The organism is Rhizobium sp. ZPR4, assembly GCF_040215725.1.
Classification (GTDB): domain Bacteria; phylum Pseudomonadota; class Alphaproteobacteria; order Rhizobiales; family Rhizobiaceae; genus Rhizobium; species Rhizobium rhizogenes_D.
This window is the reverse complement of sequence record NZ_CP157967.1, coordinates 1352824-1410091: the sequence shown is the minus strand read 5'-3', so window position 1 is coordinate 1410091 and position 57268 is coordinate 1352824. Positions and strand designations below refer to the sequence as shown.

51 protein-coding genes and 1 tRNA gene (2 of these 52 running past the window's edge) are annotated in these 57268 nt (G+C 58.9%); 19 read left to right on the top strand and 33 right to left on the bottom strand.

Going from position 1 to position 57268, the window contains the following annotated elements:
• Positions 1–2836, top strand: partial view of an excinuclease ABC subunit UvrA gene (gene uvrA, locus ABOK31_RS06930; protein WP_349958247.1) — the 3' portion only. The gene continues 86 nt to the left of window position 1, outside the view; 2836 of the gene's 2922 nt are visible here — the last part of the coding sequence; the start codon falls outside the window, past its left edge; the stop codon is at positions 2834–2836.
• 33 nt (positions 2837–2869) lie between these two features.
• A complete protein-coding gene (locus ABOK31_RS06925; protein WP_349958246.1) occupies positions 2870–3676 on the top strand; it encodes a DUF72 domain-containing protein in 807 nt (268 codons plus the stop codon).
• A gap of 2 nt (positions 3677–3678) precedes the next feature.
• Here ABOK31_RS06925 and ABOK31_RS06920 read toward each other — a convergent pair whose 3' ends face one another.
• Positions 3679–5154 carry an NAD(P)H-hydrate dehydratase gene (locus tag ABOK31_RS06920; protein WP_349958245.1) on the bottom strand — a complete coding sequence of 492 codons (1476 nt, stop codon included), beginning with the start codon at positions 5152–5154 and terminating at the stop codon, positions 3679–3681.
• 348 nt (positions 5155–5502) lie between these two features.
• Between ABOK31_RS06920 and ABOK31_RS06915 the strand changes: the two genes are divergently transcribed.
• The 3 genes from ABOK31_RS06915 to hspQ all read left to right on the top strand — a co-directional run bounded on the left by ABOK31_RS06915 (position 5503) and on the right by hspQ (position 7852).
• Positions 5503–5841 (top strand): P-II family nitrogen regulator, encoded by a 339-nt coding sequence (locus ABOK31_RS06915; protein ID WP_015339877.1) that lies wholly within the window; start codon positions 5503–5505, stop codon positions 5839–5841.
• Positions 5842–5904: 63 nt separating this feature from the next.
• Positions 5905–7314: a type I glutamate--ammonia ligase gene (glnA, locus tag ABOK31_RS06910; RefSeq protein WP_174174828.1), complete on the top strand. Its 1410-nt coding sequence runs from the start codon at positions 5905–5907 to the stop codon at positions 7312–7314.
• Between the two features lie 208 nt (positions 7315–7522).
• Positions 7523–7852: a heat shock protein HspQ gene (gene hspQ, locus ABOK31_RS06905; RefSeq protein ID WP_174174826.1), complete on the top strand. Its 330-nt coding sequence runs from the start codon at positions 7523–7525 to the stop codon at positions 7850–7852.
• Between the two features lie 144 nt (positions 7853–7996).
• Here the strand turns inward: hspQ and ABOK31_RS06900 are convergent, their stop codons facing one another.
• Entirely contained in the window at positions 7997–8656 is a 660-nt protein-coding gene (locus ABOK31_RS06900; RefSeq protein WP_349958244.1) for an invasion associated locus B family protein, read from the bottom strand.
• Positions 8657–8920: 264 nt separating this feature from the next.
• Here ABOK31_RS06900 and ABOK31_RS06895 point away from each other — a divergent pair, with 264 nt between their 5' ends.
• On the top strand, positions 8921–10729 hold the full coding sequence (locus tag ABOK31_RS06895; RefSeq protein ID WP_349958243.1) for an extracellular solute-binding protein: 1809 nt from the start codon (positions 8921–8923) through the stop codon (positions 10727–10729).
• Positions 10730–10821: 92 nt separating this feature from the next.
• Complete coding sequence (locus tag ABOK31_RS06890; RefSeq protein ID WP_349958242.1) at positions 10822–11493, top strand: DsbA family oxidoreductase; 672 nt, start codon at positions 10822–10824, stop codon at positions 11491–11493.
• 80 nt (positions 11494–11573) lie between these two features.
• On the opposite strand, the gene ABOK31_RS06885 is transcribed toward ABOK31_RS06890, so the two are convergent.
• The gene (locus ABOK31_RS06885; protein WP_349958241.1) at positions 11574–12161 is read right to left on the bottom strand and encodes a TetR/AcrR family transcriptional regulator; all 588 of its coding nucleotides are present in this window, start codon (positions 12159–12161) and stop codon (positions 11574–11576) included.
• A gap of 169 nt (positions 12162–12330) precedes the next feature.
• Between ABOK31_RS06885 and ABOK31_RS06880 the strand changes: the two genes are divergently transcribed.
• From ABOK31_RS06880 to ABOK31_RS06870, 3 genes are all read left to right on the top strand, one after another.
• Positions 12331–12753, top strand: a complete 423-nt coding sequence (locus tag ABOK31_RS06880) for a RidA family protein (RefSeq protein ID WP_349958884.1) — start codon at positions 12331–12333, stop codon at positions 12751–12753.
• A 152-nt stretch (positions 12754–12905) separates the two neighbouring features.
• On the top strand, positions 12906–13820 hold the full coding sequence (gene ubiA, locus ABOK31_RS06875; protein WP_349958883.1) for a 4-hydroxybenzoate octaprenyltransferase: 915 nt from the start codon (positions 12906–12908) through the stop codon (positions 13818–13820).
• A gap of 152 nt (positions 13821–13972) precedes the next feature.
• A complete protein-coding gene (locus ABOK31_RS06870; protein WP_349958240.1) occupies positions 13973–14770 on the top strand; it encodes a class I SAM-dependent methyltransferase in 798 nt (265 codons plus the stop codon).
• 342 nt (positions 14771–15112) lie between these two features.
• On the opposite strand, the gene mfd is transcribed toward ABOK31_RS06870, so the two are convergent.
• Positions 15113–18613: a transcription-repair coupling factor gene (gene mfd / locus ABOK31_RS06865; RefSeq protein WP_349958239.1), complete on the bottom strand. Its 3501-nt coding sequence runs from the start codon at positions 18611–18613 to the stop codon at positions 15113–15115.
• Positions 18610–18924, bottom strand: coding sequence for a succinate dehydrogenase assembly factor 2 (locus tag ABOK31_RS06860; protein WP_174174813.1), 315 nt, complete (start codon positions 18922–18924; stop codon positions 18610–18612). Before ABOK31_RS06860 ends, mfd begins: the two co-directional genes overlap by 4 nt.
• Before the next feature lie 173 nt (positions 18925–19097).
• On the opposite strand from ABOK31_RS06860, the gene recG reads away from it, so the two are divergent.
• Positions 19098–21203 (top strand): ATP-dependent DNA helicase RecG, encoded by a 2106-nt coding sequence (gene recG / locus ABOK31_RS06855; protein ID WP_349958238.1) that lies wholly within the window; start codon positions 19098–19100, stop codon positions 21201–21203.
• 42 nt (positions 21204–21245) lie between these two features.
• Here recG and ABOK31_RS06850 read toward each other — a convergent pair whose 3' ends face one another.
• The 15 genes from ABOK31_RS06850 to pcsA form a co-directional block, all read right to left on the bottom strand.
• On the bottom strand, positions 21246–22733 hold the full coding sequence (locus tag ABOK31_RS06850; protein WP_349958882.1) for an esterase-like activity of phytase family protein: 1488 nt from the start codon (positions 22731–22733) through the stop codon (positions 21246–21248).
• 239 nt (positions 22734–22972) lie between these two features.
• Positions 22973–23671, bottom strand: coding sequence for a DUF502 domain-containing protein (locus ABOK31_RS06845; RefSeq protein ID WP_174174809.1), 699 nt, complete (start codon positions 23669–23671; stop codon positions 22973–22975).
• Between the two features lie 175 nt (positions 23672–23846).
• Positions 23847–25673 (bottom strand): glutamine--fructose-6-phosphate transaminase (isomerizing), encoded by a 1827-nt coding sequence (gene glmS, locus ABOK31_RS06840; RefSeq protein ID WP_349958237.1) that lies wholly within the window; start codon positions 25671–25673, stop codon positions 23847–23849.
• 116 nt (positions 25674–25789) lie between these two features.
• The gene (gene glmU, locus ABOK31_RS06835) at positions 25790–27151 is read right to left on the bottom strand and encodes a bifunctional UDP-N-acetylglucosamine diphosphorylase/glucosamine-1-phosphate N-acetyltransferase GlmU (RefSeq protein ID WP_349958236.1); all 1362 of its coding nucleotides are present in this window, start codon (positions 27149–27151) and stop codon (positions 25790–25792) included.
• Between the two features lie 102 nt (positions 27152–27253).
• The gene (locus tag ABOK31_RS06830; RefSeq protein ID WP_174174802.1) at positions 27254–28000 is read right to left on the bottom strand and encodes a FadR/GntR family transcriptional regulator; all 747 of its coding nucleotides are present in this window, start codon (positions 27998–28000) and stop codon (positions 27254–27256) included.
• Between the two features lie 16 nt (positions 28001–28016).
• Positions 28017–28985, bottom strand: coding sequence for a galactofuranose ABC transporter, permease protein YjfF (yjfF, locus tag ABOK31_RS06825; protein ID WP_174174800.1), 969 nt, complete (start codon positions 28983–28985; stop codon positions 28017–28019).
• Positions 28982–30010: an ABC transporter permease gene (locus ABOK31_RS06820; protein ID WP_349958235.1), complete on the bottom strand. Its 1029-nt coding sequence runs from the start codon at positions 30008–30010 to the stop codon at positions 28982–28984. The genes yjfF and ABOK31_RS06820 overlap by 4 nt, the downstream gene beginning before the upstream one ends.
• Positions 30007–31530 carry a galactofuranose ABC transporter, ATP-binding protein YtfR gene (gene ytfR / locus ABOK31_RS06815; RefSeq protein ID WP_349958234.1) on the bottom strand — a complete coding sequence of 508 codons (1524 nt, stop codon included), beginning with the start codon at positions 31528–31530 and terminating at the stop codon, positions 30007–30009. The genes ABOK31_RS06820 and ytfR overlap by 4 nt, the downstream gene beginning before the upstream one ends.
• 229 nt (positions 31531–31759) lie before the next feature.
• A complete protein-coding gene (ytfQ, locus tag ABOK31_RS06810; protein ID WP_092715466.1) occupies positions 31760–32722 on the bottom strand; it encodes a galactofuranose ABC transporter, galactofuranose-binding protein YtfQ in 963 nt (320 codons plus the stop codon).
• A 143-nt stretch (positions 32723–32865) separates the two neighbouring features.
• Positions 32866–33942, bottom strand: coding sequence for a BMP family ABC transporter substrate-binding protein (locus tag ABOK31_RS06805; protein ID WP_174174794.1), 1077 nt, complete (start codon positions 33940–33942; stop codon positions 32866–32868).
• Positions 33943–33995: 53 nt separating this feature from the next.
• A complete protein-coding gene (locus ABOK31_RS06800; protein WP_174174792.1) occupies positions 33996–34916 on the bottom strand; it encodes an ABC transporter permease in 921 nt (306 codons plus the stop codon).
• On the bottom strand, positions 34913–35998 hold the full coding sequence (locus ABOK31_RS06795; protein ID WP_349958233.1) for an ABC transporter permease: 1086 nt from the start codon (positions 35996–35998) through the stop codon (positions 34913–34915). The genes ABOK31_RS06800 and ABOK31_RS06795 overlap by 4 nt, the downstream gene beginning before the upstream one ends.
• Entirely contained in the window at positions 35988–37562 is a 1575-nt protein-coding gene (locus ABOK31_RS06790) for an ABC transporter ATP-binding protein (RefSeq protein WP_349958232.1), read from the bottom strand. The genes ABOK31_RS06795 and ABOK31_RS06790 overlap by 11 nt, the downstream gene beginning before the upstream one ends.
• Before the next feature lie 41 nt (positions 37563–37603).
• Entirely contained in the window at positions 37604–38587 is a 984-nt protein-coding gene (locus ABOK31_RS06785; protein ID WP_349958231.1) for a quinone oxidoreductase, read from the bottom strand.
• 12 nt (positions 38588–38599) lie between these two features.
• Positions 38600–39325, bottom strand: coding sequence for a phosphatidylcholine synthase (gene pcsA / locus ABOK31_RS06780; protein ID WP_349958230.1), 726 nt, complete (start codon positions 39323–39325; stop codon positions 38600–38602).
• A 211-nt stretch (positions 39326–39536) separates the two neighbouring features.
• Here pcsA and ABOK31_RS06775 point away from each other — a divergent pair, with 211 nt between their 5' ends.
• Entirely contained in the window at positions 39537–40739 is a 1203-nt protein-coding gene (locus ABOK31_RS06775) for a UbiH/UbiF family hydroxylase (RefSeq protein ID WP_174174782.1), read from the top strand.
• On the opposite strand, the gene ABOK31_RS06770 is transcribed toward ABOK31_RS06775, so the two are convergent.
• Together ABOK31_RS06770 and ABOK31_RS06765 are read right to left on the bottom strand one after the other, a co-directional pair.
• On the bottom strand, positions 40716–41678 hold the full coding sequence (locus ABOK31_RS06770; protein WP_349958229.1) for an AEC family transporter: 963 nt from the start codon (positions 41676–41678) through the stop codon (positions 40716–40718). The genes ABOK31_RS06775 and ABOK31_RS06770 overlap by 24 nt on opposite strands.
• Before the next feature lie 64 nt (positions 41679–41742).
• On the bottom strand, positions 41743–42495 hold the full coding sequence (locus tag ABOK31_RS06765; RefSeq protein ID WP_349958228.1) for a cytochrome c biogenesis protein CcdA: 753 nt from the start codon (positions 42493–42495) through the stop codon (positions 41743–41745).
• 284 nt (positions 42496–42779) lie between these two features.
• Here ABOK31_RS06765 and ABOK31_RS06760 point away from each other — a divergent pair, with 284 nt between their 5' ends.
• Complete coding sequence (locus tag ABOK31_RS06760) at positions 42780–43061, top strand: PsiF family protein (RefSeq protein WP_174174776.1); 282 nt, start codon at positions 42780–42782, stop codon at positions 43059–43061.
• 801 nt (positions 43062–43862) lie between these two features.
• On the opposite strand, the gene ABOK31_RS06755 is transcribed toward ABOK31_RS06760, so the two are convergent.
• Together ABOK31_RS06755 and ABOK31_RS06750 are read right to left on the bottom strand one after the other, a co-directional pair.
• On the bottom strand, positions 43863–44066 hold the full coding sequence (locus ABOK31_RS06755) for a hypothetical protein (RefSeq protein ID WP_349958227.1): 204 nt from the start codon (positions 44064–44066) through the stop codon (positions 43863–43865).
• A gap of 478 nt (positions 44067–44544) precedes the next feature.
• Complete coding sequence (locus tag ABOK31_RS06750; protein WP_234910531.1) at positions 44545–44907, bottom strand: hypothetical protein; 363 nt, start codon at positions 44905–44907, stop codon at positions 44545–44547.
• A 281-nt stretch (positions 44908–45188) separates the two neighbouring features.
• Here ABOK31_RS06750 and ABOK31_RS06745 point away from each other — a divergent pair, with 281 nt between their 5' ends.
• Positions 45189–45611 (top strand): hypothetical protein, encoded by a 423-nt coding sequence (locus ABOK31_RS06745; protein WP_349958226.1) that lies wholly within the window; start codon positions 45189–45191, stop codon positions 45609–45611.
• A 701-nt stretch (positions 45612–46312) separates the two neighbouring features.
• On the opposite strand, the gene ABOK31_RS06740 is transcribed toward ABOK31_RS06745, so the two are convergent.
• Positions 46313–46388, bottom strand: a tRNA-Lys gene (locus ABOK31_RS06740).
• A 377-nt stretch (positions 46389–46765) separates the two neighbouring features.
• On the opposite strand from ABOK31_RS06740, the gene ABOK31_RS06735 reads away from it, so the two are divergent.
• The 3 genes from ABOK31_RS06735 to ABOK31_RS06725 all read left to right on the top strand — a co-directional run bounded on the left by ABOK31_RS06735 (position 46766) and on the right by ABOK31_RS06725 (position 48326).
• Positions 46766–47023, top strand: a complete 258-nt coding sequence (locus ABOK31_RS06735; protein WP_174174769.1) for a GlsB/YeaQ/YmgE family stress response membrane protein — start codon at positions 46766–46768, stop codon at positions 47021–47023.
• A 274-nt stretch (positions 47024–47297) separates the two neighbouring features.
• A complete protein-coding gene (locus ABOK31_RS06730; protein WP_174174767.1) occupies positions 47298–47504 on the top strand; it encodes a hypothetical protein in 207 nt (68 codons plus the stop codon).
• A gap of 207 nt (positions 47505–47711) precedes the next feature.
• Positions 47712–48326, top strand: a complete 615-nt coding sequence (locus ABOK31_RS06725) for a GntR family transcriptional regulator (protein ID WP_349958225.1) — start codon at positions 47712–47714, stop codon at positions 48324–48326.
• Between the two features lie 54 nt (positions 48327–48380).
• On the opposite strand, the gene ABOK31_RS06720 is transcribed toward ABOK31_RS06725, so the two are convergent.
• The 5 genes from ABOK31_RS06720 to cysG all read right to left on the bottom strand — a co-directional run bounded on the left by ABOK31_RS06720 (position 48381) and on the right by cysG (position 53399).
• A complete protein-coding gene (locus tag ABOK31_RS06720; RefSeq protein ID WP_349958224.1) occupies positions 48381–49193 on the bottom strand; it encodes a ferredoxin--NADP reductase in 813 nt (270 codons plus the stop codon).
• 230 nt (positions 49194–49423) lie between these two features.
• Positions 49424–49936 carry a DUF934 domain-containing protein gene (locus tag ABOK31_RS06715; RefSeq protein ID WP_349958223.1) on the bottom strand — a complete coding sequence of 171 codons (513 nt, stop codon included), beginning with the start codon at positions 49934–49936 and terminating at the stop codon, positions 49424–49426.
• Positions 49937–49947: 11 nt separating this feature from the next.
• Complete coding sequence (locus ABOK31_RS06710) at positions 49948–51627, bottom strand: nitrite/sulfite reductase (protein WP_174174759.1); 1680 nt, start codon at positions 51625–51627, stop codon at positions 49948–49950.
• 17 nt (positions 51628–51644) lie between these two features.
• Complete coding sequence (locus tag ABOK31_RS06705; protein ID WP_349958222.1) at positions 51645–51959, bottom strand: DUF2849 domain-containing protein; 315 nt, start codon at positions 51957–51959, stop codon at positions 51645–51647.
• Between the two features lie 3 nt (positions 51960–51962).
• Positions 51963–53399 (bottom strand): siroheme synthase CysG, encoded by a 1437-nt coding sequence (gene cysG / locus ABOK31_RS06700; RefSeq protein WP_349958221.1) that lies wholly within the window; start codon positions 53397–53399, stop codon positions 51963–51965.
• A 293-nt stretch (positions 53400–53692) separates the two neighbouring features.
• Between cysG and ABOK31_RS06695 the strand changes: the two genes are divergently transcribed.
• Both ABOK31_RS06695 and mazG read left to right on the top strand, forming a co-directional pair.
• Positions 53693–54280: a nucleoside deaminase gene (locus ABOK31_RS06695; RefSeq protein ID WP_174174754.1), complete on the top strand. Its 588-nt coding sequence runs from the start codon at positions 53693–53695 to the stop codon at positions 54278–54280.
• A gap of 22 nt (positions 54281–54302) precedes the next feature.
• On the top strand, positions 54303–55151 hold the full coding sequence (gene mazG, locus ABOK31_RS06690; RefSeq protein ID WP_349958220.1) for a nucleoside triphosphate pyrophosphohydrolase: 849 nt from the start codon (positions 54303–54305) through the stop codon (positions 55149–55151).
• A 108-nt stretch (positions 55152–55259) separates the two neighbouring features.
• Here the strand turns inward: mazG and hflX are convergent, their stop codons facing one another.
• From hflX to ABOK31_RS06675, 3 genes are all read right to left on the bottom strand, one after another.
• The gene (hflX, locus tag ABOK31_RS06685) at positions 55260–56594 is read right to left on the bottom strand and encodes a GTPase HflX (RefSeq protein ID WP_349958219.1); all 1335 of its coding nucleotides are present in this window, start codon (positions 56592–56594) and stop codon (positions 55260–55262) included.
• Between the two features lie 78 nt (positions 56595–56672).
• Positions 56673–56915, bottom strand: coding sequence for an RNA chaperone Hfq (hfq, locus tag ABOK31_RS06680; protein ID WP_003539403.1), 243 nt, complete (start codon positions 56913–56915; stop codon positions 56673–56675).
• Positions 56916–57022: 107 nt separating this feature from the next.
• On the bottom strand, positions 57023–57268 hold the 3' portion of the coding sequence (locus ABOK31_RS06675; RefSeq protein ID WP_349958218.1) for a D-amino-acid transaminase. Its footprint extends 618 nt past the window's final position; only the last 246 of its 864 coding nucleotides appear in the window; the start codon falls outside the window, past its right edge; the stop codon is at positions 57023–57025.

Sequence of the window (57268 nt, the reverse complement as noted above, 5' to 3'; positions counted from 1 at the left end):
GATCGTCATGACCGGCCTTTCGGGCTCCGGCAAGTCGTCGCTTGCCTTTGACACGATCTATGCCGAAGGACAGCGCCGCTATGTCGAAAGCCTTTCGGCCTATGCGCGCCAGTTCCTCGAAATGATGCAGAAGCCCGATGTCGATCAGATCGATGGTCTATCACCGGCAATCTCGATCGAGCAGAAGACGACATCGCGCAATCCGCGCTCGACGGTCGGTACGGTCACCGAAATCTACGACTATATGCGTCTGCTGTTTGCACGCGTCGGCGTTCCCTATTCCCCTGTCACGGGCCTGCCGATCGAGAGCCAGACGGTCAGTCAGATGGTCGACCGCGTGCTCGCCTATGAAGAAGGCACAAGGCTTTATATTCTGGCGCCGCTCGTGCGCGGCCGCAAGGGCGAGTACAAGAAGGAACTGGCGGAGCTCATGAAAAAGGGCTTCCAGCGTGTCAAGGTCGACGGCCAGTTCTATGAGATTGCCGATGTGCCGGCGCTGGACAAGAAATACAAGCACGACATCGACGTTGTGGTCGACCGCATTGTCGTCCGGCCCGACATGGCCGCACGTCTTGCGGACAGCTTTGAAACCTCGTTGCGGCTTGCAGACGGTCTTGCGGTCGCAGAGTTCGCCGACAAGCCGCTGCCGCCGGAAGAGACCGCCGCCGGCGGTTCGGCCAACAAGTCGCTGAACGAGACGCATGAGCGTGTGCTGTTCTCGGAGAAATTCGCCTGCCCGGTTTCCGGCTTCACCATTCCGGAAATCGAGCCGCGCCTGTTCTCCTTCAACAATCCCTTTGGTGCCTGCCCGTCCTGTGACGGCTTGGGCTCGCAGCAGAAGATCGATCCGGAGCTGATCGTGCCGGAGCCGGAACGCACGCTGCGCGACGGCGCCATCGCGCCTTGGGCCAAGTCGACCTCGCCCTATTACAATCAGACGCTGGAAGCGCTCGGCAAGCATTACGGCTTCAAGCTCGGCAGCCGCTGGACCGAACTGTCCGACAAGGCCAAGGATGTCATCCTGAACGGCACGGAAGACAAGATCGAGTTCCATTATGCCGATGGTGCCCGCTCCTATACCACGCATAAGAACTTCGAAGGCATCGTGCCGAACCTCGAGCGCCGCTGGAAGGAAACGGATTCCGCCTGGGCGCGCGAAGAGATCGAGCGTTTCATGTCGGCAGCTCCCTGCCCGGCGTGCAACGGCTATCGCCTGAAGCCGGAAGCATTGGCGGTCAAGATCGACAAGCTGCACATCAGCCAGGTGGCGGAGATGTCGATCCGTGTCGCCCGCGACTGGTTCGATGCGCTGCCCGGTACCTTTACCGACAAGCAGAATGAGATTGCCGTCCGCATCCTCAAGGAAATCCGCGATCGACTGCGCTTCCTCAACGATGTGGGGCTTGAGTATCTCAGCCTCTCGCGCAATTCAGGTACGCTGTCCGGCGGCGAGAGCCAGCGCATCCGACTGGCGTCGCAGATTGGTTCCGGACTGACCGGCGTTCTCTATGTGCTCGATGAGCCGTCGATCGGCCTGCATCAGCGCGACAATGCCCGGCTGCTGGAGACGCTGAAACATCTGCGCGATATCGGCAATACCGTGATCGTCGTCGAGCACGATGAGGATGCGATCCTGACGGCCGATGATGTCGTCGATATCGGGCCGGCCGCCGGCGTGCATGGCGGCCAGGTGGTGGCGCATGGCACACCGCAGGATATCATGGCGAACCCGAAGTCACTGACCGGTAAATATCTTTCCGGCGAGCTTGGGGTTCCTGTTCCGGACGAGCGCCGCAAGCCGAAGAAGGGCAAGGAAATCAAGGTTGTCGGCGCACGGGGCAACAACCTCAAGAATGTTACGGCTTCCATCCCGCTTGGCGTCTTCACGGCAGTTACCGGCGTATCCGGCGGCGGCAAATCCACCTTCCTGATTGAAACGCTGTATAAGTCGGCCGCGCGGCGCGTCATGGGTGCGCGCGAAATTCCCGCCGATCACGACCGCATCGACGGCTTCGAGCATATCGACAAGGTCATCGACATCGATCAGTCGCCGATCGGCCGCACGCCGCGTTCGAACCCGGCGACCTATACCGGCGCCTTCACACCGATCCGCGACTGGTTTGCCGGCCTGCCGGAAGCCAAGGCACGCGGCTATCAACCCGGTCGCTTCTCCTTCAACGTCAAGGGCGGCCGCTGCGAGGCGTGCCAGGGCGATGGCGTCATCAAGATCGAGATGCACTTCCTGCCCGACGTCTACGTCACCTGCGACGTCTGCCATGGCAAGCGCTATAACCGCGAGACCCTCGATGTCACCTTCAAGACCAAGTCGATCGCCGACGTGCTCGACATGACGGTCGAGGAAGGCGTCGATTTCTTCGCAGCCGTACCCGCCGTGCGCGACAAGCTGCAGAGTCTCAAGGATGTCGGCCTCGGCTATATCAAGGTGGGACAGCAGGCCAATACGCTTTCGGGTGGCGAGGCGCAGCGCGTCAAGCTAGCCAAGGAACTGTCGAAGCGATCGACGGGCCGCACGCTCTACATTCTCGACGAACCCACAACCGGATTGCACTTCCACGATGTCGCCAAGCTTCTGGAAATGCTGCACGAATTGGTCAACCAGGGCAATTCGGTCGTGGTCATCGAGCACAATCTCGAAGTCATCAAGACGGCCGACTGGATCCTCGATTTCGGTCCCGAAGGCGGCGATGGCGGCGGCGAGATCGTTGCCGTCGGAACGCCGGAGGCGATCGTCAAGGAGAAGCGCTCCTATACCGGGCAATTCCTGAAGGAGTTGCTGGAGCGGCGGCCGATGAAGAAGGTTGCGGCAGCGGAGTGAGGTTCACGCGGACGAACGTCCAAGGAGGAGAGAATGACCAAAGCGGGCGCAATCCGCACAGGCATAGGCGGCTGGACTTTCGAGCCCTGGCGCGGGACCTTCTATCCCGATACGCTGAAGCAGAAGGACGAACTCAATTACGCCAGCCGCCAGCTGAAGGTGATCGAGGTCAACGGCACCTACTACAGCACGCAGAAGCCCGAGGTCTTTGCCAAGTGGGCCGCCGATGTGCCTGATGGATTCATTTTCTCCTTGAAGGCCACCCGCTTCGTCACCAACCGCCGGATTCTTGCCGAGGCCGGCGAATCCATGCAGAAGTTTCTGGAATCCGGGATCAGCGAGCTCGGCGATCATCTCGGCCCGCTGCTCTGGCAGTTCGCGCCGACGAAGAAATTCGATTCCGACGATTTCGAGGCTTTCCTCAAGCTGCTGCCGGCGAAGCAGGACGGCCTTGCCTTGAAACACGTTGTCGAGGTCCGGCACGATTCCTTCAAGGTGCCGGAGTTCGTCGCGCTGCTCGAAAAATACAATGTCGCACCCGTTTGCGCCGAGCATTTCGACTATCCGATGATCGCCGATGTCACGGCCGATTTCGTCTATGCCCGCTTGCAGAAGGGATCGGACGATATCAAGACCTGTTATCCGCCGAAGGACCTGAAAGCCTGGGCGGATCGCCTGAAATCATGGGCCACAGGCAATGTCCCTGATGATCTGCCGCTGATCGATACCAAGCGCAAGGTCAAGACGGAACCACGCGATGTCTTTGCCTTCATGATCCACGAGGGCAAGGTGAATGCGCCGCCGGGCGCGATCGCCTTGCAGCAGGAAGTCGCGAAGTAGCGTTACAACGGCTTGACGGCCGACATGAGATCTTCGGCCGTCAGCCCCTTGCCAGCATGTTGCCCTGCCAAGCCATGCAGCCAGACACCGGCTGCTGCCGCCTCGAAGGCCGGCGTCCCTTGCGCCATCAGGCCGCCGACAATGCCGGCGAGCACATCGCCGGAGCCGGCCGTGGCAAGCCAGGGCGGCGCGTTGGCATTGATCAAGGCCCTGCCATCCGGGGCGGCAATCACGCTATCGGCGCCCTTGTAGATGATGGCGGCGTGGGCTCTCGCCGCAGCCGCTCTTGCCTTGTCGATCTTGCTCAAGGTTTCATCGGCGGCGATATCGGGAAAAAGACGGCCGAACTCCCCTTCATGCGGCGTCAGCACCAATCGTGTCAGCCCTTCGGCGAAAGCATCGAACAATCGCTGCGGGTCGTCGCGGAACGAGGTGATGCCGTCCGCATCCAGCACAAGATGGCGATCCGCAAGCGCGAGACAGAATTGCCGCGCCTTCTCGCTCGCGCCGAAACCCGGTCCGAGAATAAAAGTGGAGAGGCGTTTGTCGGCAAGCCATGTCCGCAACGACACTTCGTCTTCGACGTCATGCAGCATGATTGCGGTCAGAAGGCCGGCATTGACGCTAAGCGCATCCGGCGGCGAGGCTATGGTGACGAGCCCGGCCCCGGCCTTTAACCCGGCCATGGCCGACATGCGTGCCGCCCCCGTGGCGTTCGGCCCGCCGGAAAAAACGACGAGATGGCCTCGCTTGTATTTGTGCGTCTCGGCACCTGCCGAGGGTATGGCCGCCTGCCACTGCGCAGGCGTATTTTCGGCGAGCAGGTCGTCAGCATGGGCGCGCACGATGCGGCTGGGGATACCGATGTCGAAAACCTCCAGCTCACCACACAGGTCGCGGCCCGGCAGCAGAAGATGACCCGGCTTGCGCGTCATGAAAGTCACCGTGCGAACGGCATGGAAGGCCGCGCCGAGAACCTGGCCGCTGCGCCCGTCGACGCCGGAAGGCAGATCGACGGCAACCACGGGAACACCTGCCTCCGCAACGCGAGCGATGACGGCAGCAACATCATCCGGAACCGGCCTGGAGAGGCCCGCGCCGAAGATCGCATCGATGACGAGATCGCCAGGCTGAGGAAAATAGCCACCGATCGCCTCACCTTCGACCGAGCAATCGGCAAAGGCGCGCGCAGCATCTCCCTTAAGCCGCTGCGGATCGCCCAGATAAAACAGCCTCACGGCGGTTCCAGCCTGTTGCAGCGCGCGGGCAGCTACATAGCCATCGCCGCCATTGTTGCCCGGCCCGCAGAGGACGACATATCGGATGGCGCCGGGAAAATGCCGGAGTGCGGCGGCAGCCACCGCCTGCCCCGCCTTTTCCATGAGCCCATAGGAATCGATGCCGGAGGCGGCAGCGGCGCTGTCGACGGCAGACATGGCATCAGGCGTGAGGAGCAGGTCGGGGAGCGGCAACATCATGGCGGATATTATAGATGCGAAATCTGCCTCAAAAACAACCGCTATTGCGCGAGCTGATTTGTCTTATAAATGTGCATTTGCATAATAATTAAACAATAAGATTCAAGGTGTTGCCGAAGCATAAACTCGCCTTGCATGGCTCTTTTTTGCGAATTTTTGCTTATCCCACGCATTTCCGCGCGAAATCGCTTCCATTTTTCCGAAAAATCCTCATCAATTCATCGTCTCGGTACGAATTCGCCGGGATTTTTTACAGCAGCTCGTTCTCAATTGGCATGATACGTGCATTACGTTGGCCGAGCGGGGAGTAGTCCTGCTGTATCAGGAGAAGCGGAGAGACATTTTCTCATGAAAAAGATCGAAGCGATCATTAAGCCCTTCAAGCTCGACGAAGTGAAGGAAGCCCTTCAAGAAGTCGGCCTGCAGGGCATCACCGTCACGGAAGCGAAGGGCTTCGGTCGTCAGAAGGGCCACACGGAGCTTTACCGTGGCGCCGAATACGTCGTCGACTTCCTACCGAAGGTGAAGGTCGAAGTTGTATTGGCGGACGAAAATGCGGAAGCGGTGATCGAGGCCATCCGCAAGGCTGCGCAAACAGGCCGTATCGGCGACGGAAAGATTTTCGTTTCCAACGTGGAAGAAGTCATTCGAATCCGCACCGGCGAAACGGGCATCGACGCCATTTAATCCGCCCGGCCATTTTCGGCCGCGGCTCGTTTAATCGTCATCTAAGTCAAGGGAAGTAATTTAATGACGACCGCAAGCGAAATTTTGAAACAAATCAAGGATAACGACGTCAAGTTCGTCGACCTGCGCTTCACGGATCCGAAGGGCAAACTCCAGCACCTCACCATGGACGTGATCTGTGTCGACGAAGACATGTTCGCCGATGGCGTCATGTTCGACGGCTCCTCGATTGCCGGTTGGAAGGCCATCAACGAATCCGACATGGTGCTGATGCCCGATCCGGACACGGTCCATATGGATCCGTTCTTCGCGCAGTCCACCATGGTTATCCTCTGCGACATCCTCGATCCGGTCTCCGGCGAAGCCTATAACCGCGATCCGCGCGGCACCGCCAAGAAGGCCGAAGCCTATCTCAAGGCCTCCGGCATCGGCGACACCGCCTTCTTCGGCCCGGAAGCCGAATTCTTCGTCTTCGACGACGTAAAATACAAGGCCGACCCGTACAACACCGGCTTCAAGCTCGATTCCAGCGAGCTGCCGTCCAACGACGACACCGACTACGAGACCGGCAACCTCGGCCACCGTCCGCGCGTCAAGGGCGGTTACTTCCCGGTTCCGCCGATCGACAGCTGCCAGGACATGCGCTCCGAGATGCTGACGGTTCTCACCGAAATGGGCGTCGTCGTCGAAAAGCATCACCACGAAGTCGCGGCCGCCCAGCACGAGCTTGGCATCAAGTTCGACACGCTGGTACGCAACGCCGACAAGATGCAGATCTACAAGTATGTCGTGCATCAGGTTGCCAATGCCTATGGCAAGACGGCAACCTTCATGCCGAAGCCGATCTTCGGCGACAACGGTTCGGGCATGCACGTTCACCAGTCGATCTGGAAGGGCGGCAAGCCGACCTTCGCCGGTGACGAGTATGCAGGCCTCTCCGAGAGCTGCCTCTATTATATCGGCGGCATCATCAAGCATGCCAAGGCGATCAACGCCTTCACCAACCCGTCGACGAACTCCTACAAGCGTCTCGTCCCGGGTTACGAAGCTCCGGTTCTGCTCGCCTATTCGGCTCGCAACCGTTCCGCATCCTGCCGCATTCCGTTCGGTACGAACCCGAAGGCAAAGCGCGTCGAAGTCCGCTTCCCTGACCCGACCGCCAACCCCTATCTCGGCTTTGCTGCCATGCTGATGGCCGGCCTCGACGGCATCAAGAACAAGATTCATCCCGGCAAGGCCATGGACAAGGATCTCTACGACCTGCCGCCGAAGGAGCTGAAGAAGATCCCGACGGTTTGCGGCTCGCTGCGCGAAGCGCTGGAAAGCCTCGACAAGGACCGCAAGTTCCTGACCGCCGGCGGCGTCTTCGACGACGATCAGATTGACGCTTTCATCGAACTGAAGATGCAGGAAGTCATGCGCTTCGAAATGACCCCGCATCCGGTCGAATACGACATGTACTATTCGGTCTGATATCGAATACGAAAGCCCCGGCTTGCCGGGGCTTTCGTCATAAAGAGGAAGCTGGTGGCAGGTGTCCCTCCAAATAGCGCTTTCATATAGAGCTGTCGCTCGAAGTAAATCCGAGCCGAATATGACAGTTCAATGAAGGAATGGGGGCAAAAATCCTTGATATCAGTGGTGAAAGTCACCACATGATTACGTGAAAGGAAGTCGTGCCATGAAACAACGCAACGCAAAATTCAATATTGGCGACGTGGTTCGACACCGGATGTTCCCCTTCCGTGGTGTCATCTTCGATGTCGATCCGGAATTCGCAAATACAGAGGAATGGTGGAATTCCATTCCCGTTGAAGTGCGGCCTGACAAGGACCAGCCCTTCTATCACCTTCTCGCCGAAAACGACGAGACGGAATATGTCGCATACGTATCGGAGCAGAACCTTATCAATGATGAGAGCGGCGTTCCCTTACGCAATCCGCAGGTCGCTCAGATTTTCGACCGTGCCCCGACGGGACAGCTCAAGCCCAAGATGAGCTTTGCCCACTAAGAGCAGATAAAATATATCCTATTCCAAAGGGAAGGTGCTCCCAACGCCTTCCCTTTTTGATTGGCTTCAGTGCACCGTATCTGCCATGCAAAAAAGCCCGGATCACTCCGGGCTTTTTCTTTGATGAAATGGAATTCCGCGAGCTTACTGCTGCTTGGCAGCCTTCTGCGCGTCTTCCAGCTTCTTGCGAGCTTCCTCAGCCTTCTTCTGCATGCTGTCCTGCAGGCTCTTCTGGCTTTCGGCAAGCTTGCTGTCGGAGATGGCCGGACCATCAAAGGCGGCGCCGAAGCCGGTCAGCGAGATCTTGATCGGGTTCGGAGCGCGGCGGAAGTTGACCGAGGTGAAGGTGACGTCGGTGCCCTTCTTAAGCGAAGCGATCATCGCGTCGGTGACCGGAACTTCGGCGGTGCACTTGTCCGGAAGGCAAACGGCGTAATCAAGCTTCTGGCCCTTGCCGCCATCGACCTGCATGGTGATGCCGGGCGGGATCAGGCGAGCGGTCGGAACCGAGATCTGCAGGATCTTGCGGTTGACCTTGCCGTCAACGGAGATGAGGCCGACAGCCGTGACGAGCTGGCCGTTGTTTGCCATGATCAGGTTCTGCACGATGCAGATGTCGGCATCGTCCTGCTTGGTGCAGGTCTTGTACCAGCCGAGACGCGGCTGGTTGGGATCGCCGCCACCATCAGCGGGAGCTGCGTTGGACGCATCTTGAGCAAAAGTGGCAGCCGGCATGGCCGCGCCGATCATGAGAGCCAGAGCAGAGAGACCTGCCCGCATTTTGTTGTCAGTCTTGAACATCATAGCGAAACCGCCTCCTGAAATCCGCTTCGGGACGACAGCGTGCCGTCCCATGCTATTCGGGTCAAACCGTCGTCCACCTGTCGAATGAATAAGGCAAATACATGACCCGAGAAACCCGGCACCCCTGTTACATCGCACTGGCACGGATATCCAGCTTTTCTTTGGCCTTTTCTGCCGAGTCCTAAGATTTCCGCAGTCGCGTGTTGAATTCGGCACGCTCATGATAATGTTCGGCCGAATCGTACCCCTCCCGGAAAGGATGCCATGCAAGCGCTCCGGATCGCTGCCTTCCTGTTCTTCGCAACCTTGTGCAACGCCGCGGCCGCTCAGCCGCTTTACGGCATCGCCATGCACGGAGATCCGGCGCTGCCGGCAGACTTCAAGCATTTCCCTTACGTCAATCCGGATGTCAAAAAGGGCGGCCGCATCAGCTATGGCGTCGTCGGCACTTTCGACAACCTCAACCCCTTCATTCTGAAAAGCATGCGAACGACGGCGCGTGGCATGTGGGACCCGGAATTCGGCAATCTCGTCTACGAGTCGCTGATGCAGCGCTCGAGCGATGAGCCCTTCACGCTTTATGGATTGTTGGCGCAGACGGTCGAATGGGACGACAATCGCAGCTTCATCCAGTTCAACCTCAATCCGAAGGCTCGATGGTCGGACGGGCAGCCGGTCACACCGGAAGATGTGATCTTCACCTTTCAGCTTCTGCGCGATAAGGGTCGCCCCAACCTTGCATCTCCGCTGAACGGCGTCAGCAAGATGGAGAAGGTCGGCGAGCATGGCGTGCTGATCCATTTCAACGAGACGGCGAATCGCGAAACGCCGCTGATCATCTCCATGCTGCCTATCCTGCCGAAACACGCGATTGATCTCGATAATTTCGATCGCACGACGCTTAGCATCCCCATTGGCTCCGGCCCATATCGCGTCAAGAGCGTAGATCCCGGTCAGCGAATAGTCTTCGAGCGAAATCCCGACTACTGGGGCAAAGACATCCCGGCGAAGGTCGGCGTCGACAATTACGATCAGATCGTCGTCAATTACTTCCTGCAGGATACGACGGTGTTCGAATCCTTCAAGAAGGGCGATATCGACATCTATCAGGATGGCAGCCCCGCCCATTGGCAGCAGGCTTATGATTTTCCGGCCGTAAGCTCCGGCGCGGTGGTCAAGGAGACGTTTAGGCCAAAACTGCCGAGCGGCATGCTGGGCTTCGTCTTCAACACACGCCGCCCGATCTTTGCCGACAAGAACGTGCGCAAGGGCCTGGCGCTTGCTTTTGACTTCGAATGGTTCAACCGCAGCCTTGCCTCCAGCGCCTATACGCGTACAGAAAGCTACTGGCAGAACTCCGACCTCTCCTCCTTCGGCGTGCCCGCCGATGCCAACGAGCTTTCCATGCTCGGCCCGATCAAGAACCATATCGACGCAGACGTGTTAGACGGCACCTACAAGCTGCCGGTAAGCGATGGCTCCGGCCGCGACCGAAAGATCCTGCGCAAGGCCGTCAATTTCCTCAAGCAGGGCGGCTACACGATCAAGGGGGAGCGCATGGTCGACAGCGCCGGCCGCCAGCTCAGTTTCGAGATCATGACACAGAATGCGGATCAGGAACGCGTTGCCATTGCCTATCGCCGTTCCCTGGCGCTGCTCGGCATTGCCGTCACGATACGTACGGTTGACGATTCGCAATATCAGCTACGGACGGGGAACTACGATTACGACATGATCCTGAAGGCCTATCCTTCCTCGCTATCTCCCGGCACGGAGCAGCTTGGACGATGGGGATCGGCCGCAGCCAGGGTGCCGGGCAGCTTCAACTACGCTGGTGTCGCGGATCCTGACGTTGACGCGCTGATGGGACATTTCCTGACTGCCCATTCGGCCGAGGATTTCCGCGACGCGGTACGCTCCTTCGATCGCATCCTGATATCAGGCTATTATATGGTGCCGCTCTATCACATCGGCCAGCAGTGGATAGCGCGGCGCAGCCACATTGCCCATCCGGACGTGCTGCCGCTATACGGCTACTATTTGCCTGCATGGTGGGATGCCTCGGCGCAATGATGTCAGGCGGTTCCCTTTCGGTAACTGGTTGAAGCCATCCTTACAAAGGCCTAGATGGAGGGGAGCAGCCCGAAAACCGAAAGGATGAAACCATGGAACGCATCACGATCGACATCGTCTCGGACGTCGTCTGCCCATGGTGCTATCTCGGCAAGGCCCGCCTGGAGCTGGCAATCGCCGAGGTGCAGGACGAAGTAGGCGTCGACCTCAACTGGCGGCCCTATCGGCTCAATCCCGACTATCCGCCGGGAGGCGTCGACCAGAAGAAGGCGCTGGAGCAGAAGCTTGGCGGCGCGGAGCGTGTCGCGCAAGGGCACAAGATGCTGACCGATCTCGGCCGCGAAGTCGGCATCAAGTTCGATTTCGATGCCATCAAGATCGGCCCCAACACGCTCGATGCCCATCGCCTCATTCATTGGGCCGTCACCGAAAGCCGTGAAAAGCAGGACAAAGTGGTGGACGCCCTTTTCAAGGCCAATTTCGAACAGGGCCGCAATGTCGGCGATCACGCCGTGCTGCTCGACATTGCCGAAGAAGCCGGGCTCGACCGCTCCATCATTGCCACGCTGCTTGCCTCCGATGCGGACCGCGATCTCATTGTCGGCGAAATCGAAGCCGCTCAGAAGATCGGCGTCAACGGCGTGCCCTTCTTCATCTTCGACCAGCAATATGCCGTCAGCGGTGCTCAGACGCCGGATGTGCTCGCTGGAGCATTGCGAGACATCGCCAAGATGAAAGCGGAAGCTCGCGCCGGAATGAACTAAGCGGGATTCCACTTTTCGATTATGGCTGCAAAAGCTTCCGCGAATCGCCGATCGCGGAAGTCATCAAGCGATAGCTGGCATCAGGCCTCCGCCAGCAATCCCGAAGCCATCGTCCGGAAAGCGTCTATCGCCTTGGGCAGCACTTCCGCCGGATTGTCGCTGGCAGCAACCCAGAGGGCAGCATTCAGCGCTGCGCCCGAGAGGAGCCGGGCTGCCGCCTCCGCATCGACCGGCTTGACCACTTCTTGTTCCAGAAGCTTTGACACAGTCTGCCGGGTCCCCGCGAGACAGCTGTTCTGACTGGGCCATTTCGAGGGATCGCCGAGCACCGCAGGCCCATCGAGCAGGACGATGCGCTGGACCTCCGGATCGAGCGCCATCTTGATATAGGCTTCACCTTCTGCAAGCAGGCCCTGCCAGTCATCGCCCGCCTGTGCGCCGATTTCCTTTGCCCGCAACGCCAGCTCATTGTCGATCTGATCAACGACGGCAGCGAGCAACCCACGCTTGTCTCCAAAATTATGATAGAGCGCGCCCCTCGTCAGACCGACATCCGCCGTTAACTCGTCCATCGACGCCGCGGCGAATCCTTTTTCGGCAAAGGCTTTTCGTGCGGCGGCAATCAGCTTGTTCCGGTTTTCTTCCATCGTTTCCAGGCGCTTTGCCATATCACCCTCAATTTTCACATACGTTTCGTATTTGAAATATTGACATACGCCGCGCATATGAATATCTCACATACATGCCGTATATCAAACAACACGGCGCTTTGGAATGGCCGCACAAGCTTGCGCCCATCCGATCTTTTGACATCAAAGCGAATGAGAGCCGAATATGATGACGACCAGGAATGCAATTTTCCCGAAGAACAGACACTCGCTTTACGAGGAGCATGGCTATTCCGCCGCGATCCGCTCCGGCGATCTGCTGTTCGTTTCCGGCCAGGTCGGCAGCCGCACGGATGGAAGCGCGGAGCCGGATTTCGAAAAGCAGGTTCGCCTCGCCTTCGACAATCTAAGGGCAACCCTGGAAGCTGCAGGCTGCACCTTCGACGACATCATCGATGTCACCACGTTTCACACCGATCCTGAACAGCAGTTCGGCGCTATCATGACCGTCAAGAACGGGATCTTCACCGAGAAACCCTATCCGAACTGGACGGCAATCGGCGTCAACTGGCTGGCGGGCTTCGATTTCGAGATCAAGGTTATTGCGCGCATTCCGGATGCCGGGAAGACGCGCGAGCCGCAGGCCGCTTGAGGGTAAAGTCGAATCTCGGCCCGCGGTGGAAAATGGCCGTCGCGGGCCAGAAGTTGCCCTCAAGGCTAAATTGGTGCAGCCGCGCTTCCGGCCGTTGCGACATGTAAGAAAGTCGCTATTTTTCTTCGTCGATTAAACCGCGGATTTCGATGATGAACGTTTCCACTCGCCCCGATCTAAGCGATATAAAACTTGGAGACTGGGTGGATCGCCGTTTGCCTGCAGCGTTGAGACCTTACACGCGACTTGCGCGGCTGGATCGGCCGGTTGGCATTTGGCTCACGCTTTTTCCCTGCTGGGCAGCGCTCATCCAAACCTCACATGGTTTTCCAGATCTCAGACAGCTGGCCATCTTCTCGCTGGGCGCATTGCTGATGAGAAGCGCAGGCTCGACCGTCAATGACATTGCGGATCGAAAATTCGATGGGCATGTCGAGCGGACACGCTTTCGGCCATTGGCGAGCGGACAGATCGGCGTGCCGCAGGCTGCGCTGTTTCTTGCGGTGGAACTGGCGTTGGCTGCCTCGCTTCTATTCTTTCTGACGCCCTTTACGCGCCTCGTCGCGATCAGTGTCCTGCCCCTCGTCTTTGTCTATCCGTTCTGCAAGCGCTTCACATATTGGCCACAGGCCGTGCTTGGCGCGGCATTCAATTGGGGAATGCTGATGGCCTGGTCAGAAATCACAGGCACGATTCCCGTCGGGGCGGTTCTGATGTGGCTTGGAGCTATCGCCTGGCAGATCGGGTACGATACCGTTTACGCCTATGTCGACGTTCGCGATGATACCCGACTGGGTTTGAAATCGACCGCAATTCTGTTCGGTCATCACGGCAAAGCATGTATCGGTCTGCTTTATGCCATGACCGTCGTGGCATGGTCGGCTGGTGGATGGATGGCCGGCATGTCTTTGCCCTATGCCATCGGAATGCTTGTCATCGCAGCGCATCTCGGTTGGCAGATCTGGCGTCTTGACCTTTCGCGCCCCGAGATCAACTATCGCCTGTTTCTGTCGAATATTCTGACAGGCATATTGCTAGCCGCGGTGGCCTTTGTTGGAACCCTGTAAGCGGACCAACTCCAAAGAGAGTTGGTGTTCGGCATTCCTCCATCATAGGCTAGCGATCGAAATCGGCTGAAAGCGGAAAACTGGCCATTGTTTCCACTCGCCAGAAGTAGCGAACTGGGGATTTTCCACCCCAGATCAGGAGGCATCCGGGCATGTCGTCGATAACCTCTGTCAATGAAAAGCAGTATGCGGACAGCAAGAAGCTCGCCGCACGCGCCCGCCTCAACAGCGAATATACGATCGCCGAAACCGGCTGGTTTCCATGGGTAGTGCAGCAGCTCCCGTTGAAATCCGGCGATCGCATACTTGATATCGGCTGCGGCCCCGGCTGGTTCTGGACGGCAACGACGGCATCACTGCCGGAAAATCTCAACCTCACGCTTGCCGATCTTTCTCCGGGCATGGTTCAGGAAGCCGTCGAACGATGCAAGGCGTTGTCCTTTGCCGGCGTCACGGGTGAACGCGCCGATGCCGCGGCCCTGCCCTTTGCAGACGGCTCCTTCGATGTCGTCATCGCGATGCATATGTTCTATCACCTGCCGGACCCTTTCAAGGCCATCGCGGAAATGCACCGTGTGCTCAAACCGGGCGGCTACCTCGCGGTGACAACCAACGGCGCCGGCAACATGCGCAAGATGTATGAGCTGACCACGGTCTTCGGCAGCCCACCCTACGATCCAGCCGGCGCGGCCTTTGGCTATGATGCCGCCGAACGGCTTCTGCAGACCCAGTTCGGAAATGTGAGGATGACAGAGCATCCGGCCCGCCTTCGCGTGACCGAGCCGGAAGACGTATATCTTGCCCTCACCTCCTATCCTCCCGGCGATGAGGCTGACGAAGCGCAGCTTGCCAAATTTCGCAAGGCGATTGCCGAGGCGTTCGAGGCTGGCAATGGCATGCTCGAAACCGAGAAGGAAACGGGGCTATTCATTAGCCGCAAGGAGGGTTGAGAGCATTTCCGCACACCGCCTTGTCAGTCCCGCTGCTAGCGCTGTGAGCTTCGCAATCATTCGAAGCGTATCGAGTTTGGGTACATAGCTTAGCGATCCTGCTTCTTATTTGATTTTGGCCACGCAGAACGAAGGGTTGGCCAAAACTCCCGAAGAGCGATGATCAATGATGCCTCCCAGGGACGCCAAACAATCCTCAACATCTCGTAGTCAGAAGTTTTAGGTGGTTCTTTCTCGCGCGGCGCTTCATCGTGCATAAGCCTCTCCAACACAACAGACTACCGCGCATTCTTCGATCAAAGATCGGCGTCCGGATCAACTGCGAACCGATCAATATGCTCCCTACTTCGCCAATTCCGCCAGCTGCGTCATGATAACTGCCGCCCCCTGCAGCCGCTTTTCCGGCGTCGGCAGGTCGCGGGTCAGGAAGACGCTGTGGTCGGGGCGAATCTTTGCCATCGTGCCCTGCTTGGCGATGTAGCCGACGAGATTGCCGGGGTTCGGGAATTCCTTGTTGCGGAATTGCACGACGACGCCCTTCGGACCGGCGTCCAGCTTCTCGACATTGGCGATGCGGCAGAGCGACTTGATGTAGACGATCTTGAGGAGATGCTGCACTTCGATCGGCATCGGCCCGAAACGGTCGATCATTTCGGCACCGAAACCATCGATTTCCTTGATTTCGGTGATCTCGCCGAGGCGGCGATAGAGCGCCATGCGTAGATGCAGATCCGGCACGTAGTCGTCGGGGATCATGACCGGCGTGCCGACGGAGATCTGCGGCGACCAGCCGGTATCCTGGATTTCATCGACGCCCTTAACCTCGGCGACCGCCTCCTCAAGCATCTGCTGGTAAAGCTCGAAGCCGACTTCCTTGATATGACCGGACTGTTCCTCACCGAGCAGATTGCCGGCGCCGCGGATATCGAGATCGTGGCTGGCCAGCTGGAAGCCGGCTCCGAGCGTATCCAGCGACTGCAGCACCTTTAGGCGGCGCTCTGCCGTCGTCGTCAGCACCTTGTTGACCGGCAGCGTGAAGAGCGCGAAGGCTCGAACCTTGGAGCGCCCGACGCGGCCACGCAGCTGATAGAGCTGGGCGAGGCCGAACATATCGGCGCGGTGGACGATCAGCGTGTTGGCCGTCGGCACGTCCAGGCCGGATTCAACGATGGTCGTCGACAGCAGTACGTCGTAGCGGCCTTCGTAGAAGGCGTTCATGATGTCTTCCAGCTCACCGGCCGGCATTTGGCCATGCGCAACCGCCACCTTCAGCTCCGGCACATCCGATTGCAGGAACGCGTGGATATCGGCAAGGTCGGCGAGACGCGGACAGACATAGAAGCTCTGGCCGCCGCGATAATGCTCGCGCATCAGTGTTTCGCGGATGACGAGGGAATCGAAGGGCGAGATGAAGGTGCGCACCGCCATGCGGTCGACCGGCGGCGTGGTGATGAGCGACAGCTCGCGCACGCCCGTCATCGCCAGCTGCAGCGTGCGCGGGATCGGCGTTGCCGACAGCGTCAGCACATGCACGTCGCTCTTCAGTTCCTTCAGGCGCTCCTTGTGCTTGACGCCGAAATGCTGCTCCTCATCGATGACGAGCAGGCCGAGATTGGCGAACTGGATGCCGGCGCCGAGAAGCGCGTGGGTACCGACGACGATATCGGTCTTGCCATCGGCCACTTCCTTCTTGGTGAGCGCCAGTTCCTTGGAACCGACCAGACGAGATGCCTGCTGTATCCGGATCGGCAGCCCACGGAAGCGTTCGGAGAAGGTCTTGAAATGTTGCCGAGAAAGCAGCGTCGTCGGCACAACGACGGCGACCTGCACGCCGTTCATGGCCGCGACGAAGGCGGCGCGGAGCGCCACTTCGGTTTTTCCAAAGCCGACGTCGCCGCAGACCAGGCGATCCATCGGCCGGCCGGCGCCGAGATCCTCGCGCACTGCCTCGATCGCATTCATCTGGTCGTCGGTCTCGTCATAGGGGAAGCGCGCGGCAAACTCGTCGTAGAGACCATCCGGCGTACTGAGCACCGGCGCATGGCGCGTCAGGCGTTCGGCCGCGACGCGGATCAAGGCGCCGGCCATGTCGAGCAGGCGCTTCTTGAGCTTGGCCTTGCGCATCTGCCAGGCGCCACCGCCAAGCTTATCGAGCTGCGCCTCGGTACCCTCGCCGCCATAGCGCGAGAGCAGATCGATGTTTTCGACCGGCAGGAATAGCTTCGCATCATCGGCGTAAAGCAGCTCAAGGCAGGCGTGCGGTGCGCCGGCAGCCTCAATGGTCCTCAGCCCGACGAAACGGCCGATGCCGTGCTCGGCATGAACGACGATGGAACCTTCGTCCAGGCCTGCCACTTCCGAGATGAAATCGGCGGCGCGCTTGCGGCGCTTGGAGCGGCGCACCATGCGGTCGCCGAGAATGTCCTGTTCGCCGATAACGATCAGATCGCCGGCCTCGAAACCCGCTTCAAGGCTGAGAACGGCCGCTGCCGCTTCGCCCTTCGCCAAGCCGCCGAGGTCTTTGAAGGCCTCGATCGTCTTGACGCGCGCCAGCCCATGCTCGGACAGCACCTGCAGCAGACGATCGAGCGAACCTTCGGTCCAGGCCGAAATCAGTACCTTGCCGCCCGCAGCCCGCTTATCGGCGATATGCTTGACGACGGCATCGAAGACGTTGACGCGCTCGCTGTCGGCGCTATCGGTTGCGGAGCGCGCCCAGCGCGGTCCCTGCCGGGCATCGAGCTCGATGACGCGACGCGCCTCGCCCTCATGTTCGTTGAAGGGCGAGATGCGGATGGCGCAGAAGGCATCGAGCGCATTACCGAAAGCTTTGCCATCCAGATAGAGCTGGCCCGGCGTCACGGGCTTATAGGGCGTGCCCTGCGCCATCTGCCCCTTGGCGGGCTGGCCGGATTGAAGGCGGGCGTCGTAATAGTCGAAGACGAGCTTGGAGCGCTCCTCGGCCGCTTCGCGCACGGTATGATCCGTCACCAGCCGGAAGCCCTTGAGATAATCGAAGACGGTCTCCAGCTTCTCGTAGAAGAGCGGCAGCCAGTGTTCCATGCCGGCGTATCGCCGGCCTTCGGAAACCGCGACATAGAGCGCATCGTCGCGCGTGGCGGCGCCGAAGGCGGAGAGATAGTTCTTGCGGAAGCGGCTGATCGTATCCGGCGTCAGCGTCACTTCGCTCATCGGATTGAGATCGAGCGAGCGCACCTGCCCCGTCGTACGCTGACTGGCCGGATCGAAGCTGCGGATGCTTTCCAGCGTATCGCCGAAGAAATCCAGGCGCACCGGCTCTTCCGTGCCCGGAACGAAGACGTCGAGAATGCCGCCGCGCACGGCATATTCACCGACTTCGCGTACGGTCGCGACACGATCGAAGCCGTTACGCTCCAGGCGGGCTGCGATGTCGTCCATCCGGACCTGATTGCCCGGCCGGGCCGAGAATGCGAGGCTCTCAATGATGTCCTGAGGCGCGACCTTCTGCAGCATCGCGTTGACGGTCACCAGCACGACCGCCGCATGCGGCTTGCGATGATGCGCGATCAGTCCGGACAAAGCCGCAAGGCGCCGGGCCGAGGTATCGGAGCTTGGGGAAACGCGGTCGTAGGGAAGGCAGTCCCAGGCAGGCAGAGTGAGCACCGGGATTTCAGGCGCGATGAAGCCGAGCATCTGTTCGACATCGGCCATATGCTGGCCGTCGGACATGACATAAGCGATCGGTTGGCCGGCTTTCGCCATTTCGGCAATCAGAAATGGCTCAAGTCCGGCCGGAACGTGACCGATCGTCATCGGCTCGCTTGCGGCAAGCAGCTTCTTCGCGTCGAAACCGGGGATCATTTGGTTAATCCGAACCTTTCGGCAATCTCTTCGAAGTCGGGCTTATAGGAGGCCAGGCGTTCAAAGAGTGGTGTGCGCAGATGCTGCGGCGTCGGCTCACTACCGAGGATCCACTTCAGAAGATCATTGTCCTCCTCGGCCATGATGCGCTCGAGCTCATCAAGGTCGGTCTCGGCGAGGCCCGGCAGCTCGTTATCGGCAAACTGGCCGAAGACGAGATCCATCTCGCGGATGCCGCGATGCCAGCAACGGAAAAGGATGCGCCGACGGCGAGGATCGAGATCGGCACTGCTGAGTGTCAGCCCAGTCATCAAAAACACCTTTATGTTGATGCGTCTCTATAAAACCAGCGCTCAAAGGTGGGAACCGATTTTTCAGAAAAAAGCGCCGCAAACGCAATTTTCGGGGGAGTGTTCGCCTCAATCTCACCTCGCCGGGCACTGGCCCTTGCCAAATGTGCCCTGCCCGTCGCATTTTGCCGGCCATGCGTCCCGCCATCCTCGACCCGCTATTTGCCTCCATCTCTTCGCTTCCCGGCGTCGGGCCGAAGGTATCCGAGCTACTGGTGAAGCTGCTCGACCGCGAGACGATCGAGGATTGCCGCGTCATCGACCTTATTTTCCACGCGCCGCATTCGATCATCGACCGGCGCGAACAGCCTGGCATCGCCCGCGCGCCGCAGGGCGCCATCGTCACCATCACCGGCCGGGTTGACCGGCATCAGCCGCCGCCGAATTCGCGCAGCAATGTGCCCTATCGCGTCTATCTGCATGACGAAACCGGCGAGCTGGCGCTGGTCTTCTTTCGCGGCAAGGCGCAATGGCTGGAAAAGCAGCTGCCGATCGACGAGACCGTCACCGTCAGCGGCAAGGTCGACTGGTTCAACGGCCGGCCGTCCATGGTGCATCCGGATTATATCATGCGCGAGAGCGAGGCAGAGAACCTGCCGCTCGTCGAGCCGGTCTATCCGCTGACCGCCGGCCTCACGCCGAAATTCCTGCGCAAGACCATCGAGGCGGCGCTGCCGCGCATTCCGCAGCTGCCCGAATGGGATGATATAACCCTTACCCAGAAACAGGGCTTTCCCTCGATCTCCGACAGCTTCCACATGCTGCATGCGCCGCGGGATGCCGCCGATATCGATCCGCAGGCGCCAGCCCGCCGCCGGCTTGCCTATGACGAATTCCTGGCGGGGCAATTATCGCTCTCGCTGGTACGCCAGAGGCTGCGCAAGGTTGCCGGCCAACCCGTACATGCAACTGGAGAAATCAGTGGCAAGATACTGGAATCCCTGCCCTTCTCTATGACAAACAGCCAGCGTGATGCGGTTGTCGATATTCTGAAGGATATGGCGGGCACCGAGCGCATGCTCCGGCTGCTGCAGGGCGATGTCGGCGCGGGCAAGACGCTTGTCGCGCTGATGGCAATCGCCGCCGTGATCGAAAGCGGTGGCCAGGCCGTGCTGATGGCACCGACCGAAATTCTTGCCCGACAACACTATGCGACGATTTCAAAATTCGCAGCAAGCGCAAACCTTTCCGTCGAAGTTCTCACAGGTCGCACGAAAGGCCGCGAGCGCGATGCGATCCTGGAGCGCATCGCTTCCGGCGAGGCACAGATCATCATCGGCACGCACGCCTTGTTTCAGGATAGCGTCGCCTATGCCAACCTCATGCTGGCTGTTGTCGACGAGCAGCATCGCTTCGGCGTCCACCAGCGTCTACGTCTGACTGCGAAGGGCATTTCGCCCCACATGCTCGTTATGACCGCAACGCCCATACCGCGAACACTGGTGCTCGCCGCTTTTGGCGATATGGACGTTTCCAAACTCACCGAAAAGCCGGCAGGCCGCAAGCCGATCCAGACGATCACTATCCCGAACGAGCGAACCGGAGACATCGTCGCCCGATTGAGAAGCGCGCTATCGGAAGGCAAAAAAGCGTATTGGATATGCCCACTTGTCGAAGAATCCGAAGAATCCGATTTAATGTCAGTCGAGGAGCGGCATGAGACATTGACCAAGGCACTCGGCCCAGGCATCGGTCTCATCCATGGCCGGATGAGCGGGCCGGAAAAAGATGCCGTGATGATGGCCTTCAAGAACGGCGAGATCCGTCTCCTGGTCGCGACGACGGTCGTCGAAGTGGGCGTGGATGTGCCGGATGCGACGATCATGGTCATTGAACATGCCGAGCGTTTCGGCCTGGCGCAGCTGCACCAGCTGCGCGGTCGTGTCGGACGCGGCGACGAGGCCTCGACCTGCATCCTGCTCTACAAGGGACCGCTCGGCGAAACCGGTCATGCGCGGCTGTCGATCATGCGCGAGACCGAAGACGGTTTTCGCATTGCCGAGGAGGATTTGAAGCTGCGTGGCGAAGGCGAGCTGCTCGGCACGCGCCAGTCCGGCACGCCAGGCTTTCGCATCGCCAGCCTTGAGGCCCACGCCGATCTTCTGGAGATCGCCCGCAAGGATGCTGCCTATCTGATCGAGCGTGATCCGGAGCTGACCAGCGAGCGCGGCGCGGCGATCCGCACCCTGCTTTATCTCTTCCGCCGCGACGAGGCTATCCGCTTCCTGCGGGCGGGTTGAGCGGATGGACGCGTTTGCCGCGTCCATCTCTGTTTCATCAGATCACTTGCTGCCAAGACCCGGAATGGTGACCTGGAACACCTGGAACATGGTGTCGACATCGGCTCCGCCATCGCCCTTATAGGCGGCACCGACCTGGAAACCGTCCTGGGTCAGGAAGTCGTTGTCGTTGGCGACAAACAGGAAGTAATCGTCCGGCAGCTTCGGATCCTGAACGCTGACAAGCGACATGGCCTCCCACTTTTCCGAAAGGTTGTTGCGGTCGTTCGGCGCGCCATTGTGGAGGCCGAAACGCGCGAGATCTGCACTGTCATTGATATCGATGAACTGGCTGACCGCCGCCGGCTTTACCGATGAATCGAGAACACCCTTGGGTGCTACCGCCGTATCGGCATCGAATTTGCCGCCGGCGATATCGGTTGCAGCAGAGACGTCGACAGCGACGATGCTGCGATAGAGCGACTTGTCGCCCTTCTGCCCGTAGCCGTTGTTGCTGTCGCGCGCCAGCATCAGGAAGGTCTGCGGCGAGAGCGCGTAGATCTCGCTCTGGGCTGCAACGGCCGTCTTGCCCTTCTCATTGGTGAAAACCGGCAGCGGCACGACATATTCATGCACCAGCTTCAGATTTGCGGGATCAGCGGCATCATAGACCAGCGCGCGGGTGTTCTGGCGCGTGGAGCTGGAATCGCCGCCATCCTGACGGGTTGCAGACTGCAGCACGGCGATCAGGAACTTGCCATCCGGTGTCAGCGACATGCCTTCCAGACCCTGGTTGTTCTGGCGGCCGCTAGTCGGGTCCTTCGGATCCGGAGCGGTTTCACCGGGGCCGGGATTATTGGAAGCAAAATTGACGACGCCGTTGCGCATCGGCAGCAAGGCGGCCGGCGGAGGAGTGGCGGACATCATGCGGCCATCGGCAGCAAAGCGGTAGATATAGGGGCCGTACTCATCGCTGATGAACATCGTGCCGTCAGGCAGATGCGCGACGGCTTCGGTGTCGAGCGAGATCTTGCCGTTCGGGGCCTGGGGCAGCAGCGGCATCTTACCTTCAGCCTGTCGGGCGCCATTGGCCGGGTCGAGGCCGGTCGTGTCGGCACCCTTGTCGTCCTTCAGCAGCGTGGTATCGATGAGCTTGGCGTCGACGCCTGATTGCTCCTTGCCGGCCGGCGGGGCGGCGCCGAGTGCCACAGGCGTCAGCGTGACGTCGATCGTGTTCAGACGCGGGCGATAATCGGTCGTGCCAACGGCATTGTAGCCGCGGTCCGGCAGCAGCCACAGCGACCCCTTGTAGGTGCCGTCGGCATTGCGGACCCAGCTCTTGGTGTCGATCGACATGCCAGAACCGGAACCGAATGTCTCGCCGAACTTGTCGCGCAGGTTGGCGGGGATGCGACCGACAGCGACGCGGCCCTTGTTGACAAGCGTCATGCCTTCAACCGTTACGGAATTATCCGCCAGCGCCACCACCGGCGCCGTGAAAACAAATGTGGCAAATACCGCCGACAGCAGCGGCAAGCTCTTCGAACGCATATATCTCAAAACAATATCCTCCTGATGAAAATCTTTATGGTGACAACGACATCCATCTCCGGCCCGCTTTAAAGCCGCGCTGAAGAACGACAGCCCGGCGCCGGCGCGCCGAACATTCGATGCTGAGATACATGCGATTATCTGCCCCAACTGACGATCTAAGGCGTCAATATGATAGAGGCATGACAGCTCGCGCAAAGCGCGAGGATATTGATCCAACTATCGGAAGATGAGCAATTCTAGGTCAACGATTTCATAGGAACCGGCTGCCGCAACTCCTTGGCTGCAATCAACTCCTTGTATTCCGGTGCCACAAGACCGCCCGAGATCAGCAGCTTGGCGCCATCCTCGGGGCTCATGTCGAGCACGGTGATCTTTTCGCGCGGAACGAAAACCAGAAATCCAGCCGTCGGCACCGGTGTCGGCGGCAGGAAGACCGCCACCATGTCCTGACCCATGGCGTTGAATTTCGAGGCGATCTCACCCTTGGCATCCGTCGATATGAACACCATGGACCAGAGGCCCGGGCTCGGATACTCGATCAGCCCGACCTTCTTGAACGAAGTGCCCTGCTCTTTCAGCACCGTTTCGAAGATCTGCTTGACGCTCTTGTAGATGGTCCGCACCAGCGGCACGCGATTGACGATCGACTCGCCGAAGCGGACGATGCTCTGGCCGATCAGGTTCTTGGCCAGGAAGCCGACGAGCGTGATGAAGATCATCGCGATCACCAGGCCGGTGCCGGGAACGGCGAAATTCAGATAGCTTTCCGGATCATAGCGCGCGGGAATATAGGGGCGAACCCAGCTATCGGCCCAATGTACGACGGACCAGGTCAGCCACAGCGTGATGGCGATCGGAGCGCAGATAATCAGGCCGGCCAGGAAATTGTTTCTGATCCGCGTGGTCACGGACATTTTGATGAGTTTTTCAGTCATTCGCCGCTCGAAAACTCCGTTCCGCCGCCTACCGCTACCCGGCAAATCCTCCCCACCATCTCCGTAGGAGAATCGTGCCAGAAATCGGGACGGCATACAACCCGCCAGTCGCGCTCCGAGCCGGACAAACGCCCGGCTCACGACGACGTGACAGGAAGTGCGGGACGGAAGTGCCCTATTCCACGGTGACCGATTTGGCGAGATTGCGCGGCTGATCGACGTCCGTGCCCATGAAGACAGCCGTATGATAGGCAAGCAATTGAATCGGCAGCGAGAATATGATGGGCGCAATGATCTCGTCGACGACGGGCAAGGTGATGGTCGCCATGGTCGGCAATGTCGAGGCTGCCGCGCCGAGCTCATCCGTGATGAAGATGATTCGGCCGCCGCGCGCCGCCACTTCCTGCATATTGGAAACGGTCTTGTCGAAGAAGCGGTCATGCGGCGCAATAACGATGACCGGCATGTTCTCATCGATCAGGGCGATCGGCCCATGCTTCAGCTCGCCGGCCGCATAGCCTTCGGCGTGGATATAGGAGATTTCCTTCAGTTTCAGCGCGCCTTCCATGGCGAGCGGGAAACTGGTGCCGCGACCGAGATAGAGCACATCCTTGAACTTCGAGATCTCGCGCGACAGGCTTTCCATCTGCGGCTGGATGATATTCAGGACATTCGCCATGATGCGCGGCATCTCAACGAGATGGCGCACCATCTCCTGTTCATCCGCAGCGCTAATAGTGCCGCGAGCAACACCGGCTCCGATCGCAAGCGATGCGAGAACGGCAAGCTGGCACGTGAAGGCCTTGGTCGAAGCGACACCGATCTCAGGGCCAGCCAGGATCGGAAACACCGCGTCGGATTCACGCGCAATAGTCGATTCCCTGACATTGACCACGGCACCGATTTTCAGGCCGTTGTCCCTGCAGTAGCGCAGCGAAGCCAAGGTATCCGCAGTTTCACCGGATTGAGAAATGAACAGCGCCGCCTGCGAGGGCGACAACGGCATTTCGCGATAGCGGAATTCGGAGGCGACGTCGATTTCGACCGGAAGACGCGCATAGCGCTCGAACCAATATTTGCCGATGAGGCCAGCAAGGTAGGCGGTGCCGCAGGCAGAGATCGCGAGGCTGGACACGCCGCCAAAGTCGATCGTCGAGACGCCCGGGCGCACGCGGTGGCTGGCGAAATCGACATAATGGCTGAGCGCATGGGAGATGACTTCCGGCTGCTCGTAGATTTCCTTTTCCATGAAGTGACGATGATTGCCCTTGTCGACCACATAGGCGGTCGCCTGGGAAATCTGCCGCGGGCGGTTCACTTCATTGCCGTTAAAATCAAGAATGGTCGCGCCGCTATGCGTGACAATGGCGCAGTCACCGTCGACCAGATAGGTGATCTCGTTGGTGAACGGTGCAAGCGCGATCGCATCCGAGCCGAGGAACATTTCGCCCTTGCCGAAACCGACGGCGAGCGGTGGGCCGGAGCGCGCGGCCATCAGCGTGCCGGGATCGTTCTGGAACATAACAGCCAATGCGTAGGCACCGGTCACGCGGTTCAGCATCTTCAGCATTGCCGCGCGAGGATCGAGGCCATCACGGATATAATTCGCCAGCAGATGTGCGACGACTTCGGTATCCGTCTGCGAGGCAAATACCCTGCCCTCGGCCTTCAGCTCCTCGCGGAGTTCGGAGAAGTTTTCAATGATGCCGTTATGGACGACGGCAACGCCTTCGACGAAATGCGGATGAGCGTTGGTCTCATTGGGAACGCCGTGGGTTGCCCAGCGCGTATGGGCAATGCCTGTCGTACCGGGCAGAGGGTCGGACTCAAGCCGCTTTTCCAGATTGAAGAGCTTCCCTTCCGCGCGGCGGCGATCCATCGCGCCGTTGTGGATCGTCGCAACGCCGGCCGAATCATAGCCGCGGTATTCGAGACGCCGCAGTGCATCCACCAAGCGATCCGCTACGGGCTTCGTTCCGACGATCCCTACAATACCGCACATACAACTCTCCGTCTGGCCTCAGATAATGAGGGCAAGTCCTAATCATTCCTAGTATTTTCTCAATTGGCATAACGGTCACTTTCGATTTCCGACCGTTACGTCAGTCACCCAAGGGTTTAATGGCCACCCTTCTTCGCCGCCTTGATGGCAAGAGCTCGTTCGCGGATCACCTTGGCCCGCTCCGGCTTCACTTCCTGACGGGCGCGGCCGAATGCTAGCGCATCGGCCGGAACATCGGCAGTGATAACGCTGCCGGAGGCAATATAGGCGCCATCGCCAATGCGAATGGGCGCCACGAGCGAGGAGTTGGAACCGACGAAGGCATTGGCGCCAATGTGCGTCTCATACTTGTTGACGCCATCGTAGTTGCAGGTGATCGTGCCTGCGCCAATGTTGCTGCCCGCCCCGATCGTCGCATCGCCGATGTAGGTCAGGTGGTTGACCTTGGCGCCCTCGCCGATCTTGCCGTTCTTGACCTCGCAGAAATTGCCGACCTTGGCACCGCCGGCGAGATCGGCACCCGGACGCAGCCGCGCAAAAGGCCCGACGGTCGCGCCAGCGCTGACATGGGCGCCCTCGATATGAGAGAAGGCGTGGATGACCGCGCCGCCCTCGATCACCGCACCGGGACCGAAGACGACATTCGGTTCGATCAATGCATCCTGGCCGATCACGGTGTCATAGGCGAGAAACACGGTTTCCGGCGCAATCATGGTCACGCCCGACAGCATCAGTTCGTGCCGGCGGCGCTCCTGCCAGAGACGCTCGATGAAAGCGAGTTCGGCGCGGTTGTTGCAGCCGGTCATTTCGACCTCGGGCGCATCGACCGCAACGGCACGGCCGCCCAGCGAGCGAGCGATCTCGACGAGATCGGTAAGGTAATATTCGCCCTTGGCGTTGCTGTTGCCGATACGATCAAGGAGATCCAGCGCCTTGCGGCCGTTGATCGCCATCAGCCCGCTATTGCACCACTTTATCGCCAGCTCGGCATCGGTCGCATCCTTCGCCTCGCGAATGGCGATCAGCTCGCCGTCCTTGACCAGCAATCGGCCGTAGGCGTTCGGATGATCCGTATGAAAGCCGATGACGACGATGTCGTTGCCGTCGGCAAGCCCCTGCCGAGCTGCACGAAGCGGTGCATCTGTCAGCAGAGGGACGTCTCCGTAGGCGACGATAATATCGTCATATCCACGAGCAATCGCCTCGCGCGCCGCAAGCACGGCATGGCCTGTGCCGAGCCGCTCCTTCTGAAGATAGGATTCGACGGTGATGCCACCGAGCGACGCTGCGGCGCTGACCTCATCCGCATTGCGCCCGACAACCAGAGCCGCCGCCGAAATCCCGGTCTTGGCGATCGCCTCCATGACATGGGCGATCATCGGACGACCGGCGATCGGATGCAGGACCTTCGACACCGACGACTTCATGCGGGTACTATCGCCGGCGGCGAGGATGATGGCGAGGCAGCTGCGTTCCATTTCAAGCTCCGAGATATACGGTCAAGCGCCGCCCGGGGACCGGGCGACTCCCCTCATATCAACAAGTCGAGCGATGAACTACGGCGAAATTCAAGGCGACCTTCAGGCCTCGGCAAGAGCCTCGAAAGCTTCGAGAACATGTTGACGCCCGTCGATGATCACGAATTCCATCGCCTTATGCGCCGAAAGGCCGTCACGCGCCGCTATCGCGTCCACGATGGCCATATGCGTATCCGCAATATTGGCAAAGCCGTTGGTCGAAGGCGGCGCGCTCATGCGGAACATCCCGACGAGTGCGGCTTCGATAAGTCCACCCAGCGATCGCATGAATGGATTTTGCGAAGCCGCTGTAATTGCCAGGTGGAAATGCAGATCGGCGACCGCGAGGCTATCGGAGGTATGATGCGGCGCTGCCATGGCGGCGGCAAGACTGCGAAGCAATTCGATGTCCTCCCGACTGGCCCTTTCCGCCACCAGGCTCGCGGCAAAAGGCTCGAATGCCATGCGAATATCGTAAAGATGCAGAAGGAACTCCTTGTTGACGCCACTTTCGAAATGCCAGTTGAGCACCTCGTTGTCGAACATGTTCCAATGAATCTTCTCGGTGACACGCGTGCCGACGCGCGCACGCGGCACCACCAGCCCCTTTGCGGCCAAAGTCTTCATGCTTTCACGCAGGACGGTGCGGGATACCTTGAATCGTTGCAGAAGCTCACTGTCACCGGGAAGAATGCTTCCGATCGGAAACGCGCCAGAGACGATCGCCTTGCCCAGCTCATCGACCACCTGAGCGTGGCTCGTGCGCGATTTTCCCTCTGATTTTCCGGTCTCAAGCAATCGGTCGCGCAAGCGCTCTGTCCTTCCCTCAGGCATATCGTCGATTCAGGCGGGAAAGCAGCAGAAGACCCTTCTGCATCAGAATAAAAGCAAACAGCAACAAGCCGATCAATATCTTCGTCCACCAGCTGGAAAGCGTTCCATCGAAGGTGATGTAGGTCTGAATCAAGCCCTGTATGAGAATTCCGATGAGTGTTCCTCCGACGAACCCCGCTCCTCCCGTCAGCAGTGTTCCGCCTATGACCACGGCAGCAATCGCATCGAGTTCGACACCGACCGTGGCAAGCGAATATCCCGCTGAGGTATAAATGGAAAAAACGATTCCGGATAGACCAGCGAGAAAGCCCGACAGGGCGTAAATCTGGATCGTCGTTCGCCCCACGGGCACGCCCATGAGTTCCGCAGTCTGCGCGCCGCCGCCGAGCGCATAGACATTGGCGCCAAAACGGGTGCGCTGCGCCAGCACGATGCCGCCGGCAAAGACAAGCAGCATGAGACCGCCGATCAAGGTCAGCCGGCCGCCGCCGGGCATCAGCCAATAGAGATCGTTGAGCTGAGAATAGAAATCATGCTCGATCGGGATGCTGTCGATCGACAGCACGAAGGCGATACCGCGCGCGAGAAACATGCCGGCCAGGGTGACGATGAAGGGCGGCATGCTGAGATAGTGGATGATGGTGCCCATGCCGGCGCCAAAGATCGTCGTGATCACAAGGACCAAAGCGAAAGCGATCAAGGGATGGATCGTGGTGTCGCGAAGAACGATCGCCAGGAACACGCCGGTAAAGGCAATGACCGAGCCGATGGACAGATCGATCCCGCCGGAAATGATTACGAATGTCATGCCGACGGCTGCGATGCCGAGAAAGGCATTGTCGGTCAAAAGGTTGCCGACCACCCGTGTCGACAACATGTTCGGATACTGCGTCACGCAGCCGGCGTAGGCCAGGATGAAGATGACGATAGTCGCAAGCAGCGGAAGATATTTCGAATTCACTTTGCCTGCTCCTTTTGCACCATCTGCCCCTCGCCGCGTCGCCGCCAGAAAAATGCAGTCGCTGACTGCATGGCCGGCGACTGGATAACCAGAATGACGATGACGATGACCGCCTTGATCACCAGATTGAACTCCGGCGGAAAACCGGAGAGCAGGATGCCCGTATTGACCGATTGAATGATCATCGCGCCAATCAGCGAACCGACCATGCTGAAGCGGCCGCCGAGCAGCGAATTGCCGCCGACCACGACCGCAAGGATCGCATCCAGCTCAAGCCACAGACCGGCATTGTTTGCGTCCGCACCCTTGATGTCGGCCGTCACGATGATGCCGGCGGTAGAGGCGCAGAGACCGCTTAGTGCATAAACCGCCATGAGCAGGACCGGGGTGCGGATACCGGAGAGCGTGCTTGCCCGGCGGTTGATGCCGATGGCCTCGACCAGCATCCCAAGGGCAGTGCGCCGAACCAGAGCGATCACCACGAGCGCCGCCAGCAGCCAGATCACGACAGGCATTGGAAGCGCAGCAAACGAGCCGCTGCCAAGGAAGATCAGCCCATCATTGTTGAAGGTAAGGATCGTGCCCTCGGTGATCAATTGCGCGATGCCGCGACCCGCCACCATCAGCACCAGCGTTGCGATGATCGGCTGGATATCCAGTGCGGCAACAAGAAAGCCGTTCCATAAGCCGCACGCCAGACCGATGCCGATCGTCAGCAGCAGCGTATAGGCAAGCGAATAGCCGGCAACGATCGAGGACGCCGCGACAGCACCGCAGATGGCAATCACCGCACCGACCGAAAGATCGATCCCCTTGGTGGCGATGACCAGTGTCATACCGATCGACAGCAGCGCCACGGGTGCGCCGCGGTTGAGCACGTCTATAAGGCTCCCATAGAGTCTTCCATTCTGAATTTCCAGATGAAAGAAATGCGGGAACATGATGAAATTCAAAAGAAGAATGACCGCGAGCGCAATGAGCTGCGGCATCAAACGAACCAAAGATGCCTTGATTTGCGAGCTCATGCGTCCTCCTTTGCCTTCTGAGCCGTGGCAATGGCCTCGACGATATTTCCGGCGGTTATCTCGCTGCCGGTCAACTCGGCGATGTGCTCACGATCACGCAGGACGATGATGCGCGAACTATAGGCGACAAGCTCCTCGAGTTCGGACGAAATCACCACGAGAGACATGCCCTGCCGGCAAAGGTCTTCGATCAGCCGGATGATTTCCGCATGGGCGCCGACATCGATGCCGCGGGTCGGCTCGTCCAGGATCAAGAAATTCGGGTTCGTCGCCAGCCATCGTGCGAGGATCGCCTTCTGCTGGTTGCCGCCCGAAAGAAGCCGGATAGGCTTTTCCCGGTCGGTCGTGCGGATATCCAGTGCCTTGATGTAGCGATCGGCGATGGCGTTCTGCTCGCTGCGTGCAAGAGGTCTCGCCCAGCCCCGCCGCGCCTGCAGCGCCATGATGATGTTTTCCCGAATGGAAAGATCACCGATGATGCCATCGGTCTTGCGGTCTTCCGGGCAGAAGCCGAAGCCGCTCTTGATCGCAGCACGCGGACTGGACAGCGCGATCGTTTTGTCTTCGATCTTTGCGTCGCCGCTATCGGCGCGCTCCACGCCGAAAAGGACTTCAGCAGTTTCCGTGCGCCCGGAGCCAAGCAGACCGGCGATGCCGACCACTTCGCCGACGCGCACCTCCATATCGAAAGGCTTGATCTTGCCGCGCTTGCCAAAGTTCGAGAAGCGGTATTTTACCGGACCGCTTTCCGCCTCGGTCTGCTTCGCCGTGCTTTCCGTCTCAGCGAGTTCGCGGCCAAGCATCATGGCGATCAGAGTCTGCCTGGGTAGACCATCCGCTTCACGAGTGCCGACAAGACGGCCATTGCGGAGAACGGTGATGCGATCGCAGATCTCGTAAACCTGCTCCAGAAAATGCGTAATGAAAACAATGCCCAGCCCGCGCTGCTTCAATCGCCTGACGATGCCGAACAACATTTCGACCTCATGCGTATCGAGGCTCGCCGTCGGCTCGTCGAGGATCAGCACCTTGCCGGAGAGATCGACTGCACGGGCAATTGCGACGACCTGCTGTATGGCAACGGAGAAGCGGTCGAGCTGGCGGCTGACATCGATATCCATGCCGTACTGCGACAGCAGGTTTCTCGCCATGCCATTCATGATACGGCTGCTAACCATACCGAACCGCTGCGGCTGGCGACCGAGGAACAGATTTTCCGCGACGCTCAGATTGGGCAGCAGATTCACTTCCTGATAAACGGTTCCGATGCCGAGCTTCTGAGCTGCCAGCGTGTCATGCGGATCGATCCCGGCCCCATCGAGAACCAGAGTGCCGGCGTCGCGACGATAAGCACCTGTCATGCACTTGATCAGTGTGGATTTTCCCGCACCGTTCTCGCCAAGCAGCGCATGGACCTCGCCGCGCATCAATGTGAAATCGACATGCTCGAGAGCGGTCGAACCGGGAAAATATTTACAAAAGCCTGTCGCTGTCAGAAGTCGCTCGACGTCGTGAGCCATGAAGCGCTGATGTCCCTGCATTGAGCCAATAGAGCAACTCCAGGAAAAGTGCGTAGCGGTTTTCCGTCCGGAATTGCGAGAAAATAAAAAACAGCGCGGTTCGGAGATTCCGTGAAAAGCTGAACCGCTCTAGGCGAAAGCGATAGCCGGCGCATTGCGTTGATGCGCCGGCATCCTGCACAAGAATTCGCACCGGTGGCGTTGCCAACCGGTGCGATCGGCTTTCGTCTCAGTAGCCGAGGTCTTTCTTCTGCTCGTAGACCTTCTGCGGGTCATCGGCCTGAGTGTAGAGCTTGGACTCGGTCTGGATCCACTTCGGCGGCTCCTTCTTGGTCTTCAGATAGGCATCGAGCGCGTCGAAGGCCGGACCGGCCATGTTCGGGGTCAGTTCGACAGTCGCATTCGCTTCGCCAGCTGCCATGGCCTTGAAGAGATCCGGAACGGAGTCAACAGACACGGTCAGGATGTCCTTGCCCGGCTTCAGGCCCGCTTCCTTGATCGCCTGGATGGCGCCGACGGCCATGTCGTCATTATGGGCATAGAGAGCGCAGATGTCCTTGCCGCCATTTTCAGCCTTCAGGAAGCTTTCCATGACTTCCTTGCCCTTTGCGCGGGTGAAGTCGCCAGTCTGGCTGCGAACGATCTTCAGGTTGTCATGACCCTTGATGGCCTCTTCGAAGCCCTTCTTGCGGCCGATGGCCGGCGAGGAACCTGTCGTGCCCTGCAGCTCGACGATGTTGCACTTCTTGTCGCCGACCGTCTTGACGAGCCAGTCGCCAGCAACCTTGCCTTCATGAACCAGGTCGGACGTGACGGCCGTCAGGTAAAGATCCTTCGGCGCATTGACCGTGCGGTCAAGCAGGATGACGGGGATCTTGGCTTCCTTGGCTTCCTTCAGGACAGCATCCCAGCCGGTCTCGACGACGGGCGCCAACAGGATAGCATCGACGCCCTGCGCGATGAAGGAACGGATCGCCTTGATCTGGTTTTCCTGCTTCTGCTGCGCGTCAGCGAACTTCAGGTCGATGCCGCGCTTCTTTGCTTCCTGCTTCGTCAGCGTCGTTTCGGCCGCACGCCAACCGGACTCCGAACCGATTTGCGAGAATCCGACGACCAGGTCTTTAGCCGATGCCGACGTAAACATGCAGGCAGCAAGCATCGTGGCACTGATCAGTGCAGTCTTCAATTTCATGATGTCCTCCCAAAGGCCGTTTCCTCAGGCCCGCAGTCAAAAAATCATATAGTAATACTTTTGTAAATCGGCATTCGATGACGCAGTGCAACAAAAAAGGGCGCCTTTTGGCGCCCTTTCTCAACTTGCACTATTTCGTCTGCTTATTTCGAAGCCGGCAGCTTGTCGTCGACACCTTCGATGTAGAAGTTCATGCCGAGTAGCGTGCCGTCATCGGCCTTTTCGCCAGCCTTCAGCCAGGGCGTGCCGTCCTGCTTGTTGATTGGACCAGTGAACGGTGCGAGCTCGCCGGACTTGATCTTGGCTTCGGTTTCCTGAGCCATCTTCTTCACGTCGTCAGGCATGTTGGTATAGTCCGCCATCTTCAGGATGCCGTCCTTTAGGCCATCCCAGCTCTGCTCGGACTTCCACTTGCCATCCAGCAGGGCGTGAACCCGCTTGGAGTAGTAGTTGCCCCAGGTGTCGACGATCGCCGTCAACTGCGCCTTCGGGCCAGCCTTGATCATGTCGGAAGCCTGACCGAAAGCATGGATACCGCGTTCTTCGGCAACCTGCATCGGCGCCGTCGTGTCGGTATGCTGCGTCAGGATATCGACACCCTGGTCGACCATGGCCTTGGCAGCGTCGGCTTCCTTGCCGGGATCGAACCAGGTGTTGACCCATACGACCTTGAGCTTGAAGCTCGGATCGACGGAGCGGGCGCCCTGCTCGAAGGAGTTGATGCCCATCACGACTTCCGGGATCGGGAACGACGCGATGTAGGCAGCGCCATGGTTCTTCGACATCTTGGCGGCGATCTGGCCAAGGATGTAGCGGCCTTCATAGAAGCGCGAGTTGTAGGTCGCGAGGTTAGGCCCGCTCTTGAAGCCGGTCGCGTGTTCGAACTTCACCTTCGGGAACTTAGCGGCAACCTTGACGGTCGCATCCATGAAGCCGAACGAAGTCGAGAAGATCAGCGAGCAGCCGGAGCGGGCAAGACGCTCGATGGCGCGCTCAGCATCCGGGCCTTCCGGCACGTTTTCGAGATAAGGCGTATCGATCTTGTCGCCGAATTCCTTCTGGATCTGCTGGCGGCCGAGATCATGCGCCTGCGAATAGCCGCCGTCCGTATGCGAACCGACATAGACGAAGCAGACCTTGGTCGGCGCCGCTTCGGCGGCGGCAGCGAAACCAACGATGGCGGCGGCTGTCGTTGAGAGGGCGAGTGCTAGTTTTTTCATGGTTACCCCTGTTGGTTTGACATGTTTTGCAGAAATCGGTCCGGTAGTAGCAGTCAGCGCTCCGGAACGAAGGGCTTGCCGAGCGACGCTGGCGTGTTGATCAAGGTCGCGCGACGATTTTGAGAGATGATGACGAGAACCACAATAGTCGACGCATAGGGCAGCATCGACAGGAATTGCGAGGGTATGCCGACGCCGAAACCCTGCGCATGAAACTGCAGGATCGTGACAGCGCCGAAAAGATAGCCGCCGGCCATGACGCGCATCGGCCGCCAGGAGGCGAAGACCACGAGAGCCAGAGTCACCCAGCCGCGGCCGGCCGACATGTTCTCGACCCATTGCGGCGTATAGACGAGCGAGAGCTGCGCACCGGCAAGCCCGGCGCAGGCGCCACCGAACATGACGGCGAGGTAGCGCGTGCGGATAACGTCGATACCGAGAGCATGGGCCGAGCCATGGCTGTCACCGACGGCGCGCAGCTTCAGGCCCGCACGGCTGCGGAAGAGGAACCAGCTTACCCCAATCAACAGCGCAATCGACAGATAAAAGGTCAGATCCTGCTTGAATAGCACCGGGCCGAGGAATGGAATATCCGACAGCAACGGGAAGACGATCTCGTGCAGCTGCACGCCCGGCACGCTGACATAGCCCTCGCCGATCATGCCGGAAAGGCCGAGGCCGAGGATGGTCAGCGCCAGGCCGGTTGCCACCTGGTTCGTCACCAGCGTCAGGGTCAGGAAGCCGAACAATAGCGAGAAGAGCGCCCCGGCGACGATGCCGGCCAGCAGGCCGACATAGGGCGATCCGCTCATCTGCGCACCGACGAAAGCGGCAACGGCACCGATGATCATCATGCCTTCAACACCGAGGTTGAGAACGCCGGAACGTTCCACCACCAGCTCGCCGAGGCCGGCGATGACGAGCGGCGTCGATGCGGTGATGATGGTGAGCAGAATGGCTTCAAAGACGCTCATGCCGCACCTCCCCGAACCCGCGACCAGACCAGGCGGATCTTGTAATAGATCAGGGTGTCGCAAGACAGCACGAAGAACAAAAGCAAGCCCTGGAAGACGCTTGCCGCCTTGGCCGATATGCCCGGCGACAATTGCGCCGCCTCGCCGCCGAGATAAGTCAGCGCCAATACGAGACCCGAAAGGATGGCTCCGAGCGGATTGAGGCGCGCGAGGAAGGCGACGATGATGGCAGTGAAGCCGTAGCCCGGCGAGATCGCCGGCTGCAGATGGCCGATAGAGCCGGAAACTTCGGAGATGCCGGCCAATCCGGAGAGTGCACCGGAAAAGAGGAAGGCAAACCAGACCATTTTCCGCGAGGAGAAGCCGGCAAAACGCCCTGCCCGCGCCGATTGACCGAGCACGGTGATTTCAAAGCCCTTCAGCGTGTATTTCATCAGAAACCAGGCAAGGATCGCCGCGACCACCGCAAAGACGATGCCCCAATGCGCGCGCCCGGAATCTTCCCAGATCGCCGGCAGAACTGCTTCCGGCGGAAAATCGATGCTCTGCGGGAAATTATGGCCCTGCGGATCGCGCCATGGTCCGCGCGACAGCCAATCCAGAAAGAGCTGTGCGATATAGACCAGCATCAGGCTTGTCAGGATTTCGTTAGTATTGAAATGCGCCTTCAAGAGCGCCGGAATGGCGGCATAGAGCGCACCGCCGATGGCGCCGGTAATCAACATCAAAGGCAGTACCATCGGTGAATGCCAATCGGTAAAGACGATCGGGATGAAGGAGCCAGCGACAGCTCCCATCGTGAACTGGCCTTCGGCACCGATATTCCAGTTGTTGGAGCGATAGCAGAGACAAAGGCCGACGGCGATCAGGATCAGCGGGCCTGCCTTGATCGCCAGTTCGTGCAGCGACCAGACTTCCAGCAGAGGCTCGACGAAGAAGGCGTCAAGCGCCTCGACGGGATCCTTGCCCATCAGGGCGAACATGATGGTGCCGGCAATCAACGCCAATGCGAGGGCAAGCAGGGGCGACAGGAGGCCGAACAGCTTCGAAACCTGCGGGCGCTTTTCGAGTTCAATGCGCATGTGCAGGCTCCGAATGCGTCTTCGACTCATGCAGCCCACCCATCAGCAGACCGATCTTTTCTCGCGTCAGTTCGCCGGCGGGATAGGACGGCGACAGACGCCCTTCCGAGATGACGGCGATATCGGTTGCCACTTCGAAAATCTCGTCGAGATCCTGGCTGATGACGAGCACGGCCGAGCCATCGCGGGCGAGATCGACCAGCGCCTGCCGGATGCGGCTGGCAGCACCCGCATCGACACCCCAGGTCGGCTGGTTGACGACGAGGACGCTCGGTTGGCGATCCAGTTCGCGGCCGACGATGAACTTCTGCAGATTGCCGCCGGACAGCGCGCCGGCAGCGGGATCCTCGCCGCTCTTGCGCACATCCATCGCCTCACAGATCCGCTTCGTCGCCTGCTTGACCGCGCCGTGCCTGATCACATTGAAGAATCCAGCACCCAGAAACGACTTGCGATCCGACTGATGTCGGGCGAGCACGAGGTTATCCGACAGCTTCAATGCCGATACCGCGGCATGGCCGTGGCGTTCTTCGGGCACGAAGCCCGCGCCGATCAACCGGCGCGCATTGATGCCTTTGGCCCCGACAGACTTGCCGCGCAATCGGACGAGATCATCCGCGGCAACCGTGTATTCGCCGGAAATGACATCGAACAATTCGCCCTGCCCGTTGCCGGCGACACCGGCGATCGCCAGCACCTCGCCAGCACGCACGCGAAGCGAAACATCCTTCAGCGACATGGCAAACGGGGTCCGCGCCGGTGCCGAAAGACCCGCGACCTCAAGGAGAATATCCCCCTTGGAGCCTAGCCCTTCATGCTGCACGCTGGCGACATCGCTGCCGACCATCATACGGGCGAGCGACCCAGTTGTTTCCTGCCTGGGATCGCAAGCGCCCGTGACCTTGCCGTGACGCAGGACCGTGGCGCGCGAACAGATGCGCTGCACCTCTTCGAGCCGATGGCTGATGTAGAGCACCGAGCGTCCCTCGTCTCGCAGCTTGAACAGCGTTTCGAACAGCCGGTCGGCTTCCTGCGGCGTCAAGACGGACGTGGGCTCGTCGAGAATGATGAGCTTCGGATTCTGCAGGAGAGCGCGAACGATCTCGATACGCTGCCGTTCGCCGACGGACAGATCCGCGACATGTGCATTCGGGTCAAGCGGCAGGCCATAGGCGTGAGAAAGCTTTGCGGCTTCTTCGGAAATTTTTGCGAGCGGGATATTGCTGTCGAGCGAGAGCGCTATATTTTCCGCGACAGTCAGCGCCTCGAACAAAGAAAAATGCTGAAATACCATGCCGATGCCGAGCTTGCGCGCAGTGCCCGGCGCATCGATCGACACAGCTTGTCCCTGCCAGATGATCTGCCCATGTGTCGGCTCGAGCACGCCGAACAGCATCTTGACCAGCGTGGACTTGCCAGCGCCGTTTTCGCCTAGAAGGGCATGAATTTCGCCCGGCTGGATTTCAAGATCGATTTCGTTGCAGGCTGCAAAACTGCCGAACAGTTTCGTCAGTTTGCGAACCGACAATAGTGCACCGCTTGCCGGCGCATCGGATGACGACACGTTCCCCTCATTTCCTTCCCACCGACCTGTCCTTTACGGATCTATGGGATCAGTAGTGTAGTTCCACTCGTTTTCCTGGCTTCCAGATCCGCGTGCGCGCGCCCAGCATCGCCCAACGGATAAGTCTGATGAATATTGATACGCACTTTGCTGCTTTGCACAACAGCAAATAACGCCTTTGCACTGGCTCTCAACTCCTCAGGCGTGCCGACATAGGCAAAGAGACTCGGACGCGTCGTGAAAAGAGAGCCCTTCTGGTTGAGGATTGCGAGATTGAAGTTCTCAATCGGGCCAGAAGATTGGCCGAACGTGACCCACATGCCGAGCCGCCTCAGACAATCGAGCGATTGCGGATACGTATCCTTGCCGACGGAGTCGTAGACGACATCGACGCCCTTGCCACTGGTGATTTCCCGCACACGATCGGCAAAATTCTCCTTGCTGTAGTCGATGACATGGTCGTAGCCATGCGCCAGCGCCAACTGGACCTTCTCAGCCGAACCGGCCGTGCCGATGACGGTGCCGGCTCCAAGCGCCTTGGCCCATTGGCCGGCAATCAGGCCGACGCCGCCGGCGGCCGCATGAAACAGCAGCGTCGTGCCTGGGCCGACCTTGAAGGTGCGGTTCAAAAGATACTCGGCCGTCATGCCCTTCAGCATCATGGATGCTGCGGTTTCGAGCGGGATATCATCAGGTACTTTGACCAGATAGCGGGTCTCGATGTTGCGCTCGACACTGTAGGCGCCGTCGCTGCCGACATAGGCAACGCGATCGCCGACGGCAAAATCGGTCACGCCGGGGCCGACCTCGGTGACCGTGCCTGCAGCTTCCTTGCCAAGCGGCAACGGAAATTGAGGCGCCTTGTAGAGACCGGAACGAAAATAGACGTCGATGAAGTTGAGGCCGATCGCGGCATGGCGGAGCTGCACCTCGCCCGCGCCTGGAGGCGGCAGATCCACCTCCTCCAGCTTCATTACCTCAGGACCGCCATTTTCATGGATGCGAATGACCTTGGTCTTCTTCATGATACGCGATCCTTATTGACGTCCGAGGGACGGGAAAAACTGCAGCACGGCACCGATGCAATAAAGATAAATACCACTGATGATGAAGAGGACAACGGCCCATTGCGGCATGACGAAGTGCATCAGCAGCGAATAGATGCCGAGCGCCGACCAGAAGAGAAATATGCTAAGGTTCAGCGGCCGCAAGCGCTTGACGCGCACGGGATGCAGAAAATTGATCGGCAGGAAGGTCAGAACGACGGAAAAGCCGACGAGGATCATGGCTGTCGTGGCGCTGGCGCCGATGACGAAAAGCGTGAAGATCACCATGTTCCAGACGACCGGAAAGCCGGAAAAGAAATATTCGTCCGTCTTCATGCCGGTATCCGCGTAATAGATGGCACTGGAGACCACGATCATCCCGGCCGCGACAAAGGACCAGGGCTCGCCGATCATGCCGCTCTCATAGAGCGCGAAGGCCGGCAGAAGCACATAGGTCACGTAGTCGATGATATTGTCGAGCGTATCGCCAGACCAGTTGGGCAGCACTTCCTTGACGCGAACCTTGCGCGCGATCGGCCCGTCGATGCCATCGACCAGCAGCGCCAGGCCGAGCCACCAGAACATGTCTACAAAGCGATGCTCGGATGCTGCAACGACGCCGAGAAAGGCGAGAAACGATCCGGATGCCGTCAGTATATGAACGGAGAAAGCACGCATCTCCGCATAAGGCACCCGCTTGTAATTGAAGATTTTCATCCGCCCCACGATTCGTCAGCTTATGCGCCTGCCCCGGCAGGCGGTTTTTTCGCTAATATGCATCCTTTGGTTTGCACCGCCAGCACAAAAGCGTCGATCCAGACACGCTAGCGCGACTTACTGTCATTTTCACCCGTTGCGATGTTTCATCCCATGGATTTCAACAGACTAAGCGCTTATTTTCAGAACCGAAGGCAATTGAGGCATGGATATGAAGCAGATTGAAGTGGCCGTTATCGGCGGTGGGCTCGCCGGCATGATCACGGCTTTCGCGTTGGCACGCGGCGGAAGATCCGTCGCCCTAGTCGCGGCACCGCATAATAAAGCCGACAAGCGGACGACGGCTCTGATGGATCAATCGATCCGCTTTCTGGAGCGCCTGACGCTGTGGGACCGGATCGCGCCTTCCGCGACGGCGCTGACCACGATGCGCATCATAGACGGCACTTCAAGGCTGTTGCGGGCGCCGACCGTTTCGTTCCGATCGTCCGAAATCGGCCTGGACGCCTTCGGCTACAATATTCCGAATGCCGTATTGCTCGACAATCTTAGCGAAGCCATCGACGCGGAAGGCAATGTCAGCCGCATAGGTGCCACCGCGTCCGAAATCACCTTCCGCGATGATGGCGTATCAATCGCCCTCGACAATGGCGATTCGATCGATGCCGCATTCGTCGTCGGCGCCGATGGCCGCAATTCGATGGTGCGCGAGACGCTCGGAATCAAGACCAAGGGCTGGTCTTATCCGCAATCGGCGATGGTTCTGAATTTTTCGCACAGCCTGCCACATCAGAACATCTCCACGGAATTCCACACCGAAAGCGGCCCTTTTACGCAGGTGCCCTTACCCGGCCGGCGCTCCAGCCTCGTCTGGGTTCAGAAGCCGGCCGAAGCGGCTGCCAATGCGGAGAAGTCGCTCGAAGAACTCGGCCGGCTTGTCGAGGAGCGGATGCAGTCGATGCTCGGCCAGGTGACGATCGAGGACAGCGTGCAGGTCTGGCCGCTTTCCGGTATGACGGCCCATCGCTTCGGCAAGGGCCGCGCCGCGCTGATCGGCGAAGCTGCCCATGTCTTCCCGCCAATCGGCGCGCAGGGCCTCAATCTCAGCCTTCGCGATATATTGGCATTGTCGGACATTCTCTGCTCGCGCGCCGATCTGCCGATTCCGACCACGTCGGGCGATAGTTTCGATCGCAAGAGACGTGCTGACATCGTCAGCCGCACGGCGAGTGTCGATCTCCTCAATCGTTCGCTGCTGTCGGATTTCCTGCCTGTGCAGATGCTGCGGGCAGCAGGCCTCCATGTGCTTTCCGCCATTACCCCACTTCGTAACATCGTCATGCGCGAGGGCATCGAGCCCGGCGGCGGCTTGCGCAATTTTTCGTCGGCATTACGCGAAAAGTTGCGCCGGTAAGACGCCCGACTTTATCAGATAGAGAACAAGGGAAACCGTCACCACGGAACATGCCGTGGTGATCAGGATGGTCGCCGAGGCCCGCTCCTGCCAGACGCCATATTGCTGGCCAATGACGAAGACGTTCGTTGCCGTCGGCAGTGCCGCCAGCAACACGGCCGCCTCGATCCAGATCGGATCGAACCCGCCGACTGCTTGCAGAACAATATAGACGACAAGCGGATGCAGGATGAGTTTTGCCGGCACGATATAGCCGATCTCGACCGGAATCCGCTTCAGCGGACGCAGCGCAAGCGTTACCCCCATGGCGAATAGTGCACAGGGTGCAGCCGCTTGTGCGAGATAATTGACAAATCGCTCGAAGGCGACTGGCTGATGTAGCGAAAGCGCAGCCACGACGAAACCAAGCGCGGTCGACAGGATGAACGGGTGCAGCAGCACCTTCCGGGCGATATCCGCAGCAACGCGCCCTGGCGAGCGTTGGTCGCCGCCTTCCAGCGCCATAAGAGCAGGTGCGACGATGAAATGCAGTGCGTTTTCAAAGCACACGATCAGCGCCACCGGAACCGCGGCCCTTTCCCCCAGCGCCAGCAGTGCAAGTCCCGGCCCCATGTAGCCGATGTTGCCATAGGCACCGGCAAAGGCCTGGATCGTGCTGTCAGCAAGCGAATTGCGGCGCAGGAAACGGCCGACCAGAAACAGCAGCAGGAAAATCGAATAGGTCGCGGCGATATCGGTGGCGATAAAATCGATCCGAGTCAGCTGTTCGATCGGTGTCTGCGAAACAAGCTTGAAGAACAGCGCCGGCAATGCAGCATAGATGATGAAGGTATTCAGCCAGCCGAGCGCTTCCGCCGGCTGCCTTGTAACACGTGCGGCAACATAGCCGATCAGGATCAGACCGAAGAATGGCAGCAGCAGACCAATAATATCAGCCATGGGGGTCAGCCATCGGGCACGTTCCATTTTGCCGGGGAAATGAGGGCGAAAGATACCGCCCGGCTTAGCCGATTTTCATCAGGATTGGAAAGGTCTGCTGAAACCAGATCGCCATATCGCTGATATAGCCGAAGATGAAAGCGAGGCCTGTCAGCACCAGAAGTCCGCCCATGACCTTTTCGACCGTGCCGAGATGGCGGCGGAAGCGGGAGAGAAAGCGCATGAAGGCACCGGAAAAGCCCGCGGCGATCCAGAAGGGAATGGCAAGCCCGAGCGAATAGACGGCAAGCAGACCGGCGCCGGCGCCGACCGTTTCACGCGAGGCGGCAATACCGAGGATGGCGCCGAGCACCGGGCCGATGCAGGGCGTCCAACCGAAGGCGAAGGCAATGCCCATGATATAGGCGCCCGTTAGCGTCGCCGGCTTGCCGCCACTCTGGAAGCGAGCCTCACGGGCCAGAAGGCCGATGCGGAAGACACCGAGGAAGTTCAGCCCCATGACAACGATGATCAAACCGCCAATCTTGGCGAGAATATCGAGGTGCTGGCGCAAAAGCATTCCGATCGAGGACGCACCCGCGCCAAGCGCGACGAATACGGTGGCAAATCCCAAGGTGAAGAACAGTGCCGACATCAGCACATTGCCGCGAACGCTCGGTGCCTGAGCGACGGCCGCTCCGCCGCCGCGAAACTGCTCGACCGAAATTCCCGCCATGTAGCAGAGATAGGGCGGCACAAGCGGCAGCACGCAGGGAGAAAGAAACGAAAGCGCTCCGGCGAGCAATGCGCTCAGAAGCGAGATATCGGCAAGCGACACGATGGACTCCGGCTATGTCATTTCGGCTCCCTTCCTAGCGGCGCGGGTATCGGAAAGCCAATCACCTTTTCGAGCGGGCCCGGCATCTTGCCTTAAAGTTGACGGAATTGAGATACCTGCGGCAACGCGTAAAACCCCGATTTCCCCCGGTTTTCCGGGCGCAGCCTACAGTCGCGAAGCTGCCGGATGAACGAATTGCTTTTGTAAAAATATTGGTTCAAGCTGTTGATGTTCGTCGAACAACGCACATTCCACCCCAGCTAGTCAGCAGAGGAAAAGCCCCCATGAGAATTGCTACTATGTTCACGACTGCAGCCTTCGTCGCACTCTTCAGCGTAAGCGCGATGGCACAAACGGCAACTACCCCCAGCACCACGACAACGACTACCCCCAGTGCGACGACGTCGGCGCCATCGACAACCACCACGACGAAGCCGAAGGCAATGAAGCCTGCTCAAACTGCCGTTTCCAAGGCATGCTCGACCCAGGCCGATGCCAAGGGCTTGCATGGAAAGGCACGCGCCAAGTTCCGAAGCGATTGCAAGAAGAACGGCGGCAAGGCCTAAAAACTCGCTTCGCTCTCGAATCGTGGTCAACTTTACCGCCCAGCTGGCGGTAGAGTTGATCGCTACGGCGCTCCCATCAAATGATCCCGACGGAAAGACCAGACTGCGGCATCCGAATGCCGTTTGCTTGATATGATCGCTTGTCTTGTGATCCTTTCGTCAGATTTATCTCATTGTTCTTACGGAATTCCGGACGGAAACCGCTGCGCACTTTTTACCGAGACTACTCTGTGGGCTGGCGCCGTTGATGCCGGCAGGGACAAGCGCGCATTATCCGGATATCGCCCACCAACTATCGACATCGATTACCGCCGTGGTTCTCCCGAAGTCGAGCGGCAATAGCAATGTTCTGAAATAAACGAGACAAACCCGGGAAACCCGCTGAAATTACAGTCCATTCCTATCCGGTCGAATCAATAGACGGAGCAGGAAGTTGAGACCCGCCATAAATCCTCCCCCATCGGACACAGCATCGCAGACAAACTATCTGACAGCCTGTCTTTTCGCCCTCGAACCCTCGATCGAGAGCTTGGTTACCGCGGCGATGAAATCAGGCTGGAAGCGCGAATATATTCTCCTCGCCATCATGGCGATTGCGCTGAACGACGGCAGTACAAACCGATCGTCATCCCAGTCATTGCATTCGTGAATGATGGCTAATCGAGTCGCCCACGCAAGCCGCAACACCCCTGCTGAAGTGATTATCGCCGCAGCGCCATGTCGTCGTGCCGCAAGATTATCTTTTCTCCATCAGGAAACGGCGCAGGAAACGCACGAGCAGCAGCCTGACGCCGTTGCCGCTCATGCGTCCCCAGGCTTGCGCTCCTTTGTCACAGGATCGACTTTACCCTCGGCAAGCCTGTTGCGGGGATCGGCAACGAGGGAAGCCTCGTTCTTTTCTTTATTCAGCCGGGCGTTCTTGCGTATCTTGCTGTGCTGTATCTTCGCCAGGGCTTGCTTCTTCTCATGTCCGCCGTGTGATTCACTTTCTCGATCCTGTGCCAAGGTGCGTCTCCTCTCTTTGAAAAGTGAACTCACTTGATGGGATTAGGTTCCGGTGGGAAGAACGACAGCGTGATACTCGGCAATCTCTCATCCACCTGCACAGCAGATTTCGGAAGATTGCCGTCTTCGAAAGTGACAAAGCGCCATCTCACTGTACTTTTAGCGACACATAATATTATAATGCGACGATAGACGTGAAACGAATCATGAATTTCATGCGTTTAAGCTTCACTACCATGTGAGGAAAGCTGATCATGACGTCGATCGAAAGGAAGAGGCTGGCGCGGCTCGTTATGCTCAGATTGCTACCGATCTTCGGTGGCCTGACGGCGGTTGCGGTCGTTGCGCTTTCCACAATCACGTAGGAACTGGCCACAATCGCATAGGAACCGGTCGCAGAACCTGCATCGGCCAGCTCGACCACAAATGATCACGAATCTCGAATCAGGACGATCTTGATGTTTGGTCCGTCCAAACGTCAGGAGCAGTCGGTGCTGTCGACCGAAAATGAATAGTCCCTGCCCTTCAGCTGATAGATGTAATTCGCCAGAGATGCTTCGCCGGAACTGAACTTCGGCAGCAGGAAGTCACAGAGGTCCGTAAGCTGCGCGGATTTGACGAGAGGCGGATCGAAATCGTCATCATCGTCGTCAAGATCGTAGAAATAGCTGTAGATATGATCGGTGAGATCTATTTTCGTCAACGTCGTCTTCTGGTCGATCTTCCTGGGCAGATCCTTGTTGGCAAAGATCACCGGATAGCGCTCCGTAAGATAAGGGATCACAATTCGCTCCGTCACAGGCGTCGTGATCGCGATACCCACCAGCGGCAGCACGCTCAAGGCTACCGAAAACCTCCTGCCCGCCATCAATCCAAACAAGAGCCCCAGGGAAGCCAACAACCCGCAAACGATTGCATAAATTTCCCACACAGACAGTTCTGCCACGAATTCCATCATTCGCCCGTCGTCTTCACCAATCATCTTATTGATGGGAGTATGGTACTACCAAATCGATATTTTTCACCAGCCAATTTGCACCAAATCTCATCAACAACCTGTGCGTTATGGTTGGCTGGAAACGTCGGCGCACGCCGAGGTCGCGCAATCAGCGAGATTCAACAATGCAGACACAATCGAGAAGTCTTCACGTCTTTATTGCCTCATTCGAAACTGAAGGACAGGCGCTAGCCTACTCCCAGCCGCACTGGGAGCCGGAACCGGGTGAAAAAGCTTCCGACGAGCAATATCAAGCCTGGGAGGATCGCAACGCTTTATGGCCGATGAAAAGGGAACTTGGAGGGGCATATCTCGATGAGGATTTCATCGAAACCATTTGGGCAATCGACGATGGCCTAACCGGCCCAGATTGGAAATATTTATCCGGGCGTCTCGAAGCAGCCGACGTCGAAGCATGTAAGGCCATTGCACCGTCGAGGGGCAGCACATTGATACTGATTGATGAACAGGCGTCCGACGGGCTCGATTTCAAACCTTCCTCGACGCCGGCGATGATCTATTGTGGAACCTACCGGCAGCGATCTTAAAAATCGATCATCGCTCATGAGCCTATTGTTTTATTGGCCTACCGTTTCCGTATCACCAGCGAAAAAAGCGGCAATATCCCGCAGCCCAACCTTCTGATCTAAGCCACGCACCAAAGCAAAGATTACCACCTCATACCCGGTTCGCGCGGTCTTTGGCCGAGCCAGTCACTCCATTCAATGAAGCAGCTTCGCTACGGGCGGGACAGTTTGGATCGCGCTCTCGTGGCGTCCGGAAGTCGACCCGATGATAACCGCGACGACAGCAACCATTATGTAAATAATGGCCCCTTTAGGCTTTCGGTCCGATACACAATGCCTTGTCGACTCTAGTGAACGCGGATGGTCAGACATCTTGATCCTTTGGTGTTGAAGAGCGTTCATTTAGTCGATCAGCTGTCCCTAAAGAATATCTCGATTCGCGCATCTCCCCTGCAGGAAGCGAATACCGGTCTTTTCTCCGGTCCTAATTGCTTGGCAAAAAGGCCGGCCTCACTGCTCGCACGCAGCATTTAGTGCCAGAATCCTGCCTTTATCGAGATAATTTCAACATCGCATAGAAAATCGAGCGACATAAAGCTTAGGGACTTTTTCAAGACATCACATTTCTTCACGATATGAACGGTAAATTTCGACGCGCTCATCACTTATGGATGGAGCCAAAACCCAATCCTGAAAAGACATTGCAGAATTAATGAAATTGATGGTGAGAGCGATGGGATTCGAACCCATGACCTACTGATTAAAAGTCAGTTGCTCTACCGACTGAGCTACGCTCTCCCTTTCCGCAGGCAGAGGCTGCCTCGGCTGGAAGTGCGCGGAACATATGCAGACGCCCTATTGTGGTCAACCCATAAAATCGTGGTTGCTGGCGACCGAAGATGCTTTTCCTCACCTCGCTACCGCGAAATGACGGCATCGAGCCGAAGAAGTCGCCCATTATCAAGGAAAATCAGAAATCCGACGCGATGGGTGGATGAGCGTCAACAAGGCAAACGAGTCTCAGAGACCCAAACAACCGTAACAATTTCCCTTAATAATCAGGGTTGCAATGAACGGATTGATCGGCTCGCCATCCGCAACAGTTGGGGTGCGAATCGTTTTTGGTGTATATCAGTTATTGTTAACAACCTGTCGGGCCCTCAGGAGGTTCTTTTATGGAAGACGCAAACGTCGGTTGGATTGCAGCAATTATCATCGGCGGCTTAGCTGGCTGGTTCGCCGAGATGATCATGAAAAGCAATACGGGCATAGTCATGAACATCATCCTCGGCATCATCGGCGCGCTTGTCGCCAGCTGGCTGTTCCGGACGATCGGCATCACGCTGCCGTTCCATGTATGGCTGAATTACCTGATCACGGGTTTCATCGGCGCCTGCATCCTGATTTTCGTCGGTCGACTGATCAGACGTTAGCAGCGCATCGGGCTATACAGGCCCGAATCGGGAAGAGGAAAAAGGGAAGGCGGATCAAACCGCCTTCCCTTTTTTAGTTGCGTGGATTCGCGCCATGCAAGCCGGAAAAATCTCGCGCAAAGATATGCAGCGTAGTTTTGCAGCGACGACATGCCGGTCAGCAAGTGCTCGAAGCGTAAGATACTGATTTGAAACGTCACGATGCGTTTTCAGGTCTTTCCAAGCCGGACCTCGGCGCTATCTACTAAAAAGGAACCGAAAGGAGGTTGGAAATATGACGGAAAACACCAATCGGACAACCACCCGCAAAGTCATCCGGGGCCGCCCTTACAGCATTGCGGAGTTTGCGCGGAAATATCGCCTCGACGATGCGGAGGCGAAGCGCCTCTTTTACAAGTTCGGTCCGTCGTCCACCGAACTGGACCTGCTGATGGCCGCCAAACGAAGGCCGCCTACCCTTGCAACCGCAATCGGTCGATAGCACGCGGCTTTTCCAGCCAGGCTTGCGAAATGCCACCGAGATCGTCGACGGCAACGCGACGATCCGGCAGATGCGATATGCAGGCCGATGCATGGCCGCGATGATTGGCTTTTGCAATTTGGCGTACTGATATATCACGATTGGTTGCGTTCGTAGATGCTAGATGACACTGTGTGCCATCCAAGCAGAAGTCGGACGCAGCCTCGCATGCAGAATTCGCTCAGCCACCTCGCCTATCTCGCGTTGGAATACGCGATCGTGACGCTTGCGCTGAAACCAGGCGCCCTCGTCACCGAAAAGCAGTTGATCGAAGTGGCGGAGCATGGGCGGACACCGGTGCGCGAGGCAATCCAGAAACTTGCATGGCAGGGATTGATCCATGTGCGGCCGCGCGTCGGCCTGCAAATCGCGGAGATTCGCCCGGAAGACCATCAATATGTCATGCAGGTGAGACGCGAACTGGAACCGATTGCCGCCGCGCTCGCCGCTACCCATGCCGATCCGCAGCAGCGCGAGCAGTTGCGGGAATGCGCTCGTCTGATGACGGAGTGCGCTGCCACCGGCGACCTTCCTGGCTTTTTCGCTACCGATAAGGCTTTCGACGAGATTCTCGAAGCCGCCTGCCCCAACAACTTCATCACAGCGGCGCTCGCACCCGTGCAAACGCACGCACGCCGGCTGTGGTATTCCACCGGGACGCATGATCGCATGGGCCAGGCGATCGTTATGCATGTCCAGGCCATCGAAGCCATTCAGGGCGGTGACGCGAACGCTGCCGAGACGGCCATGGCCTCACTCATCGATTATCTCAGCGGCGGATGAAAAAGGCGGCCTCGTTACCAAAGCCACCTTTCAATCCGGATTCAGATGATTTGATCAACCGACGAAAGCGCGCTCGATGACGAATTCGGCCGGCTTGTTGTTGGCACCTTCGTTCAGGCCGGCCTTTTCCAGCAGCCCCTTAGTATCCTTCAGCATGGCGGAGGAGCCGCAGATCATGCCGCGATCGATCGCCGGATCAAGCGGCGGCACGCCCAGGTCGCTGAAAAGCTTGCCGTTTTCGATGAGATCGGTGATGCGGCCCGTGAAGGGGAATTCCTCGCGGGTGACAGTTGCGTAGTGGCGCAGCTTGTCGCCGACGACTTCGTTCAACAGCTCGTCGTTGCGGATTTCCTCAACAAGGTCGAAGCCGTATTTCAGCTCGGCGACATCGCGCGTGGTGTGGGTGAGGATGACTTCCTCATACTTCTCATAGGTCTCGGGATCGCGGATCAGACTTGCGAACGGCGCGATGCCGGTGCCGGTCGAGAACATGTAGAGCCTGCGACCGGGTGTCAGCGCGTCCAGAACCAGCGTGCCGGTCGGCTTCTTGCGCATCAGCACTTCGTCGCCGGGCTTGATGTTCTGCAGGTGCGAGGTCAGCGGACCATCCGGCACCTTGATGGAAAAGAATTCGAGCTCGTCGGCCCAGGCGGGGCTTGCGATCGAATAGGCGCGATAGAGCGGCTTGCCGTCGACCATCAGACCGATCATGGCAAACTCGCCGGAACGGAAGCGGAAGCCTTGCGGCCGGGTCATGGTGAAGCGAAAGAGCCGGTCGGTATAATGCGTGACGCTCAGCACCTTCTCGGCAAAGACGCCGGCTGGGACTGCTGAAGCAAATTCATCTGATTTGGCGGGGGCGTTCATTCTGTCTCGAATCCCGTATTAGTCTTACACGTATTCCCTGGCAGGCTCATTTCGCGACGCTGATATTATAATATAGCCGGTTTTGAAAGGCATTCCATTCCATCCGGCGATACAGGATTGAAATATGCCTATTCCAGTCAAGTTTCCATATCACCGAGCGTACATAATTCGAAAGGCTTGAATACGGCAGTCCGACATTGTCAAATTGCCGCAATAGCCGCCTTTCGACATCAGGCCGATTTTGCCGGCAACCGCCGCCAGCTATAGGCCTGTCCACCTTCTGCGCGGCGCGCAGTCGGCTGATAGTAGTGCGGAATGCCCGGCAAGCGATTTTCCGAAAGCCGCTTCAGTGCCGTCGCGTTGGTCACGGCGAAACTATCGATGCCGACGCGCAGCATCAACGGTACCTGATCGATCAACACATCGCCGACAGCGCGCAATTCCCTGGCATAACCCAGGCGCTGGCGCAGCAGCGAGGCATGGCTGAAGGCGCGGCCGTCGCTGAATGCCGGAAAGGCGACGGCGACGATATCGAGACGATCGAGATAGGGCTGCAGCCGGGCCACATCGTCCGCCGGCTTGATGACGACGCCGAGGCCAACGTCATTGCTTTCTTCCGCCTTTGCGATCAGCGCATCGAGGCTAAGCAGAGGCTTCTGCGTTTCCGTCGCCTTGACCTCGTCGGTCTCGATGACCCACGGATCGTTTTCAATGAAGCCGGTTTCCCGCCAGATCTTGGTCATGGTCAATCTCCTTACGCGGCTTCTGCTGCCGACGAGGACGCGCCGTAGAGCGCAGTCTTGAACGGCTGCGGCCCGACGCGACGATAGGCGGCGAGGAAGGTTTCGGAAGGGTCCTGACGAAGGCCGAGATAGGTATCGACAATGGTCTCGATCGCGTCAGTCACCTTGTCGGGCTCGAAGCCGCGGCCGATGATCTCGCCGATCGAGGTATTTTCGTCGCCGGAGCCGCCGAGCGTGATCTGATAGAGTTCCGCGCCCTTCTTCTCGACGCCCAGCAGGCCGATATGGCCGACATGGTGGTGGCCGCAAGCATTGATGCAGCCGGAAATCTTGATCTTCAGCTCGCCGATCTCCGCCTGGCGCTCGGGCGAACCGAAGCGCGTGGAGATTTCCTGCGCGACCGGGATGGAGCGTGCATTGGCAAGCGCGCAATAGTCGAGGCCGGGACAGGCAATGATATCCGTGATCAGGCCGGCATTCGCCGTTTCCAGGCCGATGGCAACGAGGCCGCGATAGACAGCCTCAAGATCGGCCAGCGCCACATGCGGCAGGATGAGGTTCTGCTCATGGCTAACACGGATTTCGTCGAAAGCATATTCCTCGGCGATATCGGCGACGGCCTCCATCTGAGCATCCGTCGCATCGCCCGGAATACCGCCGATCGGCTTCAGCGAGATCGTCACCATGCCGTAATCAGGGTTCTTGTGCGGCTGCACGTTCTGCTGCACCCAGCGGGCAAAGGCCGGATCGGCCTTCTTCCAGCGCGCCAGGCTTTCCCAGCCTTCGGCGCGCTCAGGCAGCGCCGGCGGTGCGAAATAGGCAGAGATCGCCTGAACGTCGGCTTCCGGCAGCTTCAGCTCTGTATCCCTCAGCTTGTCGAACTCGACTTCGACCTGACGTGCCAGTTCCTCGGCGCCGGTTTCATGCACGAGGATCTTGATGCGCGCCTTGTACTTGTTGTCGCGGCGGCCATGCAGGTTGTAAACGCGCATGATCGCCGTCGTGTAGGAGAGGAGATCCTCTTCCGGCAGGAAGTCGCGGATAAGCTTGGCAATGAGCGGCGTGCGGCCCTGCCCGCCCCCGACATAGACGGCGAAGCCGATCTCGCCCTTGTCGTTCTTCTTCAGATGCAGGCCGATATCATGCACCTGGATCGCGGCGCGGTCGCGCTCGGCACCGGTGACGGCAATCTTGAACTTGCGCGGCAGGAACGAAAATTCCGGATGAACGGAGGACCACTGACGCAGGATTTCGGCATAGGGCCTGGGATCGGCGACTTCGTCGGCCGCGGCACCGGCGAAATGATCGGCCGTCACGTTGCGAATGCAGTTGCCCGAAGTCTGGATGGCGTGCATCTCAACCGAGGCGAGATCGGCGAGCGCATCGGGCATCTCGGAGAGCTTCGGCCAATTGAACTGCAGGTTCTGGCGCGTGGTGAAGTGGCCATAGCCGCGGTCATAGGTGCGGGCGACATGGGCGAGCATGCGCATCTGACGCGAGCTCAGCGTGCCATAGGGAATGGCGATGCGCAGCATATAGGCGTGCAGCTGCAGATAGACGCCATTCATCAGGCGCAGCGGCTTGAAGGCATCTTCCGAAAGCTCACCCGAGAGGCGTCGCTCCACCTGATCGCGGAACTGGGCAACCCGTTCCGCAACAAAGGCGTGGTCGAATTCATCGTAACGATACATGACTTCCTCGGGACTTCTCAGACTGCAATGAAATCGGGATCGGCCGCGGCATAGCCCGGCGCGTATTCCATGGTGGGGCCTTCGGCGCGGATACGCTCGCGCAGGCGCAGCGGCCAGAGCTTGCCGCCAGTTTCCTGAACGTCGATCAGATTGACGTCGACGACCTTGTTGTCAGCATAGGCCTGCTTGCCGATCGCTTCCAGAGCTGCTTCCGCTTCGGCATGGCGAGCGACCAGCGCTTCCTGCAAGAATAACGTCCACTCACCATTTGCGTTCAGCCAGACAGCAATGCCATCGGCAAGCCGGTTTGCGGTCAGAACCTTGTCGACCATAAATCAGTTCCTTGCATAGTCTTGAGCAGCGGCCTCGCGACGGACCAGCGGCTCGGATTGTTCAAAATTCGCACCGGCGACAGCATCGCCGATAATGACCATGACCGGGCCGCCCAACTCATCGCGATGCTCGAGATCTGGCAAATCCCGCAGGATACCATGCATCAGGCGGCGATCGCTCCGGCTGGCATTCTCGATGATGGCAACGGTCGTCTCGGGCGGCAGGCCGGCCTGCATCAGGCGGCCGGCGACGGAAGCGGCAACCGTGCGTCCCATATACACGGCAATCGTGGCCCCGGATACGGCCAAACTCGCCCAATCGGGCAGCACGTCGCCTGTGAGATCGTGACCCGTTGTGAAGACCAGCGACGAGGCAACACCGCGCAGCGTCAGCGGCAGTTCAAAATCGGCAGCAGCAGCGAAAGCGGAGGTGATGCCGGGAACGATCTCATAACCGATACCGGCAGCACGCAGGGCAGCCATTTCCTCGCCCGCACGACCATAGACCAGCGGATCACCCGACTTCAGCCGCACGACGCGCTTACCTTCGCGGCCGAGCTGCACCAGCAGGTCGTTGATTTCTTCCTGCGACTTGCTGTGGCAGCCCTTGCGCTTGCCGACAGACAGGCGCTCGGCATCGCGCCGTCCCATATCGACGATTGCCTGCGGCACCAGAGCGTCATAGACGATGACATCGGCTTCCATCATCACGCGCTGCGCCCGCAAAGTCAGCAGATCTTCCGCGCCCGGACCGGCACCGACCAGCCAGACGCGTCCCTCGACCTCACGCGACGACTGCAACAGCTCATCGGCCGCTTGCTCCGCCTGCAAGAGATGTCCGGCATTGACGGCGTCGGCGACGGGTCCTGAAAAGAACTGCCGCCAGAAGATGCGACGGGCAACGCCGCGCGGCACAAGGCGCTCGACCGGCTTGCGGAAGCGCGTCGCGAGCTCGGCCAATTTACCGAGCGACGGCGACAGTATCTGGTCGATCTGCGCACGGATCATCTGCGCCAGCACCGGACCAGCACCTTCGGTGCCGATGGCCACTGCCACCGGAGCCCGGTTGACCAGCGCCGGCGTGTAGAAATCGCAATAATCGGGCTGATCGACGGCGTTTGCCGGAATTCGCTCGACGCGGGCCGCATCGACGATCATCCGATCGGCCTCGGCATCGCCGGTGGCGGCAAAAACGAGCGTCGCGCCCTTGACCTGATCGGCAGAAAAATTGCCGCGTACGGTTTCGATACGATTGGCAATGAGGAAGGCATGATAATCAGCCTCCGGCGCCTGCACAAAGGCGACGACCTTCGCCTGCGTGTTCAGAAGCAGCCGCACCTTGGCGAAGGCTTCATCGCCATTGCCGAAGACAGCAGTAATCCTTCCTTCCACGCGGAAGAAGGCGGGAAACACCGAAAGCTGTTCAGTCCTCAGAGGCATCGTTATTCCACTTCGAGATTTGGCGAATATCGCCCTTGCGGCCAAGAGATTGAAGAAACAGAAATTCTAATGCCCATGCATGCGCGTATTCTTTTGCTCGACATGCCAAGGATTTGAGCAAAACTCACCAGACGAGCAGACCGACATAAATATAGGAAATCTATAGACTTTTATGATTGACTGGCGCCTGCGACCATTTTATTGCCTGTGACAAACCGGGTCCATACGTCATTTGCGCATTCCGTCGCATCGGCAATGCCGATAGACTGGCGCCAAAACTTTGGAGCAGATCCTTGTCCGACAACAGCATCGCAGCCCGCCTTCTCGACGTCGTGGAGCATGACATCCTGCCCCTGACCCGCAAAGGCGTTTCTGCCGGCAACAAGGTCTTCGGCGCTGCCATCCTGCGCAAATCCGACCTTTCACTCGTTATCGCGGAAACCAACAATGAGTTGGAAAACCCGCTCTGGCATGGCGAGGTTCATGCCCTGAAGCGCTTCTACGAACTCGGCGAAAAGCTTGCGACCAAGGATCTGATCTTCCTGTCCACGCATGAACCCTGCACCATGTGCATGTCGGCGATCACCTGGGCCGGTTTCGACAATTTCTACTATTTCTTCAGCCATGAGGATTCCCGGGATGCCTTCGCGATCCCGCATGATCTCAAAATCCTGAAGGAAGTCTTCGGCCTGGAGCCTGGCGGCTATCGCCGCCAAAACGCATTCTGGAACAGCTTTGCCATCTCCGACCTGGTGGAGACGGAAGAAGATCCGCGCAAAGGCGAGTTGAAGGACCAGACGGCGCGCATCAAGCAGGCCTATGCCGGTCTCTCCGACAGCTACCAGGCGTCCAAGAGCGACAACGACATCCCCTTGAACTGACAGAGCAAGATCCGAGGCAACGATGGAAGCATCGCGAGACATTTCCCGCCTGATCGACATCATGGCGGCGCTGCGAAACCCCGAGAGCGGTTGCCCCTGGGACATCGTCCAGACGTTCGAGACCATCAAGCCCTATACGATCGAAGAGGCCTATGAGGTTGCGGATGCGATCGAGCGCAAGGATAACGACGATCTTTGCGACGAGCTCGGCGATCTGCTGCTGCAGGTGGTATTCCATTCTCGGATCGCCGAGGAGGCTGGAGCGTTTTCTTTCGGCGATGTCGTGCATGCCATCACCCGCAAGATGATCCGTCGCCATCCACACGTCTTTGCTGTCTCCGATGCGAAGACCGAAGACGCGGTGACGCTGCAATGGGACCGGATCAAGGCCGAGGAGAAGCGCGAGCGGGCCGAGCGCCGTGCCAAGAGCGGCATATCAGAGGATTTCAAGGCCGGTTTCCTGGGCTCGGTGCAACGGACCTTCCCTGCCCTGACGGAAGCATTGAAACTGCAGGAGCGCGCCGCCAAGGTCGGCTTCGACTGGTCGGCGCCCGAACCGATCCTCGACAAGATCGAGGAGGAGATCGGCGAATTGCGGGCAGCACTTGCAAGCGGCGACAAGGCCAAGGTCAGCGACGAGCTCGGCGATCTGATCTTCGCCGTCGTCAATATCGGCCGGCATGTGAACGCCGATCCGGAGCAGGCTCTGCGCGGCACGAACACAAAGTTCCGCCGCCGTTTCCATCATATCGAAACAACGCTCGAGGCTGAGGGCGAGACGCTGGAAGGCGCCTCGCTGGAGCGGATGGAAGAGATCTGGCAGGCGGCAAAGGCTATCGAGCGGCAGCTTGCCGGCGTCAAAACGGCCTGAAGCGCGCCGCGATCCTTCGGATTCGCTTCTTGCGCTTTTGGCTCGGGTCTTTCGCATGTCGTTATTGCAAAACCGCTTCACACTTTTGCGCGAGATGCGGAATGCCGCCTATTCCCAATCCTCGCGCTGCGGCTTCGGGCCATTGCCCATACGCCGCTCCAGTTCGGCCGCTTCGGTTTCCGTCAGGCGGACATCAAGCGTCACAGTGCCGTCTTCATTGTCCTCGCGGTTGTCGACAACTGCGTGGTTATAGAGCCAGGGCAATAGCGCCAGTTTTTCGACCGGCAAGGTGATCGTCGTTTCCGTCAGCACGCCGGAGAGGCGCCGGCTGATTTCGTCCATCAGACGATCAACGCCTTCACCTGTTATCGCCGAAACGGCAATGACATTTTCAGCGGTCGACGCCTTCTGCACAATGGCGTCATGCGCTTCCGGCTCCAGACGGTCGATCTTGTTCCAGACCTCGAGAATGCGCTCGGCGCCTTCCGCTTCGCCAATGCCGAGATCGCTGAGAATGCGCATGACATCGGCGCTCTGAACCTGATTGTCATCGTCGGAGAGATCGCGGACGTGCAGGATTAGGTCCGCTTCCAGAACCTCTTCCAGCGTCGCACGGAACGCGGCCACCAGATGAGTCGGAAGATCCGAGATGAAACCGACGGTGTCGGAGAGAATGACTGTGCGGCCATGCGGCAGCTTCATGCGGCGCAGCGTCGGGTCGAGCGTCGCAAACAGCATGTCTTCGGCCAGCACGCCGGCGCCGGTGATGCGGTTGAACAGCGTTGACTTGCCAGCATTGGTATAGCCGACGAGAGCCACGATCGGATGCGGCACCTTCTTGCGCTTGGCGCGGTGAAGCTGGCGGGTGCGAACCACCTGCTCCAGCTCGCGCTCCAGCCGGATGATCCGCTCCTGCAGCATGCGCCGGTCGGCTTCGATCTGGGTTTCACCCGGGCCGCCCATGAAGCCGGCACCGCCGCGCTGGCGCTCAAGGTGGGTCCAGCTTCGGACCAGCCGGCCCTTCTGATAATTCAGATGTGCAAGCTCGACCTGCAGCGTGCCTTCCTTGGTGGAGGCGCGGCGGCCGAAGATTTCGAGAATGAGGCCAGTGCGGTCGATGACCTTAGCGTTCCAGGCCTTCTCGAGATTGCGCTGCTGCACCGGCGTCAGCGGATGATCGACGATGAGGAGGCCGGCATTGAACTCGTCGAGCAGCGCAAGGATTTCCTCGATCTTGCCGGTGCCGAGCAGCGTCGCCGGCCGCGGATCGTTGATCGGGACGATGGAGCCGTTGACGACATCGAGATCGATAGCGAGTGCAAGGCCCTTGGCCTCCTCCAGCCGGCTCTCCGGGGGACGGGAGACGGATATGGCGCTGTCGGCCTGGGCGGAACGCGCGGCGCGCGCCTGTTTCAGCACAGGCACGACGACGACAGCGCGCATGTCATCCCGGTGCTTTACAGTCTCCGGGATGAGGGAATCATTTTTGGTATCGCGTGTCGTGATAACGGCAAGTCCCAGTTAGGAAGCGGCTTCTTCGCTCTCGAACATCTGCATCGGCTGACCCGGCATGATCGTCGAGATCGCATGCTTGTAGACGAGCTGCGAATGGCCATCGCGGCGGAGCAGGACACAGAAATTGTCGAAGGAGGTCACGACACCTGTGAGCTTCACGCCATTAATCAAGAAAATTGTCAGTGAAATCTTTTGCTTGCGAACAGTATTGAGAAATAGGTCCTGCAAGTTCTGAGAACGTTCCGCCATCGCGCCGCTTCTTTCTTTTTTGCCGACCTGAGCCGGTTAAATGTCATGATATACAGAGGTCCCGGACGGGAGATACCCTCATTCTCTCCCCCCAGCGAATGTTGGTATCAAATCGCAGTCTTTTCCGCAACGTCGAAAAAGGCTTCACGAATTTTCTGTGACATGCTGCCCGGATGACCGTTGGCAATCGTCTCGCCATCGATAGAAATGACCGGAAAACAGATACTTGTCGCCGCGGTGATGAAGACTTCGCGAGCCTTCATCATCTCTTCGACCGAGAAGAATCGCTCGACGATCGTCACATCGAGCTTGGCTGCAACGTCCATCAGCGTCGTGCGGGTGATGCCGCGCAG

Bases quoted from the DNA above. Each gene is read 5' to 3' on its own strand.
- ABOK31_RS06760 (WP_174174776.1), top strand. From the start codon at position 42,780: ATGAGAATTGCTACTATGTTCACGACTGCAGCCTTCGTCGCACTCTTC.
- ABOK31_RS06885 (WP_349958241.1), bottom strand. From the start codon at position 12,161: ATGGCAAAGCGCCTGGAAACGATGGAAGAAAACCGGAACAAGCTGATT.
- ABOK31_RS06795 (WP_349958233.1), bottom strand. From the start codon at position 35,998: ATGCGCATTGAACTCGAAAAGCGCCCGCAGGTTTCGAAGCTGTTCGGC.
- ABOK31_RS06870 (WP_349958240.1), top strand. From the start codon at position 13,973: ATGTCGTCGATAACCTCTGTCAATGAAAAGCAGTATGCGGACAGCAAG.
- recG (WP_349958238.1), top strand. From the start codon at position 19,098: ATGCGTCCCGCCATCCTCGACCCGCTATTTGCCTCCATCTCTTCGCTT.
- ABOK31_RS06820 (WP_349958235.1), bottom strand. From the start codon at position 30,010: ATGAGCTCGCAAATCAAGGCATCTTTGGTTCGTTTGATGCCGCAGCTC.
- ABOK31_RS06800 (WP_174174792.1), bottom strand. From the start codon at position 34,916: ATGAGCGTCTTTGAAGCCATTCTGCTCACCATCATCACCGCATCGACG.
- ABOK31_RS06895 (WP_349958243.1), top strand. From the start codon at position 8,921: ATGCAAGCGCTCCGGATCGCTGCCTTCCTGTTCTTCGCAACCTTGTGC.
- ABOK31_RS06920 (WP_349958245.1), bottom strand. From the start codon at position 5,154: ATGATGTTGCCGCTCCCCGACCTGCTCCTCACGCCTGATGCCATGTCT.
- hfq (WP_003539403.1), bottom strand. From the start codon at position 56,915: ATGGCGGAACGTTCTCAGAACTTGCAGGACCTATTTCTCAATACTGTT.
- glnA (WP_174174828.1), top strand. From the start codon at position 5,905: ATGACGACCGCAAGCGAAATTTTGAAACAAATCAAGGATAACGACGTC.
- ytfR (WP_349958234.1), bottom strand. From the start codon at position 31,530: ATGGCTCACGACGTCGAGCGACTTCTGACAGCGACAGGCTTTTGTAAA.
- ABOK31_RS06770 (WP_349958229.1), bottom strand. From the start codon at position 41,678: ATGGCTGATATTATTGGTCTGCTGCTGCCATTCTTCGGTCTGATCCTG.
- ytfQ (WP_092715466.1), bottom strand. From the start codon at position 32,722: ATGAAATTGAAGACTGCACTGATCAGTGCCACGATGCTTGCTGCCTGC.
- ABOK31_RS06915 (WP_015339877.1), top strand. From the start codon at position 5,503: ATGAAAAAGATCGAAGCGATCATTAAGCCCTTCAAGCTCGACGAAGTG.
- ABOK31_RS06890 (WP_349958242.1), top strand. From the start codon at position 10,822: ATGGAACGCATCACGATCGACATCGTCTCGGACGTCGTCTGCCCATGG.
- cysG (WP_349958221.1), bottom strand. From the start codon at position 53,399: ATGCCTCTGAGGACTGAACAGCTTTCGGTGTTTCCCGCCTTCTTCCGC.
- ABOK31_RS06850 (WP_349958882.1), bottom strand. From the start codon at position 22,733: ATGCGTTCGAAGAGCTTGCCGCTGCTGTCGGCGGTATTTGCCACATTT.
- mazG (WP_349958220.1), top strand. From the start codon at position 54,303: ATGGAAGCATCGCGAGACATTTCCCGCCTGATCGACATCATGGCGGCG.
- ABOK31_RS06725 (WP_349958225.1), top strand. From the start codon at position 47,712: ATGCAGAATTCGCTCAGCCACCTCGCCTATCTCGCGTTGGAATACGCG.
- ABOK31_RS06880 (WP_349958884.1), top strand. From the start codon at position 12,331: ATGACGACCAGGAATGCAATTTTCCCGAAGAACAGACACTCGCTTTAC.
- ABOK31_RS06745 (WP_349958226.1), top strand. From the start codon at position 45,189: ATGCAGACACAATCGAGAAGTCTTCACGTCTTTATTGCCTCATTCGAA.
- ABOK31_RS06735 (WP_174174769.1), top strand. From the start codon at position 46,766: ATGGAAGACGCAAACGTCGGTTGGATTGCAGCAATTATCATCGGCGGC.
- ABOK31_RS06705 (WP_349958222.1), bottom strand. From the start codon at position 51,959: ATGGTCGACAAGGTTCTGACCGCAAACCGGCTTGCCGATGGCATTGCT.
- ABOK31_RS06715 (WP_349958223.1), bottom strand. From the start codon at position 49,936: ATGACCAAGATCTGGCGGGAAACCGGCTTCATTGAAAACGATCCGTGG.
- ABOK31_RS06900 (WP_349958244.1), bottom strand. From the start codon at position 8,656: ATGATGTTCAAGACTGACAACAAAATGCGGGCAGGTCTCTCTGCTCTG.
- glmS (WP_349958237.1), bottom strand. From the start codon at position 25,673: ATGTGCGGTATTGTAGGGATCGTCGGAACGAAGCCCGTAGCGGATCGC.
- glmU (WP_349958236.1), bottom strand. From the start codon at position 27,151: ATGGAACGCAGCTGCCTCGCCATCATCCTCGCCGCCGGCGATAGTACC.
- ABOK31_RS06860 (WP_174174813.1), bottom strand. From the start codon at position 18,924: ATGACTGGGCTGACACTCAGCAGTGCCGATCTCGATCCTCGCCGTCGG.
- pcsA (WP_349958230.1), bottom strand. From the start codon at position 39,325: ATGAAAATCTTCAATTACAAGCGGGTGCCTTATGCGGAGATGCGTGCT.
- ABOK31_RS06710 (WP_174174759.1), bottom strand. From the start codon at position 51,627: ATGTATCGTTACGATGAATTCGACCACGCCTTTGTTGCGGAACGGGTT.
- ABOK31_RS06805 (WP_174174794.1), bottom strand. From the start codon at position 33,942: ATGAAAAAACTAGCACTCGCCCTCTCAACGACAGCCGCCGCCATCGTT.
- ABOK31_RS06785 (WP_349958231.1), bottom strand. From the start codon at position 38,587: ATGAAGAAGACCAAGGTCATTCGCATCCATGAAAATGGCGGTCCTGAG.
- ABOK31_RS06730 (WP_174174767.1), top strand. From the start codon at position 47,298: ATGACGGAAAACACCAATCGGACAACCACCCGCAAAGTCATCCGGGGC.
- ABOK31_RS06845 (WP_174174809.1), bottom strand. From the start codon at position 23,671: ATGACTGAAAAACTCATCAAAATGTCCGTGACCACGCGGATCAGAAAC.
- hspQ (WP_174174826.1), top strand. From the start codon at position 7,523: ATGAAACAACGCAACGCAAAATTCAATATTGGCGACGTGGTTCGACAC.
- hflX (WP_349958219.1), bottom strand. From the start codon at position 56,594: ATGCGCGCTGTCGTCGTCGTGCCTGTGCTGAAACAGGCGCGCGCCGCG.
- ABOK31_RS06720 (WP_349958224.1), bottom strand. From the start codon at position 49,193: ATGAACGCCCCCGCCAAATCAGATGAATTTGCTTCAGCAGTCCCAGCC.
- ubiA (WP_349958883.1), top strand. From the start codon at position 12,906: ATGAACGTTTCCACTCGCCCCGATCTAAGCGATATAAAACTTGGAGAC.
- ABOK31_RS06775 (WP_174174782.1), top strand. From the start codon at position 39,537: ATGAAGCAGATTGAAGTGGCCGTTATCGGCGGTGGGCTCGCCGGCATG.
- ABOK31_RS06925 (WP_349958246.1), top strand. From the start codon at position 2,870: ATGACCAAAGCGGGCGCAATCCGCACAGGCATAGGCGGCTGGACTTTC.
- mfd (WP_349958239.1), bottom strand. From the start codon at position 18,613: ATGATCCCCGGTTTCGACGCGAAGAAGCTGCTTGCCGCAAGCGAGCCG.